Origin of the sequence: Actinoplanes sp. NPDC051470, assembly GCF_040682035.1 — a bacterium.
Taxonomy (GTDB): Bacteria; Actinomycetota; Actinomycetes; order Mycobacteriales; family Micromonosporaceae; genus Actinoplanes.
In genome coordinates this window covers 57672-112420 of sequence record NZ_JBFBAA010000002.1, presented here as the reverse complement: position 1 = coordinate 112420, position 54749 = coordinate 57672, and the positions used below count along the sequence as shown (strand labels likewise).

At 70.9% G+C, this 54749-nt stretch carries 58 protein-coding genes (2 of these 58 cut by a window edge); 26 read left to right on the top strand and 32 right to left on the bottom strand.

Annotated features, from left to right (window positions below; all coding sequences use genetic code 11):
• Positions 1-389, bottom strand: the 5' portion of a protein-coding gene (locus tag AB0M54_RS05610; protein WP_364469682.1) for a methyltransferase domain-containing protein. The gene continues 403 nt to the left of window position 1, outside the view; 389 of the gene's 792 nt are visible here — the first part of the coding sequence; its start codon is at positions 387-389; its stop codon lies off the left edge, out of view.
• 199 nt (positions 390-588) lie between these two features.
• Here AB0M54_RS05610 and AB0M54_RS05605 point away from each other — a divergent pair, with 199 nt between their 5' ends.
• A complete protein-coding gene (locus AB0M54_RS05605; protein WP_364469316.1) occupies positions 589-1584 on the top strand; it encodes a serine/threonine protein phosphatase in 996 nt (331 codons plus the stop codon).
• Here AB0M54_RS05605 and AB0M54_RS05600 read toward each other — a convergent pair.
• Complete coding sequence (locus AB0M54_RS05600; RefSeq protein WP_364469680.1) at positions 1578-2633, bottom strand: NADAR family protein; 1056 nt, start codon at positions 2631-2633, stop codon at positions 1578-1580. The two genes, AB0M54_RS05605 and AB0M54_RS05600, sit on opposite strands and share 7 nt — an antisense overlap.
• A 315-nt stretch (positions 2634-2948) precedes the next feature.
• On the opposite strand from AB0M54_RS05600, the gene AB0M54_RS05595 reads away from it, so the two are divergent.
• From AB0M54_RS05595 to AB0M54_RS05585, 3 genes are all read left to right on the top strand, one after another.
• On the top strand, positions 2949-6542 hold the full coding sequence (locus AB0M54_RS05595; protein ID WP_364469314.1) for a hypothetical protein: 3594 nt from the start codon (positions 2949-2951) through the stop codon (positions 6540-6542).
• 30 nt (positions 6543-6572) lie between these two features.
• The gene (locus tag AB0M54_RS05590) at positions 6573-7139 is read left to right on the top strand and encodes a HEAT repeat domain-containing protein (RefSeq protein WP_364319912.1); all 567 of its coding nucleotides are present in this window, start codon (positions 6573-6575) and stop codon (positions 7137-7139) included.
• Between the two features lie 63 nt (positions 7140-7202).
• A complete protein-coding gene (locus tag AB0M54_RS05585) occupies positions 7203-8597 on the top strand; it encodes a M36 family metallopeptidase (protein WP_364319910.1) in 1395 nt (464 codons plus the stop codon).
• Here the strand turns inward: AB0M54_RS05585 and AB0M54_RS05580 are convergent.
• From AB0M54_RS05580 to AB0M54_RS05565, 4 genes are all read right to left on the bottom strand, one after another.
• Complete coding sequence (locus tag AB0M54_RS05580; protein ID WP_364469312.1) at positions 8594-10582, bottom strand: transglycosylase domain-containing protein; 1989 nt, start codon at positions 10580-10582, stop codon at positions 8594-8596. The two genes, AB0M54_RS05585 and AB0M54_RS05580, sit on opposite strands and share 4 nt — an antisense overlap.
• Before the next feature lie 111 nt (positions 10583-10693).
• Positions 10694-11476: a helix-turn-helix transcriptional regulator gene (locus AB0M54_RS05575; protein ID WP_364469310.1), complete on the bottom strand. Its 783-nt coding sequence runs from the start codon at positions 11474-11476 to the stop codon at positions 10694-10696.
• Entirely contained in the window at positions 11445-13631 is a 2187-nt protein-coding gene (locus AB0M54_RS05570; protein ID WP_364319904.1) for a bifunctional diguanylate cyclase/phosphodiesterase, read from the bottom strand. Before AB0M54_RS05570 ends, AB0M54_RS05575 begins: the two co-directional genes overlap by 32 nt.
• A 207-nt stretch (positions 13632-13838) precedes the next feature.
• A complete protein-coding gene (locus tag AB0M54_RS05565) occupies positions 13839-14276 on the bottom strand; it encodes an RDD family protein (protein ID WP_364319902.1) in 438 nt (145 codons plus the stop codon).
• 76 nt (positions 14277-14352) lie between these two features.
• Between AB0M54_RS05565 and AB0M54_RS05560 the strand changes: the two genes are divergently transcribed.
• Positions 14353-15354 carry an LLM class flavin-dependent oxidoreductase gene (locus AB0M54_RS05560; RefSeq protein WP_364469308.1) on the top strand — a complete coding sequence of 334 codons (1002 nt, stop codon included), beginning with the start codon at positions 14353-14355 and terminating at the stop codon, positions 15352-15354.
• On the opposite strand, the gene AB0M54_RS05555 is transcribed toward AB0M54_RS05560, so the two are convergent.
• Positions 15331-15507, bottom strand: a complete 177-nt coding sequence (locus AB0M54_RS05555) for a hypothetical protein (protein WP_364469306.1) — start codon at positions 15505-15507, stop codon at positions 15331-15333. The genes AB0M54_RS05560 and AB0M54_RS05555 overlap by 24 nt on opposite strands.
• A 32-nt stretch (positions 15508-15539) precedes the next feature.
• Here AB0M54_RS05555 and AB0M54_RS05550 point away from each other — a divergent pair, with 32 nt between their 5' ends.
• A complete protein-coding gene (locus tag AB0M54_RS05550) occupies positions 15540-16340 on the top strand; it encodes a hypothetical protein (RefSeq protein WP_364469304.1) in 801 nt (266 codons plus the stop codon).
• 78 nt (positions 16341-16418) lie between these two features.
• A complete protein-coding gene (locus AB0M54_RS05545) occupies positions 16419-17234 on the top strand; it encodes an SAM-dependent methyltransferase (RefSeq protein WP_364469303.1) in 816 nt (271 codons plus the stop codon).
• Here the strand turns inward: AB0M54_RS05545 and AB0M54_RS05540 are convergent.
• The gene (locus tag AB0M54_RS05540) at positions 17200-17805 is read right to left on the bottom strand and encodes a hypothetical protein (RefSeq protein ID WP_364469301.1); all 606 of its coding nucleotides are present in this window, start codon (positions 17803-17805) and stop codon (positions 17200-17202) included. The genes AB0M54_RS05545 and AB0M54_RS05540 overlap by 35 nt on opposite strands.
• Before the next feature lie 85 nt (positions 17806-17890).
• On the opposite strand from AB0M54_RS05540, the gene mltG reads away from it, so the two are divergent.
• Positions 17891-19027 carry an endolytic transglycosylase MltG gene (gene mltG, locus AB0M54_RS05535; protein ID WP_364320479.1) on the top strand — a complete coding sequence of 379 codons (1137 nt, stop codon included), beginning with the start codon at positions 17891-17893 and terminating at the stop codon, positions 19025-19027.
• 3 nt (positions 19028-19030) lie between these two features.
• Here mltG and AB0M54_RS05530 read toward each other — a convergent pair whose 3' ends face one another.
• Positions 19031-19678, bottom strand: a complete 648-nt coding sequence (locus AB0M54_RS05530) for a GntR family transcriptional regulator (protein ID WP_364469299.1) — start codon at positions 19676-19678, stop codon at positions 19031-19033.
• Positions 19675-20019 (bottom strand): hypothetical protein, encoded by a 345-nt coding sequence (locus tag AB0M54_RS05525; protein WP_364319889.1) that lies wholly within the window; start codon positions 20017-20019, stop codon positions 19675-19677. Before AB0M54_RS05525 ends, AB0M54_RS05530 begins: the two co-directional genes overlap by 4 nt.
• Before the next feature lie 3 nt (positions 20020-20022).
• On the opposite strand from AB0M54_RS05525, the gene AB0M54_RS05520 reads away from it, so the two are divergent.
• Positions 20023-20721 (top strand): hypothetical protein, encoded by a 699-nt coding sequence (locus tag AB0M54_RS05520; protein WP_364469297.1) that lies wholly within the window; start codon positions 20023-20025, stop codon positions 20719-20721.
• Positions 20603-20920 carry a helix-turn-helix transcriptional regulator gene (locus AB0M54_RS05515; RefSeq protein ID WP_364469678.1) on the top strand — a complete coding sequence of 106 codons (318 nt, stop codon included), beginning with the start codon at positions 20603-20605 and terminating at the stop codon, positions 20918-20920. Before AB0M54_RS05520 ends, AB0M54_RS05515 begins: the two co-directional genes overlap by 119 nt.
• 9 nt (positions 20921-20929) lie before the next feature.
• On the opposite strand, the gene AB0M54_RS05510 is transcribed toward AB0M54_RS05515, so the two are convergent.
• The 4 genes from AB0M54_RS05510 to AB0M54_RS05495 form a co-directional block, all read right to left on the bottom strand.
• Positions 20930-21541, bottom strand: a complete 612-nt coding sequence (locus AB0M54_RS05510) for an HAD family phosphatase (RefSeq protein WP_364319885.1) — start codon at positions 21539-21541, stop codon at positions 20930-20932.
• A gap of 69 nt (positions 21542-21610) precedes the next feature.
• A complete protein-coding gene (locus AB0M54_RS05505; protein WP_364469295.1) occupies positions 21611-22267 on the bottom strand; it encodes a hypothetical protein in 657 nt (218 codons plus the stop codon).
• A gap of 138 nt (positions 22268-22405) precedes the next feature.
• Positions 22406-22969: a nuclease gene (locus tag AB0M54_RS05500; RefSeq protein WP_364469293.1), complete on the bottom strand. Its 564-nt coding sequence runs from the start codon at positions 22967-22969 to the stop codon at positions 22406-22408.
• Between the two features lie 14 nt (positions 22970-22983).
• Positions 22984-23760, bottom strand: coding sequence for an SAM-dependent methyltransferase (locus AB0M54_RS05495; protein WP_364469291.1), 777 nt, complete (start codon positions 23758-23760; stop codon positions 22984-22986).
• A 236-nt stretch (positions 23761-23996) separates the two neighbouring features.
• Between AB0M54_RS05495 and AB0M54_RS05490 the strand changes: the two genes are divergently transcribed.
• Positions 23997-24494, top strand: coding sequence for an NUDIX domain-containing protein (locus AB0M54_RS05490; RefSeq protein ID WP_364319877.1), 498 nt, complete (start codon positions 23997-23999; stop codon positions 24492-24494).
• Positions 24495-24558: 64 nt separating this feature from the next.
• Here the strand turns inward: AB0M54_RS05490 and AB0M54_RS05485 are convergent, their stop codons facing one another.
• Complete coding sequence (locus AB0M54_RS05485) at positions 24559-24915, bottom strand: VOC family protein (RefSeq protein WP_364469289.1); 357 nt, start codon at positions 24913-24915, stop codon at positions 24559-24561.
• Between the two features lie 119 nt (positions 24916-25034).
• Between AB0M54_RS05485 and AB0M54_RS05480 the strand changes: the two genes are divergently transcribed.
• On the top strand, positions 25035-25679 hold the full coding sequence (locus AB0M54_RS05480; protein WP_364319874.1) for a class I SAM-dependent methyltransferase: 645 nt from the start codon (positions 25035-25037) through the stop codon (positions 25677-25679).
• 141 nt (positions 25680-25820) lie between these two features.
• On the opposite strand, the gene AB0M54_RS05475 is transcribed toward AB0M54_RS05480, so the two are convergent.
• From AB0M54_RS05475 to AB0M54_RS05455, 5 genes are all read right to left on the bottom strand, one after another.
• On the bottom strand, positions 25821-26744 hold the full coding sequence (locus AB0M54_RS05475; RefSeq protein WP_364319873.1) for a biotin-dependent carboxyltransferase family protein: 924 nt from the start codon (positions 26742-26744) through the stop codon (positions 25821-25823).
• 1 nt (position 26745) lies between these two features.
• Positions 26746-27363 (bottom strand): allophanate hydrolase subunit 1, encoded by a 618-nt coding sequence (locus tag AB0M54_RS05470; protein ID WP_364469287.1) that lies wholly within the window; start codon positions 27361-27363, stop codon positions 26746-26748.
• On the bottom strand, positions 27360-28118 hold the full coding sequence (locus AB0M54_RS05465; RefSeq protein ID WP_364469285.1) for a putative hydro-lyase: 759 nt from the start codon (positions 28116-28118) through the stop codon (positions 27360-27362). Before AB0M54_RS05465 ends, AB0M54_RS05470 begins: the two co-directional genes overlap by 4 nt.
• A complete protein-coding gene (locus AB0M54_RS05460; protein WP_364319868.1) occupies positions 28115-28870 on the bottom strand; it encodes a 5-oxoprolinase subunit PxpA in 756 nt (251 codons plus the stop codon). The genes AB0M54_RS05465 and AB0M54_RS05460 overlap by 4 nt, the downstream gene beginning before the upstream one ends.
• Before the next feature lie 70 nt (positions 28871-28940).
• Positions 28941-30188, bottom strand: a complete 1248-nt coding sequence (locus tag AB0M54_RS05455; RefSeq protein WP_364319866.1) for an NRAMP family divalent metal transporter — start codon at positions 30186-30188, stop codon at positions 28941-28943.
• A 180-nt stretch (positions 30189-30368) separates the two neighbouring features.
• Here AB0M54_RS05455 and AB0M54_RS05450 point away from each other — a divergent pair, with 180 nt between their 5' ends.
• Both AB0M54_RS05450 and AB0M54_RS05445 read left to right on the top strand, forming a co-directional pair.
• Positions 30369-31010, top strand: coding sequence for a DUF3159 domain-containing protein (locus AB0M54_RS05450; protein WP_364319864.1), 642 nt, complete (start codon positions 30369-30371; stop codon positions 31008-31010).
• Between the two features lie 40 nt (positions 31011-31050).
• Entirely contained in the window at positions 31051-32088 is a 1038-nt protein-coding gene (locus AB0M54_RS05445; protein ID WP_364469283.1) for a hypothetical protein, read from the top strand.
• A gap of 70 nt (positions 32089-32158) precedes the next feature.
• Here AB0M54_RS05445 and AB0M54_RS05440 read toward each other — a convergent pair whose 3' ends face one another.
• Positions 32159-33640 (bottom strand): glycosyltransferase, encoded by a 1482-nt coding sequence (locus tag AB0M54_RS05440; protein WP_364469281.1) that lies wholly within the window; start codon positions 33638-33640, stop codon positions 32159-32161.
• Positions 33637-34743, bottom strand: coding sequence for a HEAT repeat domain-containing protein (locus tag AB0M54_RS05435; RefSeq protein WP_364469277.1), 1107 nt, complete (start codon positions 34741-34743; stop codon positions 33637-33639). The genes AB0M54_RS05440 and AB0M54_RS05435 overlap by 4 nt, the downstream gene beginning before the upstream one ends.
• Before the next feature lie 53 nt (positions 34744-34796).
• On the opposite strand from AB0M54_RS05435, the gene AB0M54_RS05430 reads away from it, so the two are divergent.
• The 4 genes from AB0M54_RS05430 to AB0M54_RS05415 all read left to right on the top strand — a co-directional run bounded on the left by AB0M54_RS05430 (position 34797) and on the right by AB0M54_RS05415 (position 39280).
• Positions 34797-36005 (top strand): pyridoxal phosphate-dependent aminotransferase, encoded by a 1209-nt coding sequence (locus tag AB0M54_RS05430; protein ID WP_364319852.1) that lies wholly within the window; start codon positions 34797-34799, stop codon positions 36003-36005.
• A gap of 162 nt (positions 36006-36167) precedes the next feature.
• A complete protein-coding gene (locus AB0M54_RS05425; protein WP_364319850.1) occupies positions 36168-36482 on the top strand; it encodes a hypothetical protein in 315 nt (104 codons plus the stop codon).
• A gap of 1 nt (position 36483) precedes the next feature.
• Positions 36484-37998, top strand: coding sequence for an alpha/beta hydrolase (locus AB0M54_RS05420; RefSeq protein ID WP_364319848.1), 1515 nt, complete (start codon positions 36484-36486; stop codon positions 37996-37998).
• Positions 37999-38044: 46 nt separating this feature from the next.
• On the top strand, positions 38045-39280 hold the full coding sequence (locus AB0M54_RS05415) for an SGNH/GDSL hydrolase family protein (protein WP_364469275.1): 1236 nt from the start codon (positions 38045-38047) through the stop codon (positions 39278-39280).
• Here the strand turns inward: AB0M54_RS05415 and AB0M54_RS05410 are convergent.
• Complete coding sequence (locus AB0M54_RS05410; RefSeq protein ID WP_364469274.1) at positions 39277-39951, bottom strand: hypothetical protein; 675 nt, start codon at positions 39949-39951, stop codon at positions 39277-39279. The genes AB0M54_RS05415 and AB0M54_RS05410 overlap by 4 nt on opposite strands.
• A 301-nt stretch (positions 39952-40252) precedes the next feature.
• Between AB0M54_RS05410 and AB0M54_RS05405 the strand changes: the two genes are divergently transcribed.
• The 3 genes from AB0M54_RS05405 to AB0M54_RS05395 are packed head-to-tail and all read left to right on the top strand — an operon-like array spanning position 40253 to position 41765.
• The gene (locus AB0M54_RS05405; protein WP_364319843.1) at positions 40253-40945 is read left to right on the top strand and encodes a DivIVA domain-containing protein; all 693 of its coding nucleotides are present in this window, start codon (positions 40253-40255) and stop codon (positions 40943-40945) included.
• A 56-nt stretch (positions 40946-41001) separates the two neighbouring features.
• The gene (locus tag AB0M54_RS05400) at positions 41002-41310 is read left to right on the top strand and encodes a DUF1206 domain-containing protein (RefSeq protein ID WP_364469272.1); all 309 of its coding nucleotides are present in this window, start codon (positions 41002-41004) and stop codon (positions 41308-41310) included.
• An 11-nt stretch (positions 41311-41321) separates the two neighbouring features.
• The gene (locus tag AB0M54_RS05395) at positions 41322-41765 is read left to right on the top strand and encodes a DUF1206 domain-containing protein (RefSeq protein WP_364469270.1); all 444 of its coding nucleotides are present in this window, start codon (positions 41322-41324) and stop codon (positions 41763-41765) included.
• A 7-nt stretch (positions 41766-41772) separates the two neighbouring features.
• Here AB0M54_RS05395 and AB0M54_RS05390 read toward each other — a convergent pair whose 3' ends face one another.
• Complete coding sequence (locus AB0M54_RS05390; protein WP_364319840.1) at positions 41773-42357, bottom strand: TetR family transcriptional regulator; 585 nt, start codon at positions 42355-42357, stop codon at positions 41773-41775.
• A 94-nt stretch (positions 42358-42451) separates the two neighbouring features.
• On the opposite strand from AB0M54_RS05390, the gene AB0M54_RS05385 reads away from it, so the two are divergent.
• Entirely contained in the window at positions 42452-43495 is a 1044-nt protein-coding gene (locus tag AB0M54_RS05385; RefSeq protein WP_364469268.1) for an NAD(P)-dependent alcohol dehydrogenase, read from the top strand.
• Positions 43496-43824: 329 nt separating this feature from the next.
• Here AB0M54_RS05385 and AB0M54_RS05380 read toward each other — a convergent pair whose 3' ends face one another.
• Genes AB0M54_RS05380 through AB0M54_RS05370 form a run of 3 tightly spaced genes read right to left on the bottom strand, consistent with a single transcriptional unit; the run spans position 43825 to position 46123 of the window.
• Positions 43825-44568 (bottom strand): ATP-binding protein, encoded by a 744-nt coding sequence (locus tag AB0M54_RS05380; RefSeq protein ID WP_364469266.1) that lies wholly within the window; start codon positions 44566-44568, stop codon positions 43825-43827.
• Positions 44561-45736: a CHASE3 domain-containing protein gene (locus AB0M54_RS05375; protein ID WP_364469264.1), complete on the bottom strand. Its 1176-nt coding sequence runs from the start codon at positions 45734-45736 to the stop codon at positions 44561-44563. The genes AB0M54_RS05380 and AB0M54_RS05375 overlap by 8 nt, the downstream gene beginning before the upstream one ends.
• Positions 45737-45748: 12 nt before the next feature.
• On the bottom strand, positions 45749-46123 hold the full coding sequence (locus tag AB0M54_RS05370) for a response regulator (protein ID WP_364319834.1): 375 nt from the start codon (positions 46121-46123) through the stop codon (positions 45749-45751).
• Between the two features lie 172 nt (positions 46124-46295).
• Here AB0M54_RS05370 and AB0M54_RS05365 point away from each other — a divergent pair, with 172 nt between their 5' ends.
• From AB0M54_RS05365 to AB0M54_RS05355, 3 genes are all read left to right on the top strand, one after another.
• Entirely contained in the window at positions 46296-46535 is a 240-nt protein-coding gene (locus tag AB0M54_RS05365; RefSeq protein ID WP_364319832.1) for a hypothetical protein, read from the top strand.
• Between the two features lie 153 nt (positions 46536-46688).
• A complete protein-coding gene (locus AB0M54_RS05360; RefSeq protein WP_364469262.1) occupies positions 46689-47198 on the top strand; it encodes a hypothetical protein in 510 nt (169 codons plus the stop codon).
• Positions 47199-47360: 162 nt separating this feature from the next.
• Positions 47361-49145 carry an anthranilate synthase family protein gene (locus tag AB0M54_RS05355; RefSeq protein WP_364469260.1) on the top strand — a complete coding sequence of 595 codons (1785 nt, stop codon included), beginning with the start codon at positions 47361-47363 and terminating at the stop codon, positions 49143-49145.
• Positions 49146-49207: 62 nt separating this feature from the next.
• On the opposite strand, the gene AB0M54_RS05350 is transcribed toward AB0M54_RS05355, so the two are convergent.
• On the bottom strand, positions 49208-50176 hold the full coding sequence (locus AB0M54_RS05350; protein ID WP_364319828.1) for a winged helix-turn-helix domain-containing protein: 969 nt from the start codon (positions 50174-50176) through the stop codon (positions 49208-49210).
• Between the two features lie 147 nt (positions 50177-50323).
• Between AB0M54_RS05350 and AB0M54_RS05345 the strand changes: the two genes are divergently transcribed.
• Entirely contained in the window at positions 50324-51343 is a 1020-nt protein-coding gene (locus tag AB0M54_RS05345) for an aldo/keto reductase (protein WP_364319827.1), read from the top strand.
• Between the two features lie 60 nt (positions 51344-51403).
• On the opposite strand, the gene ugpC is transcribed toward AB0M54_RS05345, so the two are convergent.
• The 4 genes in view from ugpC to AB0M54_RS05325 are tightly spaced (at most 8 nt apart) and all read right to left on the bottom strand, a layout consistent with a single transcriptional unit that may run on beyond the window.
• Positions 51404-52615, bottom strand: coding sequence for a sn-glycerol-3-phosphate ABC transporter ATP-binding protein UgpC (gene ugpC / locus AB0M54_RS05340; RefSeq protein ID WP_364319825.1), 1212 nt, complete (start codon positions 52613-52615; stop codon positions 51404-51406).
• 8 nt (positions 52616-52623) lie between these two features.
• On the bottom strand, positions 52624-53463 hold the full coding sequence (locus AB0M54_RS05335) for a carbohydrate ABC transporter permease (RefSeq protein ID WP_364319823.1): 840 nt from the start codon (positions 53461-53463) through the stop codon (positions 52624-52626).
• A 1-nt stretch (position 53464) separates the two neighbouring features.
• Positions 53465-54406: a sugar ABC transporter permease gene (locus tag AB0M54_RS05330; protein ID WP_364469676.1), complete on the bottom strand. Its 942-nt coding sequence runs from the start codon at positions 54404-54406 to the stop codon at positions 53465-53467.
• 2 nt (positions 54407-54408) lie between these two features.
• A protein-coding gene (locus AB0M54_RS05325) for an ABC transporter substrate-binding protein (RefSeq protein WP_364469258.1) crosses the window boundary here: on the bottom strand, positions 54409-54749 show its end. The gene runs 871 nt beyond the window's last position; the window shows 341 of its 1212 coding nt (coding positions 872-1212); its start codon lies off the right edge, out of view — the gene reads right to left on this strand; its stop codon occupies positions 54409-54411.

Here is a 54749-nt window from a genome sequence, read left to right as displayed (position 1 = left end):
ATCTCGGCCACGGCGCGGTCCGGGTCGGTCAGGTGCTGGAGGACGCGCTCACTGCGTACCCCATCGAACTGGCCGTTCTCGTAGGGAAGGTCGCACACGTCGCCGACCTCGTATTTGACCCGGCTGCCGTCGTGCCCGCGGGTGGCCTCGGCGACCGCGTCGGCCGAGAAGTCCACGGCCGTCACCTCGGCGCCGGGCAGCAGGGCGGCCAGCTCGCGGGCGGCCTCGCCGTTGCCGGAACCGGCGTCGAGGAGGCGCAGCTCCCCCGTTCCGAGCTCCCACAGGTCGAGGGCGGTGGCGCGCACCCGGGCGATGTCCGGCGAGGCGGCGGCGATGGCCAGGTAGTCGCGGAGGTACTGCGGCTGGGCCTTGTCACTGAACGTAGGCATGCTCACGGCAAGACCGAACGGCCAGGCGTCGCCCGCGTTCAATCGTTGGGCAAAAACCCTTGATCGCTGCACTGTCGTGCCCCTTCACGGAACGCATCCTCGACCGGGTGCGCAGCGCTTCACCGTCCGCTGACCGCCGGGCTTCCGCGACCGGGCCCCGGCCCGGTCGCGGAGCGCTGCGGGCCGTAGATTCGTCGGCGTGCCGGACGATCATCAGGACCGTTCCCGGCGGCACGCCCGGGTCGCCGGTGCGCTGGCCGCGATGAGCGACGCCGAGGTCGGCACGCTGGTGGCGGCGGCGGCGGAGGGGCGGGCCGGCGGCGTCGGCGGGCACACCGGCACAATCGAGGTCGGCGGGGTGCCGGTGTTCGTCAAGAACGTGCCGGTGACCGCGCTCGAGCTGGCGCACCGGCACAGCACGGCGAACCTCTTCGGCCTGCCGATGCACTACCACTACGGCATCGGGTCGGCCGGGTTCGGCGCCTGGCGTGAGCTCGCCACCCACGAGCTGACCACCGGGTGGGTGCTGTCCGGGGCGTTCGCCGGGTTCCCGCTGATGTACCACTGGCGGGTACGGCCACACCCGCCCGAGCCGGTCGACGTGGAGCAGTGGGACGAACACTGGCACCGCTCCCCCGCCATCCGGCGGCGTCTGGTGGCGCTGGCCGAGGCGCCCGCGGTGGTGACGCTGTTCCTGGAGCTCCTGCCGTACACCATGGATCGGTGGCTGACCGAGCGCTCTGCCGACCCGGAGTGGGCCGACGCGGGGTCGACCGGCGCGGGGTCGACCGGCGCGGAGTCGGCCGGCGCGGAGTGGGCCGGCGCGGAGTGGGCCGACGCGGAGTTGCGGCGCGGCGCGGAGTTCATGCGATCGCACGGCCTGCTGCACCTCGACGCGCACTTCCACAACCTGCTGACCGACGGGCAGCGGGTCTATTTCGCCGACTTCGGGCTGGCGCTGCACGAGGGCTTCGACCTCGACGCCGAGGAGGCCGCGTTTCTGGAGCGGCACCGCGGCTACGACGCCGCCTACGTCCGCGCGCACCTGCACCACTGGCTGGCCCGGCACGACAAGCCGGCGATCGCCCGGAACCGGGACGTCGCGGCCAGCACGCTCGACTTCTGGCGCCGGCTCGAGGCGGACCGCCGGACCCCGTACCCCGCCGAGCAGATCGACCGGGCCGCGGATCAGTAGAAGCCGGCCTGCTCGGCCGCCAGTTCGGAGCGGATGACCTCGAGCAACCGGCCGATCCAGTTGGTGCCGCCCCGGACCCAGTAGGCCGAGTCGTGGTCGCTGTAGATGATGCGGGCGTCGCCGGTGGCAAGCAGGGTTTCGCCGAGCGCGGGGTGCTGGACGTACTTCGCCCGCATCAGCGCCGCCATCACCGCGAGCCGCGCCACCGGCCAGTTGTCGCGGCGCGGCGCCTCCTTGGCCAACTCGGCCGCGTCGTGGACGCGCGGGGCGACGGCGATCCGGTTGTGCGTCTCCTCGTCGCTGGTCGACAGGGCCCAGTAGGCGTGGGTCACGGTCGGATAGGTGTGGCCGTCGACCGTGATGACGGCCGCGTAGTCGTTCTGCAGCACCTGGATGCCGGGGTCGGCCGGCCAGCCGTTCGGGTAGTAGTGCCGGGACAGCGTCAGGGTGGCCCGCTCGGCCTGCTCGGGGCCGTCGGCGGGAACGCGAGCCGTCCACTCGGCGGTGCCGCGGCCCCGCTTCCGGAAGTACTCGACCGCCCGCTCGTCCCCGTCGATCAGGGCCTTCAACGGCTGGTCCTTCCGGTCCATGTCGCCGAGGGCGTAGACCCGCAGGTGCTCGGGGATGGCCAGGTAGCGGTCGCGGACGGCGAGGCGGTTCGCCTCGGTCGGGTCGCCCAGGTACGTCTCGACCGCCATCAGGCACCGGCCGGTCGAGTCCGGGCGGTCGTTGAGCCGGTCGATCTCGTCGGCGACCTCACCGACCAGCATGTCCGCGTCGAGCCAGCCCCGCGGCTCGGCGAACCGCCAGGTGCCCACGTGATGGGCCGACGCGAGCCCGCCCTCGTCGAGCGAGGTGGCGACCCGGCCGTTACGCAGTTCTGCTTGCAGCCCGTCCAGATCGGTGAGGCCGCTGCCGGTGTCGATCGCGCCGTCGGCGTAGACGACGAGATCGGAGAGCAAGTAGTGCCCGCCGTTGCGGATGAAGACAGGCCGCCAGATGCCTTCGACCCGCAGGCCGTCGACGTCGCGATAGGTCCGCCGGGACATGGTCACCGGCTCACCGTAGTCGGCTGCCCGTTAGGGCAACTGCGGCTGCCTTCATGCGAGTGCTCCCGGACTACCTCCGTCCCGGAAGCGGTCCGACCCTGGAGTCAGTGCACGCTCGAGAGAGCGAGGTCGGCGATGCGGGAGAACACTCAGGACCAAGAACCGGAACGCTCGGCTTCGCCTGCTTCCCGAACTCACGGCGGCCAGGCGCCCGAATCGGTGGCGGAGGCGCGCGGCGCACCGGCACGAAGGCCGTTGAGCCTGGGCGCCGCACAACGAATCCAGTCCGCCGCGGGTAACCGGGCGCTGGCGGGCATGATCGCTCAGCGCCGCGCGACCGCTCAGGCGCCGGCCGCCCCGGCGACCGAGAGCTCGGTCCAGCCCGCCGACCAGGTCGCGGAGCACGACACCACCACACCGGCCCAGCGTCTGGCCGGGCCCGAAGCCGCCGCCCCGCCGGAGGACCCCGCCACCGCCGGCGTTCATAATCCGGGCACAGAGAGAACGAACGTTCTTTCTCTCTCGGCGGACACGGGCACCGCGGACACGGGCACCGCGGCCGCGCCGCCGGCTCCGGTGCAGCGCCTGTCAGAACCGCCCACCTCCGCGCCCCCAGCGGTGCCGGTGCAGCGCCTGTCACGGCCGCCGGCCACGGCGTCACCGAAGTTCGCGGCGCTGAAGTCGGACGTGAAAGGTAAGCAGAACACCCTCGCCGCCCACCCACCACCGGCGTCGAAGGCCAACGCCGCCCAAGCCGCCGCCAAGCCGCCCGCCGATGACAAGCAGGCGCAGGGCAAGGCCGCGAACGCCGAGAAGATGAACGCCGCCCAGCCCGGCGCGTTCGACAAAGCCGCGTTCATCGCCGCGGTCGACAAAGCCATCGCCGACCAAGCGCCCAAGAACTTGGACGAGGCCGACACCTTCGGTGACTCCGGCAAAGCCGACGCGGTCAAAGGCCAGGTCCAGGGGCAGGTCGGGCAGGGTAAGGAACAGTCGGCCAAGCAGATCGAGACCACCACCAAAGCCGCCCCCGACACCTCCGCGGCCAAAGAAAAACCGGTCACCCCGCTGGCCAAAGACCCACCCCCGGCGAACCCCGGCGCACCCAACCCGGACAACGCGGTCCCCGACAAAGCCCCCGCCGCCGCAACCGACTTCTCCGCCGGACCGGCCCAGGTCAACCAGGAGATGGCCGGCGCCCAAGTCACCGAGGAGCAACTCGCGAAGTCGAACGAGCCGGAGTTCACCGGGGCCCTCAAGGAGAAGAAAGCCGGCGAACAGCACGCCGCGACCGCACCCGGGCAGGTGAGGGCGGCCGAGAACCAAACGCTGAGCGATGCGAAGACGGACGCGAAGGGGACCGCCGCCGGGTCGGTCGAGGCCATGCGCGGGCAGAAGGCTGCCGCCAACAACGCGGTCGGGCAGGGCCAGCAGGGCGCCCAAGGCAAGGACGAGTCGAAACGGGCGCGGGTCACCGCGAAACTGCAGACCGTCTTCGACGCCACCCAGAAGGACGTCGAGAGCATCCTCACCGGCCTGGACAAGAAGGTCGACGACGCGTTCAGCTCAGGGGAGAAGCAGGCTAGAGACTCGTTCACCGCTGAGCACAAACGGAAGATGGACGAGTACAAGGACAAGCGGTATTCCGGGTTCACCGGGAAGCTGAAGTGGGTCAAGGACAAGTTCGCCGGCCTCCCGGACGAAGCGAACCAGATCTTCGTCACCGCCCGGCAGGGTTACGTCACCAAGATGCAGGGCGTCATCTCCAATGTCGCCGACGTCATCGGCGGGGAACTCAACCGGGCCAAACAGCGCATCGCCACCGGCCGCCAGCAGTTGCAAGCCGAGGTCCAGAAACTGCCCGCCGACCTGCAAGCCGTCGGTAAAGAAGCGGCCGGGGAGTTCTCGGGGAAGTTCGACGAACTGACCGAGTCCGTGGACGCCAAGGGCAAGGAACTCGTCCAGACCCTGGCCACCAAGTACAACGAAGCGTTGAAGTCGGTTGATGCGGAGATCGAGGCCGAGAAGGAGAAGAACAAAGGCCTGATCGCCAAGGCCGTCGACGCCGTCAAGGGCGTCATCGACACCATCCTCAAGCTCAAGGACCTCCTCCTCGGCGTCCTGGCCAAGGCCGCCCAAGCGGTGATGGCCATCCTGAAGGACCCGATCGGCTTCCTCGGCAACCTGGTCTCCGCCGTCGGCGCCGGCCTGAAGGCGTTCATGAACAACATCGGGTCGCATCTGAAGAAGGGTCTGATCGGCTGGCTGCTCGGCAGCATGGCCAACGCCGGCATCCAGCTCCCCGACAAGTTCGACCTGCGCGGCATCCTGTCCATGATCGCGTCCCTGCTCGGCCTCACCTGGGGTGCGATCCGCGGCCGGATCGTGCAGAAGGGCGTTCCCGAGCAGGCGATGACCGCGGTCGAGGCCGGTGTCCCGATCGTGGCGAAACTCCAGTCCGGGGGTGTGGCCGGCGCCTACGAGGAGATCAAGGACCAGGTCGGCGACCTCAAGGAGAACCTGCTCGGCAAGATCTCGCAGTATCTGATCCCGACCGTGCTGATCGCCGGCATCACCTGGATCATCAGCCTGCTCAACCCGGCCAGTGCGTTCATCAAGGCCTGCAAGATGATCATCGACATCGTCACGTTCATCATCGAACGCGGCGCCCAGATCATCGAGTTCGTCAACGCCGTCCTCGACGCGGTGATCGCCATCGCCGGTGGCGGCGCGGGCGGCGTACCCGCATTGATTGAAGGGGCCCTGGCGAAGTCGATCCCGGTGCTGATCGGCGCCCTCGCCGCGATCCTGGGAATCGGTGGCATCGCCACCAAGGTCAAGAGCTTCCTCCAGGCGCTCTCGAAGCCGGTGATGAAGGCCGTCGACTGGATCGTCGGGAAGATCGTCAAGCTGGGCAAGGCCATCTGGGCCAAGCTCAAAGCCAAGGCGAAAGGCAAGGGCAAGGACGGCAAGACCGGCCCGGACGGCAAGGCCGACCCAGCGGCGATCCGCGCCGGAGTCGTTCAGGACCTGCGTACCCGCGCGCCCGACGGAACCGAGGCCTCGAAGGTGCGTGCGGCCGCCACCGCCGTCTACGGGATCTGGCAGCCACGCGGCCTGAAGAAGCTCGAGGTCATCCACCGCACGTCCGGCAAGCCGGGGTACGACGTCTACGTCACGGCCAGCCCGCGCACCAAGGTGTACGACGTCGACGTGAACCTGGAAGCCGACCCGCGCACCGGGCAGGGTCACTTCGACGAGACGCAGCCGTTCCGCATCCCGCAGGACGTCCAGCTCGACCAGAACATCGCCACCCGGGCCCAGGGATCGCTGTCCTGGCCGCAAGACCTGGGCAAGCTCCGCGTGGTCCGCAGCGCGCGGCAGTACAGCGGGTCCTGGTACTACGCCGAGCACGACGATGGCACCAAGTTCATGTCGCGCCGCGAGCTGGACCGTGCGCTCAAGGCGAAGGGTACGCCGACCGATTCCAAGGGGTTGGGCCAGCACGCCGAGGTCGTAGTCATGGAGGCTCTGAAGGGCCGCCTGCCCGAGGCGGAGCAGTTCAAGCAGACCTTCGACTACTCGCCGCTCTGCTGGTTGCAGATGAACGTCACGCGCAGCCCCTGCCCCTCGTGCGCCCCGGCGATCATCAGATACCGGGACGAGGCCAAGGCCCGGAACTGGGACATGAAGGTTCGAGTCTCGGCGGTCTCCCTCTGGCACACGTCGCCGACCGACAGCGCCGCCGGCGAGGCGGCCGTCCATCAACTGCAGGCGGCGGGCATTACGGTGACGGTGCACCAGTTCACCAAGGAACAGACCGAGAAGCTCGCCGCCGAGGACCCGAAGCTGGCCGCGCTGCTGGCGGCCCGGGCTGACGAGCTTATCGACGTCATCCTGGGTGGCTGACCCCATCGGGACTCAAACAGAGGAGATGCCTTGCCCACGCTCAACGTCGTGCCGCGCGACAGCGTGTCGTTCGAACGCTTCGACGAGCTTGCCACCGGGTACGGCTGGCAGCTCGACCAGGACTCCGTGGCCGCCGCGCGGATCGCCGACGCGTCGCCGGAGTGGTCGTGGACGGTGGACGGCGGGACGGTGACGCTGGTGCAGGACAGCGCCCTGAAGCGGCCGTTCCTGATCGTCGACGCCGACGACCCGCAGCCGATCGCCGACCGAATCACCCGCGACGTGCCGTGCTTCACGCTCCCCGAGATCGTCGAGACGGTGACGTCAGCCAGCACGCCGGAGGAGCGGATCTCGGCGTTGCGCCTGCTGGGCGCGGCAGCGCCGGCCCAGATCGACCAGACCATCGTGGACGCGATCCAGGACAACGCCGCGCGCTCCGAGCCTCGGGTACGTCTCGCGGCGGTGTCCGCCTCGAGCCGGCTGCGGTGGCCGGTCCTGCGGCCGGTGGTCGCCCAGGTCAGCGAGAGCGACGAGAGCGAGGCGCTTCGCGCGGGCAGCTCGAACATTCTCGGCCTGACCCGCTGGGACCGCGGGTAGGCCGGGACAGCTTTCCGAACGAAACATTTCCATCGGTCTCCGCGCGGTCTAGCATCGGCGGCTGTGAACAAACTGAAAGCGGTTGTACCCCTGGTCATCGCCGGGTTAGTCACGGCAGCGGCGGCGAGCCCGGCAAGTGCGGCCCCATCCCTTCCCGACGATCTGCGTCAGGTGCAGGTGCGCCAGTCGCTGCTCGGCACCCACACCTGGTACCAGCAGCTCTACCAGGGCATTCCGGTGCTCGGCGGTTACTACGCCACGCACACCGAGAAGAACGCCAAGGCTCCGGTCGTCACCGACGGCCGCAAGCAGGTCACCGGCCTGGCCACCCGATCGGCCGGGATCTCCGGCGACCGGGCCAAGTCGGCGGTCGCGGGCCGGCTCAAGCGGCAGCCGGCCGGCGCCCAGCTGATGGTCGTGCCGGGCAGCCCGGCCAAGCTGGCCTGGGTGACGCTGACCGCGTCGCCCGGCGGCACCGTGCGGTCGGTGCTCGACGCGAGCTCCGGCGCGCTGCTCAAGGAGGAGCGCACGATCCGCCACGCGGACGGCAAGGGGCGCGTCTTCGACCCCAACCCGGTGGTGAAGTTGCAGGACGAGTCGCTGGACGACCAGGACGACGCGGCCGCGGCGATTCCCGCGAAGGCGTACCGGAACGTGACGTTGACCCACCTCAACCGTGGGAAGACCACCCTGCAGGGCGCGTACGCGAACAACATCAGCGCCAATGCGGTCACCTCGCCGCGGCGGGTGTACAAGTTCGACCGGGAGAACGATCACTTCGAAGAGGTGATGGCGTACTACAGCTTCACCGAGACGCAGAAGTACATCCACAACCTGGGCTTCTCCGACGTCAACAACGAGCCGCAGGACTTCCGGACCACCGGGTTCGAGGACGACAACTCGTACTACGACGACTCGGACGACTCGATCACCTTCGGCACCGGTGGCGTGGACGACGCCGAGGACAACGAGGTCATCTGGCACGAGTACGGCCACGCGATCCAGGCCGACCAGGTGCCCGACTACGGTCTGTCCGAAGAGGCCGGCGCGATCGGCGAGGGCTTCGGCGACTACTGGGCGGTGACCATGTCGCAGGCCACCAGCCGCGACACCCGGGTCACGCCGTGGGCCTGCGTGATGGACTGGGACGCCACCTCGTACACCTCGGACGAGCCGCACTGCCTGCGTCGCACCGACGGCACCAAGGTCTACCCGGCCGACCTGGACGGCGAGGTGCACGACGACGGCGAGATCTGGTCGCGCGCGCTCTGGGACATCAACTCCTCGCTCGGCCGGCGCAACGCCAACCGGGTGATCCTCGAGGCGCACTTCTACTTCCCGCCGGACACCGACATGCCGACCGCGGCCAACCTGACCGTGATCACCGCCCGCGCGCTCTACGGCGCCGGTGCGGCCGCCAAGGTCAAGGCCGCCTTCCAGAACCGCGGCATCCTCTAACCGAACGCCAGTGAGGGCGACGGCGGGATGAACGACGGGTAGCCGCTGTCGCGCGCAGCCGTATGCAGCGTGCGCGCGACGGCGGTGACCACCCGGGACTCGACCGCGTGGCCGACGTGGTCGGACGGGTCCCGGGGATCGTTCGCGATGCCCGCCGCCACCACCGCGGGCGTGAACCCGACGAACGTCTCGGTGGCGTTGTCCTCGGTGCTGCCGGTCTTGCCCGCCACCGGGTGACCGTCGAAGATCCCGGCGACCTGCGGCGCGGTGCCACCGTCGCACTGGTGCCAGGCGCTCTGTTCGCCGACCGGGCAGCGCGCGGCGTCGGCCGCGGCCCGGGCCACGTCCGGCGGCAGGGCCTGCCGGCAGTCGTCGGCGACCGGCACCTTCGCTCCGCGGGCGTCGGTTATCGAGCTGACCGGGGTGGGCGCGCAGTACTTGCCGTCCGCCGCGATCGTGGCGTAGGCCGAGGCCAGCTCGAGCGGTGTCGTGTCGGCCACGCCGAGGGTGAACGACCCCCAGCCGTCGGGTGCGGCCGCGAGCCGCGCGTCGGCCGGCGCCGAGAACGAGATGCCGAGGTTCTTCGCCTGCGCCACCGCCGCGGCCGGCCCGACCTGCTCCTCCAGGTGCACGAAATAGGTGTTCACCGACCGGCCGAACGCGTTCCACATGGTTCGCGGCCCGTCCATCCAGGCCGGGTTGCCGTTGCCCGGGCAGTACCGGCCGCCGCAGTTGCCCGGCCCGTCGTCGGACCAGGGCGTGACCAGCCTGGCCGGCGCGTCGAACCCGGTGTTCAGCGGCATCCCGGCCTGGAGCGCCGCCAGCATGGTGAACAGCTTGAAGGTCGAGCCGGACGGGTAGCCGTGCACCCCACCGCCGCCGCTGATCAGCGGGTCGACGGTCTCGCCCTTGGCCGTGCCGAAGCGGCGGTTGACCGCCAGCGCCAGCACGTGCCCGGTGCCGGGCTGCACGACGGCGATCGGCAACGCCTTGCGGTTGCCGTTCGAGTAGACCGTGCGGGCCTGCGCGGAAGCCGCTTTCTGCACCGCCGGGTCGAGGGTGGTGACGATCGAGTAGCCGCCGGTGCGCAGGTTGCCGAGACGCGGCTGGGCGGCCCACCACCGTTGCAGGTAGTCGCAGAAGAAGTCGGTGCACCCACTGGCCCGGGCCGTGCCGGTGAAGGTGAGTTTCCGGGCGGCCGCGGCCGTCGCCTGGGTCTGGGTGATCATTCCGGCCCGGACCATCGCGGCCAGGACGTAGAGCTGGCGGGATCGCGCCTGAGCGCGGTCGCCGGTGACCGGATTGTCGGAGTCGGGCGACTGGAGGACGCCCGCGATCAGGGCGGACTGGGCGAGAGTGAGCTTCGCCGGCGAGACGCCGAAGAAGCGCCGGGCGGCGGCGTCGATCCCGTAGGCGCCGTCGCCGAAGTAGGCGATGTTCAGGTAGTTCTCCAGGATCTGCTGCTTGCTGAGCTGCTGCTCGAGCTCGACCGCGTATTCCGCCTCGCGCAGCTTGCGGGCCGCCGTGTCCGCCGTCGCGGACGCCCGCTCGGCCGGCGTCAGCGCCGGGTCGTCCTTGAGCGCGTTGCGCACCAGCTGCATGGTCAGCGTCGACGCGCCCTGACCGGCGTGGCCCGAGCCGGCGTCGGCGACCAGCGCCCGCAGCACGCCCCGCGGGTCGACGCCGCCGTGCTGGTAGAACCGGGCGTCCTCGGCCGCCACGATCGCCTGTCGCATGACCGGAGCGATGGCCGCCAGGGCGACATCGTGGCGGTCCTCGTCGTAGAAGGTCGCTATCAGGGTGTGTCCGTCGGCGGCGTAGACCCGGGTGATCTGATCCGTGACCGGGTCGAGCACCTGCTGCGGGAGGGATGGCCGCCGCACCCGGGTGACCGCGCGGGCCGCCAGGCCGAGGGGCACGGCCGCCGCGACGGACAACACGGTCACCAGGATGAGCAGGCCTCCGAGCCTGGCCAGAGCACGCATGCTCCCAGGCGTACACCCGGAATCTGAGATCTGGCTGTCAGTTGATCGGGGAGAGTCATGAGATCGGCTTTCCGCGCGGGTCAGGCCCGATCCGCGCCCGGAGTTGCGGTGCTAGCGCCGATAGTTGCGGGGGCTCATGCCGTACTCCCGCCGGAAGGCCGCGGCGAACTGTCCCGGGCTGAGGTAGCCGCAGGTGATGGCGATCTGCTGCACGCTCTGCCCGGTGCCGCGGAGCAGCTCGGCGGCGCGGCGCATCCGCAGCCGGGTCAGGTAGCGGTGCGGGGTCATCCCGGTGGCCTGGCTGAACATCCGCAGGAAGAGGTACTTGCTCATCGCCGCTTGCGCGGCCAGGTCGTCCAGGGTCAGGTCGTCGCCGAGCCGAGCGTGCAGAAGGTCGATCACCGAGGCGAAGTCGCCGGTCCGTCCCTCGGCCGGCGGGCGGGCCAGGTGCATCGTCATGGCCTGCGCGACCGAGTCGGCGTACAGCGCGGGCGCGCCCTCCCGCAGGGCCCGGGCCAGGACCCAGGCCGACGCGGTGATGTAGGGGTCGTTCAGGTCGAGCGTGTCCATCGGGGCGGCGCCCGCGGGGATCAGGTCGGCGGCCAGGCGCAGGTGCAGCGACTCCAGCGGCGGCCCGGCGTGCGCCCGCCAGCGCAGCCGATCGGTCTTACCCGGCACCGTGACGCCGACCGAACCCGGCCGATACACCGCACGCCGCCACGACCGCCCCTGCCGGCTCTCGATCTCGTAGTTGCCGCCGGTCACCAGCACGAGCAGCAGGTCGGTCCGCGCCGAGGTGGCGAACTCGGCCGTCGGCGGGTCGCGGTAGACCTCGGCGTGGACCGATCGCCAGCCCAGGTGGTCACTGGACCGCAGCAAACGTGAGGGCAGCATCCCTCGATGGTGCCATCGGATCGAGCACCGGCCGACCGAAGTGGTAGCCCTGCGCCAGCCGGTAGCCCAGGCGGTGCAGTTCGGCCGCCTGCTCGGCGGTCTCCACCCCCTCGGCCACCGTGGCCAGGCCGAGCCCGTTGCCGATGTCGATCAGCGAGGAGGCGATGACCGCGTGCCGGCCGGCCTTGGTGACGTTGTCGATGAACGACTTGTCGACCTTGAGGATGTCCACCGGCACGCTCTGCAGCAGGCCCAGCGACGAGTGACCGGTGCCGAAGTCGTCCAGCGCCACCTGCACGCCCTGGGCCCGGATCTGGTGCAGCGCCTCGACCGCGCGGCCACCGGTGAAGACGGCGGTCTCGGTGACCTCGATGGCCAGGGCCGAGGCGGGCAGCCCGCTCGTGGCCAGCGCCTCGCGCACGGTGTCCGGGAAGCCGGGCTGGGCGAGCTGGCGGGCCGACACGTTCACGCTGATCTTCGGCGGCGCCGCCGGACCGTGCTCCCGGCGCCAGCCCGCGGCCCGCAGGCAGGCGGTACGCAGGATCCACGCGCCCAGCTCGACGATCAGGCCGTTGCGCTCGGCCACCGGGACGAAGTCGTCCGGGCCGACCAGGCCGCGTTCCGGGTGCTCCCAGCGGACCAGCGTCTCGACCGCGGCCAGCCGGCCCTCGGGCAGCGTCACGATCGGCTGGAAGACCAGCCGGAACTGCTCGGCGTCGAGGGCGGCCCGCAGTTCGGCGCCCAGCCGCGCCTCGGCGCCGGCCCGCTCGTCCAGGCCCGGCTCGTACGCCCGGTGCCAGGCGCCCTCGTGCTTGGCCGCGTACATCGCCACGTCGGCCCGGCGCAGCATCTCGACCGGGTCGTCCAGGCCGGCGCCGTCCGCGCTGCCGATGCTGGCCGAGGCCAGCAGGTCGTGCTCGCCCACCCGGATCGCCTCGTGCAGCGTCCCGGCCAGCCGGTCGACCACCACCGGCAGGTCGCCGGGCCGCGCGTCCGGCAGCAGCACCGCGAACTCGTCGCCGCCCATCCGCGCCACCACCGAATCGGGGTGCACGGCGTTGCGCAGCCGCCCGGCCAGGACGGCCAGCAGGCGGTCGCCGACCGCGTGCCCGAGGTCGTCGTTGATCTCCTTGAAGCCGTTCAGGTCGAGCAGCAGCACGGTGGGGCGGCCGCCGGCCAGCGCCTCGCGGACCGCCTGCTCGAACCGGCGGCGGTTGGCCAGGCCGGTCAGGTCGTCCCGCATGGCCAGGTCGGCGAGCTGGCCGGACTGCCGCTGCACGGTCGCCACGAAACCGGACATCCGCCCCACGACGAGCAGGAACAGCACGATGCCACAGGCGCCGACGGCCCACCGGGCGAGCTGCTCCGCCCCGACCGACGGGACGAACAGCAGCCCGGGCGCCAGCACCGCGGTGATCGCCAGCAGGACGAGCCGGCGCCGGGTCATCCGCACGTCCGGCTCTTCGCCGGCCACGGAGCCACGCATCGAGGGGTGCAGCGCGGCCGCGGCCCAGCACACGTAGGAGATCAGGAACCCGGCGTCCAGGACGGAGGGTTGCTGATCGGAGTAGAGCGACAGCACCGCGAAGGTGACGTCGGAGGCGAGCAGCAACAGGGTGGCCAGGCCGAGCAGGTGCGAGCTGGGCGAGCCCTTCCGCCCGTTGGTGGCCAGCCCGGCCAGCAGGAAGAGCATCATCGTGTCGCCCGCCGGATAGGCCACGCCGATCAGCCGCTCCAGCGTCGAGGCGTCCGAGTCGGCGGCGATCGGCTGGATCACGAAGATCCACAGCATCAGCCCGAGACTGGTCGCCACGATCGAGGCGTCGACCAGCCCCGCCCCGGTCCGGCGCTGCCGCACCAGCATCAGCAGACCCACGACCATCATGGGGTACGCGCTGAGATAGAACGCGTCGGCCAACGAGGGGTACGGCTCCTGATGCAGCACGTGCTCGTAGAACTCGTAGGTGAGGTCGCCCAGCACCCAGACGAAATTCCCGGCCGCGAACCACCACCACATCGCCGCGCGCTCCGGCCGGTGGATCCGGATCCCGGCCACGATCGCACCGACCGAGGCCAGCCCGATCACGTCGTAGGCGATATCCTGGGGCAGCCCGTCGGCGAGCAGGCACCACCCACCGATGGCGAGCAGACCCACCGCCAGCCACCCCAGCCACACTCGCCCGTACCGCACATGGGTGCCATCGGCAGCGGACCGTCAAACCTGAGCGACCGGCACGCCCAGCCGGTCGAGCGGCCGTCGCCGCAGTGACGCCCGCCACCACGAGGTGTCGTGCTCCGGCCTCGCGGAAGTTCGCGGCGAGCGGGCCCCGCGGGCGGTGCTCGCCACCTGATCTGCCGTCGATCAGGCCCGGACGACCAGCGTCTTGGCGGCCAGGTCGCCGAGGCGCTGACGCTTCTGGCTGGCCAGCACGATGATGAAGCCGACCAGGTTGCCGAGGAGGCCGTCGACGATGCGCAGCAGCGTGCGGATGGTGGCCGGGCCGAAGCCGGGCGGCGTGACGCCGTCCTCACGGACCACCCGGATGCCGGTGGCCATCTTGCCGACCGTCCGGCCCAGCAGCCCCTCCAACAGGATGTAGTAGGCCAGGGCCACGACGAAGAGCACCACGCTGCCGCCGGGCGACAGGGTGGTGAGCTGGAAACTGGACGACTCGACCGTCGTCCCGAACAGCGAGGTCGCCAGGTAGCCGAGCACACTGAAGATCAGGCCGTCGATCAGCGTGGCGACCACCCGGCGCCCGGTCACGTGCACATCGAGAGCGTTCCCCGTAACAGACACGATGTCTCCTCATCTCCTATGTGGACCTGCCCGGGTTCCCCCGTACCCCGACGATCTTCCGGGCTAACGTGAGGACGTGGACTCGCGCCCGCTTCGCAAGCTGGGTTTCCTCACCATCGGGTTGTTCGACGAGAACGACCCGGCGGCCGGGCACGAGGCGACGCTCGAGCTGATCCGGCTCGGTGAAGACCTCGGCTTCGACAGCGCCTGGCTGCGCCACCGGCACCTGCAGTTCGGCATCTCGTCGCCGGTGGCCGTGCTCGGCGCGGCGTCCCAGCGCACCAGCCACATCGAGCTGGGCACCGCGGTGACCCCGCTGGGCTGGGAGAACCCGCTGCGGCTGGCCGAAGACCTGGCCACCCTCGACGTGCTCTCCGGCGGCCGGATCAACCCGGGCATCAGCGTCGGTCCGCCGATGCGCTGGGACGACGTCAAGGACGTGCTCTACCCGGACACCGCCGAGGCCGAGGACTTCACCTACCGGCGGGTGGAAAGGCTGCTCTCCTTCGTACGCGGTGAGCAGGTGACCGACTTCCGCGGCCGGGTCGGCTTCGAGGACTTCGCCGACCGGGTCCAGCCGCACTCCCCCGGTCTCGGCGCCCGCATGTGGTACGGCGGCGCCAGCCTCCGCTCGGCGCGATGGGCCGGCGAGCACCGGATGAACTTCCTGACCAGCAGCGTGGTGCGGGCCGAGGAGTCGGACGACTTCGCCCAGATCCAGCTCTCCCACATCCGGGCGTTCCGGGCCGCCCACCCGGACGGCGACCGGGCCCGGGTGTCGCAGGGGCTGGTCGTGATCCCGACCGACAGCGCGTCGCCCGAACAGGTCAACCGCTATCGGGAGTACGCGGCCACACGGCTGCCGCGCACGACGACCCCGCAGGGCCCGGCCCGGATGATGTTCGCGCCGGACATCGTCGGCCCGTCGGCCGAGATCGCCGAGCGCCTGCACGCGCAGGCCGCCTTCCGCGAGGTCGACGAGGTGGCCTTCGCCCTGCCGTTCACCTTCCGCCCGGACGACTACATCCAGATCCTCACCGACATGGCGCAGACCTTAGGGCCGGCCCTCGGCCGCTGACCTGAGCATCTCGATCACCCGGGCGGGGGCGTCGCCGTCGAGGCCGGCCGCCGGATCGGCACGGAGCCGGGCCGGCTCGGCGTCGAACCGGGGACCGGCCCGGCGGACCGCGTTCACCGCGGCCGGCCGGACCAGCGAAAATGGCGGGACCACGGAAAGGACCTCGGACAACTATCCTGTCCGCCGTGACCGCTCCCCCTCCTTACTTCCCGCCGGCGCCTCAGCCGGCGCCGCGGAAGAGCCGGCTGCCCCTGATCCTCGGCATCGTGGTCAGCGTCCTGGTCCTGTGCTGCGGCGGCGGGGCGACGTTCATGGTCGTCGCCAGCAGGGAGGGCGGGCCGCTCTCGGGGCTGCGCCTGCCGGCCCCCGGCGGCGAGCCCGCCTCGCCCCGCCCCACCACGCCCGAGGCCGCGCCGCCGGTCACCGAGCCGTCCTCGGCCCCGCCCACGACCACCGCGCCGACCGGCCCGCCCCCGGCCGACGTCACCTATTCGGGTCGCGGCAACAAAGTCGTCGAGCTGAAGCCGCAGACCGGGGAGTTCTCCCACTTCGCCGTGATCAGCCACCGCGGAAGCAGCAACTTCGCGATCTGGTCGGTCGGCTCCGACGGCGAGGAGAAGCGGCTCATCGTCAACGATGTGGGCTCGTACCAGGGGTCACGCCCGCTCGACCTGGACGACACCCCCGCCGCGCTGAAGGTCGAGGCCGACGGCTCGTGGAAGATCGTCGTGAAGGTGATGGACAAGGCGCCGCGGTGGCCGCGGGTCACGTCTGGCAAGGGTCCCCAGGTCCTGCGGGTCACCGGCCCGGCCAAGGCCAAGGTCACCCACCGGGGCAGCTCCAACTTCGTCGTCCATTCGTACGGCGACTACCCCGATTTGCTCGTCAACGAGATCGGCAAGTACTCCGGCGAGATCGACCTTCCTGCCGGAACCACCGTCGTCGCCATCGAGGGCGACGGCTCGTGGACGATGAAACCGAGCTGATCGGCGACGCCGTGATCACGATCAGCGACGCGTCCGGGCCGGTCGCGGCGGGGATCGTTGTCGGGCTATCGTTCCGGCGTGGACGACAGAGTGGCGGGAGCCGCGGGGATCGACGCCAGCGTGGCGCACCCCGCTCGGCGGTACAACTACTGGCTCGGCGGCAAGGACAACTTCGCGGCCGACCGGGCTTCCGGTGACGAGCTGCAGCGGCTGTTCCCCAAGGTGCGGCTGGGCGCGCTGGCCAACCGGGCGCTGCTGCGCCGGGCGACGCAGTTCCTGGCGGCCGAGGCCGGCATCCGGCAGTTCCTCGACATCGGCACCGGCCTGCCGACCGCCGACAACACCCATGAGGTCGCCCAGCGGGTGACGCCCGAGAGCCGGGTCGTCTATGTGGACAACGACCCGCTGGTCATGGTCCACGCGCGGGCGTTGCTGACGAGCACGCCGGCCGGGCGTACGGCCTACATCCAGGCCGACCTGAACGACCCGCAGTCGATCTTGGACGACCCGCAGCTGCGCGGCACCCTGGACATGACACAGCCGGTCGGGCTGATGCTGATCGCCGTCCTGCACTTCATCCACGGAAAGGGCGCGGCCAAGCCGATCGTGCGTACGCTGCTGGACGCCCTGCCGCCCGGCAGTCACCTGGTCGCCACGCACGCCACCTCCGACTTCGGCACCCCCGAGCAGCAGGCCCTCTACGAACAGCTGGTCCGCGACGGCAAGTCCGACGTCTGGACCCGCCCGTTCGACGAGTTCGCCGACCTGTTCGAGGGCCTGGAGCTGGTCGAGCCGGGCGTGGTGCCGGCCAGCGAGTGGCGCCCCGACGAGGGCGACACGGTGCCGGTGCGCTCGGACATCAACCTCTGGACGGCGGTCGGCCGGAAGCCGTGACCAGCTCGGTGACCGGCGAGAGCCGATCGACGGCGTTGATCGCGCGTACGCCGTAGACGCGCGCCCGCTCGTCGAGCACGAAGCTCGTGCCGCCCAGCCGGCCGGCGACCCGCCCGTCGAGCAGCACCTCGTAACCGGCCACCGGCGGCACGAAGCCGCCCGGCGGCAGGGCCGGCGCCGTCCAGGAGAGCACCCCCGAGGCCAGCCGCAGGTCGGTCGGCGCGGGTGGCACCTCGTCGCCACGCCAGATCCGGCCGAGGCTCTGGTAGGCCGCCGCCGACACGTTGCCGGCCTCGTCGATCGTGCGTACGGCGAAGATGAAGATGCCCGGCGGCGGCGGGAAGGCCGAGTACTGGTAGCCGGGCTCGGTGACCGTGGTGACCAGCCGGTCCCGCTCGTACACCTGGTAGTGGATCGGCCCGCGGTCGTCGGTCGACGGCGCCCACCGCAGCACCACCCCGCCCGACGAGACGTCGATCAGCAGCGGGCCGGGCCGGGTCGGGGCCGTGTGGTCGGGGGCGGGACAGGGGGCACTCAACGCGACGGTCAGCGCGACAACCAGTGGCAACATATCGATGAGTGTAGATTAGGTAAACCTGCTGGCGCGCCCATCGACAGGCATGCGTACGCTGCGCCTCTGACCGTCGACGAGAGGCATCTCTGTGGGTGACGAGAAGTACCGATCCCGTCACGTTCGACGCGGTGAGCGTGCGCGCATCGCGGTGACGAGCTGGTCTCTGGTTGTCATCCTGCTCGGTCTGACCGGCGCCGGCGGTTACGTCCTGTACGACCGGTTCAGCGTCGCCGACTACAGCGGCGCCGGCACCGGCGCCATCCGCGTGAACATCCCGGAAGACTCCACCGGCACCGACATCGGCGTGGTCCTGCGCGACGAAGATGTGGTCAAGAGCGTCGAGGCGTTCACCCGGGCCGCCGCGCAGAACCCCCGCGGCCAGCAGATCCAGGCCGGCTCGTTCAACCTGCGCAAACAGATGTCCGGCGAGGCCGCGGTGGCCCTGCTGCTCGATCCGAAGTCCCGGGTCCGCGGCGGCGTCACGATCGAGGAGGGCAAGACCGCCAGGCAGGTGTACGCCACCCTGGCCAAGGCGACCAAGGTGCCCGAGGGCGACTTCGTCGCCGCCGGGAAAGATCCGCTGGCGCTCGGCGTACCCAAATCGTGGTTCGAGCGTGAGGACGGTCAGAGGCAGTCCCGCTCGATCGAGGGCTTCCTGTTCCCGGACACCTACGAGTTCAAGGAAGGCCTGACCGCGAAGCAGATGCTCAGCGAGATGGTCAAGCACTTCCTGGCGCAGGACAAGAAGCTGAAGTTCAGCGAGCGGGTGCCCAAGGAGCGCAAGATCAGCCCGTACGAGGCGCTGATCGTCGCCTCGCTCGCCCAGGCCGAGTCGGGCAACGACGACGACACCGGCAAGATCGCGCGGGTCGCCTACAACCGGCTGTACGGCGACTTCCCGTGCAACTGCCTCGAGTTCGACGTCGGGATCAACTACTACTACCAGCTCACCGGCCGGCCGACGAAGCCGTCCGGGAAGATGACCCGCGAAGAGCTGCGCGACCCGAAGAACCCGTACCGGCTGCACGGCAAGCCCGGCCTGACCCCGACGCCGATCAACAACCCCGGCCTGGTCGCGTTGCAGGGCGCGATGGACCCGCCCAAGGGCGACTGGCTGTTCTTCGTGGCCATCGAGAAGGACGGCCACTCGGCGTTCGCGGTGACCGACGCCGAGCACGAGAAGAACAAGGAGAAAGCCCGCAAGAACGGCGGTCTCTGAGGCCTACGGCAGTACGCCGAGGACGACCCGTTCCGAGGTGAGCAGGTAGTCGCGCAGGAGGTCGGCCGCGACCAGGGCGTCGCCGTCCTCGTAGACCCGGGTGATCTCGTCGTTCATCGGCACGAACGGCCGGTGCAGCGCCTCGTAGTCGGGCGCCGCGGCGAAGGCCAGCCGCAGCTCGGCGGTGAGCTGGCGCATCCAGCCGTCCAGCCGCGGGCTGCCGGCCAGCGCGACGATCTGCTCGTGGAAGTGCATGTTGGCCGTGCCGACGGCCCGCCACTCGCCGGCCTCGGCGGCGGCCAGCGCCTCGTCCACGGCCGCGCGCAACGCCCCGGCCCGCGGCGGATCGGTCGGCGCCTGCCTGAGCGCGGTGCACTCCAGCAGCACCCGGACCCGATAGATGTCCGCGATCTGCGCCGGGCTGAGCGTGGCGACGAACACGCCCCGGTGCGGATAGCGCACCAGCAGCCCCTCCTCGATCAGCGTCGAGAAGGCCTCGCGCAGCGTGTTGCGCGACACCTCGAGCTCGACGGTCCAGAAGCTCTCCGGCAGCGGCGTGCCCGGGGCCAGCTCCCCCGCGGTCATCCGGTCACGGAGCCGGGCGACCGCACGGGCCGCCCCGGTCTCCGCCCTGTCTGGTGCAGTGGTCACGCGGTCAAGTCAACCAGTTCCCCGCGCGCCGAAGGCTTCCAGGCCAGCCACCCGCGACACAGCAGGTAGGCGATCCCCGTGGCCAGCACCAGCGGTCCGTCGGCGATCACGTGCCGCATGGCGTCCGGCTTGCCGATCACCAGCACGGCGAAGACCGTGATCGCCAGCGTCCGCCACGCCTCGGTCAGAAGGCGTTCGTCGGACACCTCACTCGTGATCCGCAGGCCCTGCACAAAAGCGCCGATCGTGGCGATCGCGCCCGGAAAGCCGCTTCCGGGTTCCGGGTGCTCGACGCGTCCGGTGCGGAGTTCGAAGCCGAGCTGCCGTACGCCGGTCTGCACCAGATGTGCGTACCCCTGCCGGGCGATCTTGCTCTTGGTTCTGCCCCCGACCTGCTGCGGACCGGGCTGGCGACGCTGGAGCTGCTGACCACCGCCGCGCGCGACCAGCCGCTGCTCGGCCTGGTCGACGACGCCCAGTGGCTCGACGCGGCGTCGACCCGGACGCTGACCTTCGTGGCCCGCCGCCTGTCGGCCGAGCCGATCGCTCTCCTGTTCGCCGCCCGAACGCCGCCCCTTTCCACCGCCGCGCCATCGTCCGGGCCGGGTGTGCTGGCCGAACTGCCCGGGCTGGAGGTCGACGGGCTGGCCGACACCGACGCCCGAGCCGTGCTCGCCGACCGCCACCGGACGCTCGACGAGCAGGTGCGCGACCGGATCGTCGCCGAGGCCCGCGGCAACCCGCTCGCCCTGCTGGAGCTGCCGTCGGCCGGCGGTTTCGGCCCACCGGCCCCGATGACGGCCCGGATCGAGAACAGCTTCCGCAACCGGCTGGCCCGGCTGCCGGCCGGGGCGTGGCTGCTGCTGACCGTGGCCGGCGCCGATCCGACCGGCGATCCCCGGCTGCTGTGGCCGGCCGTACACGATCTGGACGTCGACGTGCCCGCCGCGACCGCGGCGACTATCCGCCGGCGCTGGCCGCCGCCCGCGCGGCCGTCGACCGGGGCGAACTGTTCCTGGCCGGCGCCGCCCTGCCCGAGCTGATCGAGGCGGCCGTCCGCTGCGGCGCCCCGTCCGAGGCTTCGGCTGCCCTCTCTCTGCTGGAAGAACGAACCACGGCGTCGGGTACGCCCACAGCCTGTTCATCAGCCCTCGCACGGTCGACGCCCACCTGCGCAACATCTTCCGCAAGCTGACCATCACGTCCCGCCGCCAGCTCCGCGACCGCCCCGAGATCTCGTAGGGCGTGGTGTCACCCGAGGCCGAGGAAGGCCGGGTCGAGGGCGCTGCGGTCGGCCACCCGGCCGATGTCGAGGACCTGGCAGCCGGCGGCCGTCGCGCTGGCCAGGCCGGCCGGGGAGTCCTCGACGGCCACGCAGTCGGCGATGTTCAGGCCGAGGCGGGCGGCGGCGAGCAGGTAGGGCTCCGGGTCGGGTTTGACGTTCACGACGTCGTTCTCGGTGACCACGGTGTCGAAGAGGTCGGCGGCCGGGCCGGTGAGCAGGCTGTCGACGAGGATCCGGCTGCTGCTCGTGACCAGGGCGGTCGGGACACCCTGGGCCCGCACGGCGCGCACCAGGTCGAGGGCGCCGGGGTACCAGCCGGCGCGTTCGAGCAGGACGCGGGAGACGCGCGTCTCGAGCCACCGGACGTCGGCCGGGACATCGCCGCCGACGAGGCCGAGGCGGCCGTGCACGAGGGCGACCGCTTCGGGCGTACTCAAACCGGCCAGACCCTCGAAGGCGTCCGCCGCGGCAACCACCTCGTGCCGATCGGCGAGGGCGAGCAAGGCGACCCGCCAGACCGGGTCGCTGTCGTGCAACGTCCCGTCCAGGTCGAAGAGCACCGCTCGCGGCCCCCGCATGCAGCACAGAGTAGGACGTGAAAAGCCCCCGATCGAGGGACTTGAATTGAGTGAATCGCCTGGCCAGCGTCAACCCCGGGCGACCGACACCTCGGTCGCCGGGTCGTGTGGCGCCGCCCACGAGGCCGTGCCGACGATGACGCCGGCGCGGAGCCACGGCTGATCGGCCTCGAGGAACGGCGCTTCCTCGGCCTCCCACTCGTCCCAGAGGCGATCCGCCTCCTCCGGGTCACGACCCAGGTCGGCCATGTCGCGGCGCACCCCGCGACGCTTGGCCTCGACGTAGTCGGACTGCACCCAGATCGCCACGTCCAGGTAGGGCGCGAGCGACCGCCGGGACACCCCCACACCCTCGATGATCACGGTCAACGCCCCCGGGTCGACGTCGATGGAGCCCTCCCGGCCGTCCCGGATCCACGCCGGCGGCCGATAGCTGACCGCCTCACCGGCGTGCAGCGGCTCCAGGATCCCGGCGATCATCAGGTCGTCCCAGCCGAACCGCGAATGCGCCCAGGCCACGTCGTCGGAGTGCACTACCGCGGCCGGCGCGAACTCCCGAGCCAGCCGATCGGCCAGCACGGTCTTGCCGCTCCCGCCGCGCCCGTCCACCGCAACGATCCGCAGCCGCCCGACCGGGTCGGCCGCCGCGGCCAGCGACCGAGCGAAGTCGTCGAGCCGCTCGACTCGCCACGGGCCGGCCGCCGGCTCACCCGGTCCCAGTTCCACTCCCGCCCTCTACCCGACGAACACGATGATCACACCGGCCGGCCGTTCCGTATCGATGATCGAATACAGTGCCGGGCGCCCACGACCGCGACCCATCGCCCTAGAACCCCTCGTCGTGGGAATGGCATAGGCCCTCGCCTAGAGGAAGCGTTCCGGGTCGAAGCTGTCGAGATCGATGATCCGGACCCGGGGAAGGACGCTGGTGAAACAGCCCGCGTCCTCCTCGATGTCGAAGATCTGCAGGCCCGCCAGGTCGGTGAAACCCGAGTTCAGGAACTCCTTGAAACCGACGACGCCGACCTGACGGTCACCGCCGAGCAGCTGATCGATCTGCGGCAGGAAATCGCCGTCGTGGCTGGCCAGCAGCACGTTCCCGGCGCGCCGGGAAATGGCCTCCAGGGTGCGCTGGATGCCGATGTCCACCACCTTCTGATCCGACGAACCGGCCAGCGGGATCGGCCGGTACCCCATGCTCAGCAGCGCGCGCACAAAAGGCATCGGCAGCCCGCCGCCCGAGGCGTTCAGGAAGAACAGACCCTTGACCGGCTGCTGCCACGTTTCCTGCGCGAACTCACGCAGGCGCTCCCACCGCGGCCGCTCAGCCGGGGCCGGCCGGCGATCGAGAACACTGTTGCCCAGGGTGGCGTCAATGTTCTCCCCATCGACGATGAGGTACGTGACAGATTCCGGCGTACCGGGCATGAATGTGCCTTTCCTCAGGGCTTGCGGCCCACCGCGCAGTACACGTCGAGCGCGGCCGGATCGGTTCCCGGCTCCGGACGCCACCGCGACGTCGGCACCAGGCCCGGCTCCAGCAGCTCCAGCCCATCGAAGTAGCCGGCGATCTCCTCGGGCGTACGCAGGTTGTACGGGTGGCCGCTCTGCTTGGCGACCCGCTGGCTCTCCACGCTCTGCGCGCTGGTGCTCGTCCCGTCGCTGATCGCCAGGTAGCTGCCCGACGGCACCGCGGCGAGCAGCCGGTCGACGATCGCGCGGGCCTCGGCGTAGTCGGCGACGTTGCCCAGGATGCCGATCATGGTCAGCGCCACGGGCCGGCTGAAGTCGAGCGTACGGGCCGCCTCGCTCAAGATCCGTTCTGGATCTTCCACGTTGGAGTCGATGTACGCCGTCACGCCCTCGGCCGAACTCGTCAGCAACGCCCGGGCGTGCGCCAGCACGAGCGGGTCATTGTCGACATAAACCACCCGCGACTCGGGCGCCACCCGCTGCGCGACCTCATGGGTGTTGTCCGCCGTCGGGAGCCCCGTGCCGATGTCCAGGAACTGCCGGACGCCCACCTCACCGGCGAGGAGCGTGACCGCCAGCCTGAGAAACCTCCGCTGCGACTGGGCGACCGCCGCGATGCCCGGGTTGGCCGCCCGCAGCGCCTCACCAACCTCCCGATCAACGGCGAAGTGGTCCTTGCCGTCCAGAAGGTAGTTCCAGACCCGAGCGCTACTCGGCCGGGTTACGTCAATCTTGGGATCGTTCATCACGAAATGCCCTCCGATGAGGCGGCCGTTGGACAAAGATCCTAGGCACTCCCTCCCAGCCTCTCCCAGCGGCACCCGCCGCCAGGCTCCACCAGCGACAAAGGCCCCATCTCGCGCCGCGTCACTGTTCTCCTCCCGTTCGGTCAGCTCCTGGTGCAGCATCGGTGGCCATCGCTCGGTCGATACTCTGCCGCCGTGCCGATCAACACCCGCCTCGTCGCCGCGTCCGACACGCCATGACGCTTCGCCGCGCCGTCCGCGCGATCATCCTTGACGAGGACGACCGGATCCTGCTCTGCCGGTTCGTCTTCCCTCATCCGGCGGTGCCGGCGCAGGCGACGGCCGTGTGGTCGGCCCCGGGCGGCGGCATCGAACCCGGCGAGGACCGGTTGACGGCGTTGCGCCGTGAACTGCGCGAGGAGACCGGCCTGGTGATCAGCGCCGATCCACCCCACGTCTGGCACCAGGTCGTGGCCGCCGACCACACGCCGGGCCTCCCCGGCATCGTCAACGACTACTTCCTCGTCCGCACGACCCACTTCCAGCCCCGCGGTGAGCTGACCGACGATCAACTCGCCACGCAGGAGAACCTGGCCGGGTTCCGGTGGTGGCACCTCTCGGAGATCACCGGATACATGGGATCCGAGCTGTTCTCGCCCCGCGACCTGACAACACCCCTGGCCGCACTGCTCACCACGGGGACGCCGGACCGGCCGGTCCAACTCGGCCTCTAGCAGGTTCCGGGTGTGCGATCACGGTCAGACGCAGCGTCGGCTCGCCGAACTGGCCCTGTCCGGATCACCTCAAACAGAGGCAGAAGGGGTGACCTGCGGGGTCCAGGAAGATCCGGAAAGAGGTATCGGGCTGCTCCGGATGCCTGGTCGCACCGAGCTCGATCACGACCGCCTCGGCCGCATCGAGATCGTCGACGAGCATGTCGAGGTGCATCTGCTGGGGCCGGTCCTGGGTCGGCCACGTCGGCGGCGCGTAGTCAACGACCCGATGAAACGAGATGCACCGGCCGTCCCCACCACAGACCGAAGCCCGCTCGGCGGAGACGTCGACCGTCCAATCCAGCATCGCGCCATAGAACCTGGCCAGCACACCAGGATCGGGACAGTCGATGACGATGAGAGGCATGCGTGCGACGGCCATAGCAGCAACGATATTGGCGAGGGGGATCGACCGCTTCCCCGATCCTGCAGTGACATGACTCGTCTCCGGCTCGCATCGAGATCGCCCGGGGCACGGCGTAACCGCTAGGGTCTCCGGCCGTGGAGGCCCCGATCGAAGAACTTCGCCACGCCCATGATGTGCTCGCCGACTGGTACGCGGAGCGGCTGGCCGGCCTCTTGGACTCGATGCCGGTCGAACGCGCGGTCCTCGACCTCTTCAGTGAACTCACCCTGGGCGCAGGTCTGGGCGCCGAGGTGGCCGACGTCGGGTGCGGTACCGGTCGCCTTGAACCGTACTTGGCGTCGCGCGGCCTTTCGCCACGCGGCGTCGACCTTTCTCCCGGCATGATCGACGTCGCTCGCCGTGATCATCCGGCGTTCCCGTTCGAGGTGGCCGACCTGCGCGGCCTGCCGTTCCCGGAGGCCTCGCTGGCTGGTGTGGTGTGTTGGTACTCGCTGATCTTCCTGGCGCCACCCGACCGGAAGCCCGCGTTCGCCGAGCTCGCGAGGGTCGTCAAGCCGGGTGGCTATCTGGTGGCCGCGTTCAAGGACGGCGACGGCCGGCACCGGCGCAGCGGGCGGTCGGCCGGTCTCGGGGTCGAGTTCGATTCGTACTGGCTGCCCGCCCAGGAGATGATCGACCTGGCTGTCGGCGCCGGCTTCGACGTGGTGTTCCAGGGCAGCCGGCCGCCTGAGGAGTCCGAGTCCTGCCCGCAGGGCTACCTGCTGCTCCGCAAGGCTTAGGTTTGTGCTCATCGATGAGCACGACGTGACCGTGTCCCGCTTGATCGAGCGGGCCCTCGGCCGGCTGAGACAACCGGCAAGCCACTCGCCTCAACCCGCTGACCAGCAACGACCTCTGACCAGATGCGCGCTGAAGGCCGATCACGCAGGCGCCTCCGTGAAGCGGACCGACTGGCCCGGGCGCAGCTGGGCGGCCCGATCGGCGGCGGCCGGCGTCAGCACCGCGATCACCGGATACCCCCCGGTCACCGGATGGTCGGCCTGGAAGATGATCGGCAGGCCGTTCGGCGGCACCTGGACCGAACCACGGACCACCCCCTCGCTGGGCAGCTCCTCGGTGCGGCTCCGGGTGAGAGCCGGGCCGTCGAGACGGAGGCCGACCGTGTCGCTCGCCGGCGTGACCGTGTAGGTCTCACCGAGGAAGGTCGCCACCGCGTCGTCGGTGAACCAGTCGTCGCGCGGCCCGAGATCCACTTCGAGGATGAGATGGTCGTCACCTGTGGATGACCGGCCGGAAAGCGGTTCCGGCGGGCTAGATTCCGACCCACCCAGTGCCGGGGTGGGGGAGGCGGCGGGCCGTCGATCAGCGCTACCCACCCCCCTGCGTGGAGGGGCGCCGATCGGCAGCTCATCGCCAGCCGCCGGCCGCGCCGGCCCCAACCCTGACGCATCCGTCGACCGCGACCCCAACACCGGCGCCACGTCAATGCCACCCCGCACGGCCAGATAGGACCGCACCCCCCGCCGCGGCATCCCCACCTGCACCACACTCCCGGCCGCCACCTCCACCACCCGCTCGGACGCATGCGCCGCCCCATCCACCAGCAACGACGCATCACTCCCGGTCAGCGCCACCACGGCGTCGAAGTCGAACACCACCCGCAGCCCGCCCAGCGTGCACTCCAGCCCGGCACTCCAGCCCGGGTTCCCCACCAGCGCGTTGGCCCGTGTCAGCGCCCCCCGGTCGGCCGCCCCCGACGGCGCCACCCCGAGGGCGCCGTGCCCGGGCCGTCCGAGGTCTTTCACCACGACGCGGGGGCCGGTCCTCACCACCGTCATCCGCATGTCAGGTCACCGCCTGGAAGCGGACCCGCACGCCGGGCGTGAGCAGCGCCGGCGGGTCGCGGTCGAGGTCCCAGATGCGCAGCTCCGTCCGCCCGATCAGCTGCCAGCCGCCGGGGCTCTCGTTGGGGTAGACCCCGGAGTACGGTCCGGCGAGGGCGACCGAGCCGGCCGGGATCCGGGTACGCGGTGACGACCGCCGTGGCACGGTCAGCCGCGGGTCGCCCCCGATGAGGTAGCCGAACCCGGGCGCGAATCCGGTGAAGGCGACCGTCCACTCCCCCGCCGTGTGCATCTTCACCACCTCGTCGGCCGGTACGCCCACGTGCGTGGCGACGTCAAGCAGGTCCTCTCCGTCGTACCGCACCGGAATGGTCACCGAGCCCACGTCGACGGATGGGCGCTCGGGGGTCGGCAGGGTGGAGATCAGGCCGGGCACCGCGGAGGGTGCGAGCACCGCGGGGTCGAGCCGGATCAGCACCGTCCGGGCGGCCGGTACCAGGTCGATCACGCCGGGCGGCGCCGCCTCCCGCAGCGTCGCGTACAGCGCCATGGCGGCGGACAGGTCGGCCACTTCGGCCAGGACGGCTTCGCGGCCGCAGCGCAGGAAACGTGTGCTCATACCTGGTATCTCGTGTCGGGGACGTCGGTGATCAGCATGTGTCCGGGCGCGTGGGTGATGGCGTAGGGCACGCCGGAGGCCATGACCGCCACCTGCGGGGTGACGCCGCACGCCCAGAAGACCGGCACCTCGGTGGAGGCGACGGGGACGGCGTCGCCGAAGTCGGGCGAGTCCAGGTCGGTGATGCCGAGCGAGGCCGGGTCTCCGATGTGTACGGGCGCCCCGTGCACGTCCGGGAAGCGCGCGCTGATCGTCGTGGCCAGCGCCACCTGCCCGGCCGGGATGGGTCGCATCGACACGACCATCTCCCCGTGCAGCCGTCCGGCGGGGCGGCAGGCGACGTTGGTCCGGTACATCGGCACGTTGCGCCCGAGGGCGATGTGCCGCATCTCGATCCCGGCCGCGATCAGCGCCGCCTCGAAGCTGAAGCTGCATCCGATCAGGAACGCCACCAGATCGTCCCGCCAGTGGGGCGTGACGTCGGAGGGTGACGCGACGAGCGCCCCGTCCTCCCAGACGCGGTAGAGCGGCAGGTCGGTGCGCAGGTCGGCGCCGGGCGCCAGCGGGGTGGTCCAGGACGAGGTCACGTCGAGCACGGGGCAGGGGCGTGGGTTGCGCTGCCCGTACAGCAGCATGTCGTAGGCCCATTCGCGCGGCACGGCGATGAGGTTGGCCTGGGCGAGACCCGGCGCGAGCCCGGCGGTGGGGCGGACCACGCCGTCGCGGAACGAGGAGCGGAGCTTCGCGGCGATCATGACAGAACGAAAGGCTTGACGGGTACGCCTGCGTCAGCCAGCGATTTCGCCACGGCGCGGGCTATCGTGACCGCGCCGGGGGTGTCGCCGTGCACACAGATGGAGTCCGCGCGTACGGAGATGATCGTGCCGTCGACGGCGACCAGCTCGCCCGCCGTGACCAGCCGCACCATCCGCGCGGCGACCTCGGACGGGTCGTCGAGCAGCGCGCCGGGTGAGCGCCGGGACACCAGCGTGCCCTCGGGCGTGTAGCCGCGGTCGGCGAAGGCTTCGGTGACGACCCGCAGCCCGGCGGCCGAGGCCACGTCGCTGAACACCGTTCCGGGCAGGTGGAGCACGGGCAGCCGGGAGTCGAACCGGCTGATCGCCTCGACCACCGCCGCGGCCTGCCGTTGGTGCGACACGATCGCGTTGTAGAGCGCGCCGTGCGGTTTCACGTAGCGCACCCGCGACCCGGCCACCCGGGCCAGCCCGTCCAGCGCCGACAGCTGGTAGAGCACGTCGGCGACCAGGTCGGCCGGGTCGTAGTCGATGAACCGCCGCCCGAAGCCGGGCAGGTCGCGGTAGCCGACCTGCGCGCCGATGGCGACGCCCCGGGTGACCGCCCGTTCGCAGGTGGCCAGCAGGGTCCGCGGGTCGCCGGCGTGGAAGCCGCACGCGATGTTGGCGCTGGTCACGACCTCGAGCAGCGCGTTGTCGTCGCCGAGCCGCCAGGTGCCGAAGCCCTCGCCCAGGTCCGCGTTCAGATCCATGGTTCCCTCCGGAGCGGCTCGGGACGGGTGTTGCCGCACCCGCCCGAGCCGCCAGAAAAGTCGTGAACGGTCAGGACGCCAGGTACTCGAAGATCTTCTGCGCCGAGACCACGCCCATGTACCAGGTCAACGCGGCGACCACCGCTCCGGCGACGAGCAGCCACCCGGGATAGCGATAGCCGCCCAGGAGCTCGCGCCGCCGCCAGGCCGCGTACAGCAGGATCGTGAACCCGATCGGCAGGATCAGCCCGTTGAATCCGCCGGCGAACACCAGCAGGGCGGCGGGCGCGGCGCCGACCAGCAGGAAGATGATCGTGCTGACCACGATGAAGGCGACGGTCGTCCAGTTCCGCGTACGCGTCTCGGTGAAGCGCCGGGAGAAAGCGTCGAAGAACGAGACCGAGGTGTACGCCGCGCCGATCACCGACGTGATGGCGGCCGCCCACAGCACCACGCCGAACGCCCGCAGCCCGATCTGGCCGGCCGCCGACTCGAAGGCGTCCGCGGTGGCGTTGCCCTTGGTGTTCAGCGCGACGCCGCCCGCGACCACGCCGAGGATGGCGAGGAAGAGCAGGAAGCGCATCAGCCCCGTGACCGCGATGCCGGTCAGCGCGCCGCGGGTCACCTCGCGCAGGTGCTCGGGCCCGGTGGTGCCGCTGTCGAGCAGCCGGTGCGCTCCCGAGTAGGTGATGTAGCCGCCGACCGTGCCCCCGATGATCGTGGTGATCGCGGCGAAGTCGATGGTGTCCGGCCAGACGGTCTGGGTGAGCGCCTCGCCGACCGGCGGCCCCGAGACGATGGCGACGTACAGGGTCAGCCCGATCATCAGCAGGCCGAGCACGATGAGCACCCGGTCCATGGCCAGCCCCGCGCGCTTGACGACGAACAGCGAGATGCCGATCAGCGCGCTGATCGCGCCGCCGATCTTCGGGTCCAGCCCGATCGCCGCGTTCAGGCCCAGCCCGGTGCCGGCCACGTTGCCGATGTTGAAGACCAGCCCGCCGAGGATGACCAGCACGGCGAGCAGGTGTCCGGCTCCCGGGACGACGGCGTTGGCGATCTCGTGGGCCCGTTTGCCGGTGACCGAGACGATCCGCCAGATGTTCATCTGGACGACGAAGTCGACCAGCACCGACATCAGGATGCCGAAGGCGAACGCCGCGCCGAGCGCGACCGTGAAGGTGGTCGTCTGGGTGATGAAGCCCGGCCCGATGGCGCTGGTGGCCATCAGGAAGATCGCCCCGATCAGGGCGGTACGGCGGGCTTTGGGGCTGGACTCCGCCGTGATGGCGGCCGGTGCGGATGACTCAGGTGGCATGGTGTGCTCCTGACCACTGGGGGTATCCGTCGATCCCTTGACGGTAGAGATTGTTCAACGATCTGGAAAGAGTTGTTGAACAATTTTCCGCATGTGGCACACCCGCCGCCCCCAGCCCCGCCACCACCCCCAAAAAGGACTGAAGCGGTTAGGCTTACCTAACTCATTGGGGGGTGTCGGGTGGCGGACGAGTCGCTGTCGGATCTGCTGGGCGGCCGCCGCGCGGCCCTGGACGCCAGCGCGCCGGTCGCCGGCTTCCTGGCCGGCTGGCTGGCCACCGGCCACTCGATAGCCTGGGGCTCCGCCGCCGCGGTCCTGGTGGCCCTGGCCATGGCCGCCTGGCGCCTGCGCCGCGGCGACCGGCCCGGCGCCGTCCTCATCGGCCTCCTGGGCGTCTGCGTGGCCGCCCTGGTCGCCCTGCGAACCGGCCGAGCCGAAGACTTCTTCCTGATCCGCCTCCTCACCAACGGCGCCAGCGCCCTGGCCTGGGCAGTCAGCATCGTCATCCGCTGGCCCCTCCTGGGCCTCGTCGTGGGCGGCGTCCTGGGCCAGCGCACCAGCTGGCGCCGCGACCCGGCGCTGCTCACGGCGTACCAGAAAGGCAGTTGGGTCTGGGTCCTGCAATACGTGGTGCGCCTGGCCGTCTTCCTGCCCCTGTACGCGGCCGGCCAGGTCGTCGCCCTGGGTGTCGCCCAGATCGCCCTGACCTGGCCCCTGGTCGCCGCGGTGATCGCCGTGAGCTGGTGGGTGATCCGCCGCAGCCTCCCCGCCGGGCACCCCGGCCTCCGCCACCCCCAGATCCCCGAGAACGCCGTCCACTGACCCATTGGACAATGGCTAGTCAGAGCGACTGCGTGCCACGGTGACCTCGCTACTGAGCAATCCGCTCCCCGACCTGAGCGCCGGCCATCGCCGCTTGCGAGACATCGTCGATCACGCTCGGGGTGGTTACCTGCTCCGCTGGGCCGCCGCAGCCGCACGCCCGGAAGTGAACCGGCCGAAGCCGGAGCGGCTGGCTCGGGTCGTCGCGGCGCACCTGCTCGACCTCGGCTACGACGCCAACCATCTGAGGGCTTGGATCAAGCAACTCACCCGCCAACGCGCAAGCGCGGCGGACGTCCTCGACAGCGCGGTGGCGCTCGACTCGGCTCAACCGCGGGTCTTCACCGTTCTGGCCGCACTGGACAGTGTGCCTGAGCGAGAACTGGCCGAACAGCACGACGCGTGGATCTCCGACCGCGAGGTCATGGCCTGGCTCAGACAGCGCGGCCATCCGGTCAGCGGCGTCCGGGCCGGGGGCGGATTCCTCTATCGGGTGACTGCTCGGGACCCGTTCAGCGCCGCCTCTCAAGCACGCGAGTTCGTCGAGGACATGGTCGCGCGGTCATCGTTCATGAGAGCGAACCGGAACGGCATCAGGCCGGCCGCCATCAACCTTCGAAGCCCGATGCGCTGGCCGAGAGACTGGCGACCTGCTCGACGAACCGGGACCGAGCATTCGCCGTCGAAGAGGCCCTCAAAGCCGGAATCGCCCTGGAACCGGCCCGGCGGCTTTCGGCGTGACGCCGATGTCGCGGCTATACATCGGATGCGCCGGGTCGTCACCGATCCCCGGACCGAACTCACGAGCGCGGGCACTGTCCTGCGGATCACGATGCGGCGCCTCTATCGGGCACGCAACATCGTGTTGCATGGCGGTTCCACCCAGGGCGTCGCCTTGGAGGCCACGCTGCGCACCGCTGTTCCGCTGGTGGGCGCCGGGCTCGACCGCATCACTCACGCCGCCCTCGTCGAGAGCCTCGCCCCGCTCGACCTGGCCGCTCGCGCCGAGAACGGTCTCGACCTGGTCGGTGACGAGACCGACTTGAGAGTGGTCGACATCCTCGAACCGCGCAGGTGATCGCTTGCGCACCGGGGAAAAGATTGGGGGCCCCGGCCAAATTGGCGAGGACCCCCGTATGTCCTGCCGGCTATACACCATCTCCGGGACGGGACGAGCCGGCTCCGACGAGTTCGGCGGAATCGGCCGGGACCGTGTCGAAGCCCTCGCGTTGCATGACCCCCCAGACGGCCGGGCGGCCGCGCCACGCGTGGGCCGCCCCCGACACCTGCCACAGCGCGAGGATCTGGCGATAGCCGAAGTTCTCGATAATCGCCGCGAGCACGCCGCGCAGCAGGTCCGTCCATCGTGGATAACGATGGAACGACACCTCGTCGATGAACAGCGACACCAGGCTGATCAACAATCCGTAGCCGTAGGCGACAAGCGCGAACCGCCACGCGAAGTCCAGGTTGATGGCGTCTGCCCAGAGCCCCAGCGGCACGAGCACCAGGGCCGCGAGTTCGATGAACGGGGCGGCCAGCTCGAAGGCCACGTAGTAGGGCAGGGCGAGCAGCCCGATGCGGCCGTAGCGGGGGTTGAGGACCATGCGGCGGTGTTTGCTGAGGATCTCGGCGATGCCCCGGTGCCAGCGGCGGCGCTGGTGGCCGAGGACGCGGAGGCTGCTGGGGGCCTCGCTCCAGCTGACCGGCTCGGCCACGAAGATGACCCGGTAGTCCTCGCCGCGTTCGCGCAGGTAGTGGTGCAGGCGTACGACCAGCTCGGCGTCCTCGCCGACGGTGTCGTGGGCCATTCCGCCGATCTTGACCACCAGGTCGCGCCGGAAGATGCCGAAGGCGCCGGAGATGACGACCAGGCCGCCCAGGCGTGACCAGCCCGTGCGGCCCATCAGGAACGCCCGCAGGTATTCGACGACCTGCACCCGGACCAGCCAGGTGCGCGGCATCCGGACGTCGACCACCCGGCCGCCGACCACCTTGCAGCCGTTGGCGATCCGCACCACGCCGCCGCACGCCGCCACCCGCAGCGGGTCGTCGCCGAACGGCTTGGCCACCGACAGCAGCGCGTCGGGGTCGAGGACCGAGTCGGCGTCGACCATGCAGACCAGCGGGTGCCGGGCCAGGTTGATGCCCACGTTGAGGGCGTCGGACTTGCCGCCGTTGGTCTTCCGGACGACGGTCAGGGTCTCCGGATTGGCCCGGGCCGCGTGCACCGACAGGACCTGGCTGGTGTACGGGACCTCGCCGGGCACCACGCGCGGGATCTCGACCAGGTCGAAGTGGTCCCGCAGCTGCTCGAAGGTGTTGTCGGCCGAGCCGTCGTCGACCACCACGACCTCGTACTTCGGGTAGCGCAGCGCGGTCATCGCCTGGACCGCGGCCACGATCCCGGGGCCCTCGTTGTAGGCCGGCACGATCACCGAGACCGGCAGCGTGAGCGGCGACCGGAACATGTCGTCCTGCCCGGCGAACGGCAGCCGCCGCAGGTGCCGCCCGAACTCCAGCCCGGCCAGCAGGATCAGCACCAGGTAGCTGGAGTTGAGGGCGACGAAGTAGGCGAAGATCGCCCAGTCGGTGGCGTGCAGGATCGGCCGGACGAGTTCGACGCTCATCCGACGGCCACCGGCTCTTCCAAGGAAGCCGTCAACGAAGCCATGGCCAGCGCCTCCCGGGCATGCGCGGCCGCCGATGAAGGCTGGGCGTGCCGCCCTCGGTCCTCGGCGTCGTCGAGTTCCAGCACCTCCCGCAGCGCTCGCAGGCCGCGTGGCCCGAGCCGGCGCAGCGCGTGGGCGGCCTCGTGCGCCACCCGGTAGTGCTCGTCGTCGATCATGCTCACCAGCGCCTCCACGGCGGAGGGCGCGCCCAGGTCGCCGAGCGCGCGGGCGGCCGCGGCGCGCAGAGCGGTGGGCCGGGCCGGGGTCAGGGCCTCGGTCAGCGGTTCCACGGCGCCGCGGGTGCCGAGCCGGCCGAGATTGGTGGCGGCCGCTACGCGTACGTCGAGCACGCTGTCCTCGCACAGCACCCGGGCGACCCGGTCCAGGGCCCCGGTGGCGCCCAGCAGTCCCAGGGCTTCGAGGCAGACCGCACGTACCCGGGCCTCGGGGTGATCGAGCGCGGCCGAGAGGGTGACCTCCGCCTCGGGGCCGAGTTGCACCAGGGTGTGGGTGGCCAGCAGGGACGCCACCGGGTCGGACTGGTCCAGGCTGGCGATGATCCGCCAGGCCGCGGCCGGGTCGCCGATCCGGCCGAGCGCCCGCACGGCCACCACGCGCACTTCCGCGTGCCGGTCGGTGAGCAGCCGGCACAGCTCCGGCACGGCCTGGCGCAGCTCCAGGTCGCCGAGCACCTGGGCCGCCCGGGCGCGCTTGACCCGGCTGCGGGAGCGCAGGTCGTAGAGGGCGCGGCGGGCGGTGCCGCGGCGCAGAAAGACCGAGACGAGCGCCAGGTGGGCCTCGCCGCGCAGCTTGCCGAGCAGGCTGAGGGCGCCGGGCTCGGCGGCCTTCCAGGCGTCCTCGGGGATGGCGACCAGGCCGTGGCTGCCCTGCTCGCCGTTGTCCGCGACGAAGGCCAGCAGTTCCCGGCGCGGCCCGGCGGCCAGGGTGGCCTGCCGGCGGCGGCGGACCTGGCGCAGCACCCGGACCGCGACGATCGCCACGGCGGTGACCACGACGATGGCCGCCAGCACCACGATGATGATCGTGAAGATCCGTAGCATAAGGAGCAAATTACCCGTTATGTGGCGGTCGGGACGGGCTTTAGGCTGAGGTCATGGTGGAGCAGGCGAGCAGGCTGAAGAACGTCCGGTACGACATCCGCGGTCCGGTGCTGCGCCGAGCCCAGGAGCTCGAGAACGCCGGGCACCGGCTGCTCAAGCTCAACATCGGCAACCCGGCGCCGTGGGGCCTGAACACGCCCGAGCCGATCATGACCGACGTGGTGCACAACCTGCGCGACGCCCAGGGCTACAGCGACGCCCGCGGCATCTACTCGGCCCGGGTCGCCGTGGCGCAGTACTACCAGACGCTCGGCGTCCGCGACGTGCAGCCGGACGACGTGTTCCTCGGCAACGGCGTCTCCGAGCTGATCGTGATGAGCCTCCAGGGTCTGCTGAACACCGGCGACGAGGTGCTGGTGCCGAGCCCCGACTATCCGCTGTGGACCGGCGCCGTGTCGCTCTGCGGCGGCCGGGCCGTGCACTACCGCTGCGACGAGGAACGCGACTGGGAGCCCGACCTGGCCCACGTCGCGGCCTCGATCACGCCGAAGACCCGCGCCCTGGTGATCATCAACCCGAACAACCCGACCGGGGCCGTCTACTCGCGCGACATCCTGCTCGGGCTGCTCGACATCGCCCGCAAGCACGACCTGCTGGTGCTCTCCGACGAGATCTACGACAAGATCCTGTTCGACGGCGCGGTGCACGAGTGTGCCGCGGCCCTGGCCCCCGACCTGCTCGTGCTCACGATGAGCGGGCTGTCGAAGACGTACCGCGCGGCCGGTCTCCGCTCGGGCTGGCTGGCGGTCTCCGGCCCCAAGGCGCGGTCCGAGGAATACCTGGAGGGCCTGCAGCTCCTGGCCAACATGCGCCTCTGCCCCAACGTCCCGGCGCAGCACGCGGTGCAGACCGCCCTGGGCGGCTACCAGAGCATCGTCGAGTTGATCAAACCCGGGGGCCGGCTGTACGAGCAGCGCGATCACGCCTGGCGCAAACTCACCGACATCCCCGGCGTCACCTGCACCAAGCCGGGCGGCGCGCTGTACCTGTTCGCCCGCCTCGACCCCGAGATGCACAAGATCCGCGACGACGAGCGGATGATCATCGATCTGCTGGAGCAGGAACACCTGCTGCTCTCGCACGGCACCGGCTTCAACTTCCCGACCACCGACCACCTCCGGGTCGTGTTCCTGGCCCCGGTGGACGTGCTCGACGACGCCATCGACCGGCTGGCCCGCTTCCTGTCCGGCTACCACCAGTGACCCGTGGCGACGTCGCCCTGGTCGTCGGCACGTCCCTCGGCACGCGCGCCGCCCTGGCCGAGACGACCGCCCCGTTCCCGCTGATCGGCACCCGCGTCTGGCGGTGAGGCCGGTTGCTGCCACCGTGCCCGCCGGGCCGGCCACGGGCGGCATCGTGGGCGGATGGACATGTGGACGGACGTGGTCGAGCCGCTCGCCCACCGGCTCGCGGTGGCCGGTGACGACCTGGGGACCGGCTGGCAGACCGGCCGCGCGGCGGTCGGCACGGCCGAGCGCGCGATCGGCAACGACGTGCTGGCCGACGCCTTCAAGGCCATCTACGAGACCGACCGAGATCTGATCAGGTCGATCGCCGACCAGACGCCGGGCGAGGTCCGGAAGGACGGGGAGGTCGGCGTCGAGTGCGTCCGGATGTACACCGGGGCGGAGGACTTCGCCCGCGACACCCTGGCCCGCGTCATCATCGACGAGGCCTGACATGCCCGTCGCGCAGCCCGGCGGCGACCTCTGGCCGCAGGTCGTGGCCGAGATGCAGGCCGACCGGCGACCGGCCTGGCCGCAGGCCGACGAGGACGCGATGCGGGAGCTGTCGGCCACCTGGCGCGGGCAGGGCGACGCGTTCATCCGTACCGCCGGCTTCTCGCTCGCCGAGGTGGAGCAGAGCTGGATCGACGACGTGGGGAAGGCCTATCTGACCCGGGCCGGCGGGCACCTGGGCACGGTGGGCCGGACCGGCTCGGAGATGGTCGAGCTGGGGCGGCGGGCCGACGCGTACGCCTCGACGGTCTCCTCGGTCAAGCTCGCGATCAAGAACCTGATGGAACGCAACGAGCTGCTCTATCAGGGCGAGCTGCCGGCCCGGCGCGCGGCGTTCGTCACCGCGGTCGCCGGCGAGGTCGACCGCCTCATGCAGGGAGGCGCGGAGCAGATCACCGGCTCGGCGGGCGCGCCGCTGGGCCGGGCCGAGCTGCCGCCGCCCGGCGCCGCCCCCGGTGACATCCGCGCCTGGTGGCAGACCCAGCCGGACGCCACCCAGGACGCGCTGAAGCGCGAGAACCCGGACGCCATCCGCAACCTGGACGGCATCCCGGCCGCGGTGCGCGATGAAACAAACCGGTCGGTACTCGACCGGGAGATCGGCGCCCTCCAGACGCGGCTCGACGAAGTGCGGGACACGCCGCCCCTGCGCCGGGACGGCGATCCCCGGGAAATCCATGATCTCCAGGAGCGCATCGACGGACTCAAGCTCCTGCGTGAGAACCCCGGCGGCGAGCGACTGCTGCTTGGACTGGACACCAGCGGCCGGGGCCAGGCGATTGTCGCGATCGGCAACCCGGACAACGCGGTCAACGTCAGCACGGTCGTGCCCGGCGTGGACACCCGCCTCGGCACGATCGACGGCGAGATCGGCCGGGCCGAGCGGCTGCGGGCCGCCGCCGGCGAGGTCTCCGCGGACCCGGCCGTGGCGGCGCAGACGTCAGTCATCGCCTGGGTGGGCTACGACACGCCGACCATCGACGGAGCCATCTGGGCGGCACCCGCCGAGGCGGCCGCGCCCGCCCTCGACCGGTTCCAGGACGGGTTGCGCGCCACGCACAACGGCGCCGCCGCGCACCAGACGGTGATCGCTCACAGCTATGGCACCGTGGTGGCCGGGATCGCCGCGCACGGCGACGGCCTAAATGCCGACGACCTGGTGCTGGTGGCCAGCCCCGGCATCCCGGTCGATCACGTCTCGGAGCTGAATCTCGACGGCGTGCGCGAGGGCTACGAGGGGCAGCACGTCTATGCCATCACCTCGCCCGACGACTGGATCCAGGGGCCGGCGGCGCAAACCTTTGGCGGAGATCACGGCGCCGACCCGGCTGACCCGCTGGAGTCGTGGGGCGCCCAGATCTTGCACGACGACAACGGGAACCGCGATGACGAACACAACGCCTATTTCGACGAGGGCACGGCGTCGCTGCGACGGCTGGGCGGTCTGATCATCTGAGACATTGACGTACATCATTGTCTTGCGGTTTGATGGTCTGACATCGATGTCAGGGGACCTCATGCTCCGCGGTCTGATCAGCACTGTCCTCGTCGCCGCCGGGCTCGCCGCGCCCTCCGCGGCCGCCGCCGACCCCATCAGGGTGATGCCGCTGGGCGCCTCGATCACCTGGGGCACCGCGTCCAGCGACGGCAACGGCTATCGCGAGGGCCTGCGTCAGCACCTGGCCGGCGCCGGTGTGGCGATCGACTACGTCGGGTCGCAGCAGTCCGGCACGATGGCCGACAAGGACAACGAGGGGCACCCCGGCTGGCGGATCGACCAGGTCGCGGCCGCCGTCGACGGCTGGCTGGCCACCTACCAGCCCGACGTGGTGCTGATCAACGTCGGCACCAACGACACGATCCAGAACTACGACCTGCCCAACGCGCCCGCCCGCATGCGCTCCCTGATCCAGCGCATCGTGTCCGCCCGCCCTGGCATCGCCGTGGTCTTCTCGACGCTGGTGCCGTCCCGGGACGCCGGCAACAACGCCGAGGCGCAGGCCTTCAACGCCCAGCTGCCGGCGATCGCCCGGGACGAGACGGCGGCCGGCCACCGGGTCTGGCTGGCCGACCTGAACGGCTCGCTGACCATCGACGACATCAGCGGCGACGGCATCCACCCGACCGACGCGGGCTACCAGAAGCTCGCCACCATCTGGTACGCCGCCCTGCGCCCGGCGCTGGGCGCCGGCCGATCGTGGCCGCTCCTCCGGACCGCCTTCGAGGCGCCGATCACCTGGACCGACACCGTTCAGGGATCACTGAACGTGGGCGGCTACTGCTGCGGCCTGACCACCATGGAGTCCGGCCGCCGGCAGGAGACGGCCCACAGCGACACGTACGCGCTGATGTTCTCGGGCAACGACACCAGCGCCACCCAGTCCTACTCCTACAACCGCGTCCTCGACGTGCACCTCCCGCTGGAGGCCGCGTCCACGCTCACCTATTGGATCTACCCGCAGAGCGCGAACGCGACCTCGGTGGCCGTCGACCTGTCCCTGACCGACGGCCGCAGCCTCCGCGACTCGGGCGCCGTCGACCAGTACGGCACCCGCGCCCACCCGCAGTTCCAGGGCGAGGGCAACCACCTGGTCCCCAACCAGTGGAACCAGGTCCAGGTCCGCCTGAACCCGCTGGCCGGCGGCGTGGTCGACCAGATCCGGATCGGCTACGACCAGCCCCGCAACACCGGCCTCTTCCGCGGCTACGTCGACGACATCGCCATCGTGACCGGCTAGGGAACCTTGGCCGCGATCAACTGGGCGACCGGGCCCTGCGCCTTGCCACGCCAATGGATGGCCTCGGCCGTGAGGCCGGACGGGACGCCGGCGAAGGCGCCGGAGCCCATGCCGCGGATCTCGAACATCAGCGGTCCCTGGCGGCAGACCAGCGTGGACAGCGAGTCGACCCAGCCGTAGCAGGCCTCGGCGCCGAGCCGGTCGCCGTGGTCCTCGGCCTTGGCCTGGTCGGTGCGTTTCCGGTCGTCGGCCAGGTGCTTCTCGTAGTGCGCCTTGATCAGCGCCGGGTCGCCCATGGCCCGGATGCTGATGATGATGCTGGACGTCGCCTCCTCGATCGACGCGCCCTTCAGCCAGAACTTGTACGAGCACTCCCCCTCGGCCGCCGTCGAGTTCTGGTCCTTCTGCAGGATCGAGATGATCTTCACCGGCCGCGGGCTGCGCGTGATCTTCGTGGCCTGCGGCAGCAGCGCCGTGATCTCGCCGTCGGTCAGCAGCTTGCACGCGCTCGGCCACTGCGACGCGGGGATCACCTCGGCCTTCGCGACCGCGATCTTCTCCCCGCCCGGCCGTGCGGTCCCGAACTCCACCGGCACGAACTCGGTCTTCCCCGAGCCACAACCGGCCGCCACCATGACCAGAAGCAGGCAAACCGTCAGAGGGGTACGCATGGAGCGATCCTAGGAACGACGCCGGCCGATTCGGCGACCCGTGGCCGGAACCGGCAACCGGCCGGCGGCGTGAACCGGCCGGCGAGGAAGCGCGGCACCCTCTCCTGAACCGGTTCCACCAGGCCATCTGTGGTCTCCGTGGCCGGGTTGACGCCAGTCTGTGAGCGCGCCGCCACAGCCATCGGCACCCATGCCTGAAGCGCGAAGGGCGTACAGTTCGACCAGATCGATCGTCGGCCGGCCCACGCCGACGGGCGATGAGCCGGTCGGCGTCGTGCGACGGGCCCGCCACCGGATTCTGATGAGGAGCAACGTGCCGCTCACCCCCGCCGACATTCACAACACCGTCTTCGGCAAGTCGCCGCTGGGCAAGCGCGGCTACCACGAAGAAGAGGTCGACGCCCTGCTGGACGAGGTCTCCGAAGAGATGATCGCCCTGCTCGAGCTGAACGAGGAGCTGCGACGGCGGGCCGGCCAGACGGTCGAGCCCAGCCACCCGTCGCCCCCCTCGCCCCGCCCCGACCTCGCCGCCCTCAACGCCGAACTGAGGCGCGCGGCCGAGGCCCGCGACCGGGCCGAGCGCGAGGCCCGCGAGGTGCAGGCCCGGCTCGACGCCGCCCGCCGGGCCGCCTCGGCCGCGCCCCCGAGCGCGCCAGTGACGAAGAACACCGACCGGGTTCTGGCCATGGCCGAGACCACGGCCCAGACCCACCTGCGCGAGGCCGAGGACGAGTCGAACGCGCTGATCGCCTCCGCGCGCGAGCAGGCCGACCGCACGGTCACCGACGCGCGGGCGTCGGTGCTGCGGATCGAGAGCGACGCCCGCCGGCAACACGGCGAAGCGGTCGCCGGCACCCAGGGCGCCCGCACCGCCCTGCTGCACGAGATCGACGACCTGACCCGGCTGGCCGCGGGCTATCACGCCGCCCTCCAGAACCACCTGGCCCTGCAGGAGAAGCTGCTCGACGGCACGCCCGACGCCGACCCGAGCTGACCGACGGCTGCAAAGTACACGTTCCGCCGGAGAGCCGGCGGGTCAAGAGGCGGGCCATGCCCACCCAACACTCCTGGCTGGAGAAGCTGACCCGGGCCGGCTTCATCGGCTACGGCATCGTGCACCTGCTCTTCGCGTACCTGATCGTGCGCATCGCCTTCGGCAGTCGCGCCGCCGACGGCGACCAGTCCGGCGCGATGCAGAAGCTGGCCGAGTCGCCGTTCGGCGTGGCGCTGATCGTGACGATCATCGTCGGCCTGGTGGCGATGGCAGTGTGGCAGGTGCTGGAGATCTTCGAGGATCGCCGCCTGCCTGAGCGGGTGGCCTCGGCCGGCCGGGCCGCATTCTACCTCTATCTGGGCTGAACGGCGTCAAGGTGCTGCGCGGCAAGCCCGCGTCCAGCGCCGACACCCAGCAGAACGCGGCCGAGGGCCTGCTCGGCTCCGGCGCCGGCCGGGTCGCGGTGATCGCGGCGGGTCTGATCGTGGTGGCCATCGGCGCCGGCCTGGCGATCGCCGGCCTGACCAAGCGCTTCGAGCGCCACCTGCGGGTCAGCCGGATGACCAGGGCGACCCGCAATCTGCTGCGCCGGCTCGGCGAGGTGGGTTTCACCGCCAAGGGCATCGCGTACGGCATCGCCGGCGTCCTCTTCGTGACCGCGGCCCTCCAGTACGACCCGAGCAAGGCCCGCGGCCTGGACGCGGCGTTGCGGGCCCTGGCCGGCGAGACGTACGGCTTCTGGCTCCTGCTCCTGGTGGCGCTGGGCTTCCTGTCCTACGGCCTGTTCTCGATGGCCGAGGCCAAGTACCGCAAGGTCTGACCCCCGATCAGCGCGGGAGCGGCGACACCGCGCGTTCGACGGTGGCGCGGAGCATGGCCCGGCGGCGATCGTGGTCGGCGGCCGGCTCGTCGGCCGTCGCGGCGTAGATGCCGCCGAACGGCGACCACGCCGACGCCATCGAGAAGACCATCAGCAGCAGGTCGGCCGGGTTGCCGGGACGCAGGTGACCGGCGGCCTGCGCGTCGGCCACGGCCTTGATCTTGGGGGCGGTGTCGCCGTCGCTGAGCAGGAAGCCGGCCTGGCGCTGCTCCAGCCGGGCCCAGGCCATCAGCCGGAACAGGTCTCGGTTGCGCAGGTGGGCGTCGTACAGGCCGACGGCCCAGCCGGCCAGGTCGCCGGCGTCGAACGGGACGGTCTCGCCCTGCGCCCGGCAGTCGGCCAGCACCGCCTCGAACAGGCCTTCCTTGCTGCCGAAGTAGCCGTACACCTGGGCCTTGTTCGTGCGCGCGGTGGCGGTGATGCGGTCGATCCGGGCGCCGGCGATGCCCCGCTCGGCGAACTCGCCCCGGGCCGCGTCGAGGATGCGGCGGCTGGTCGCGGCGCCCCGGGCGGTGGTCGGCAGGTCAGGCACGTGTTCACCCTAACAAAACAGACGAGTTGGTTTGTTTCTCGCCGATCAGCGGCTACGGTCTCGGGCAGACCGAATAGTTTGTTTGGGAGGGCTCATGCGCACCACCACCGCCTGGCAGAGCACCGGCAACTCGACCGCCCTGCAACGCGTCCCGCTCGAGCGCCGCGACCTGCGCGAGGACGATCTCGCCGTACGCGTCGAGTTCTGCGGCGTCTGCCACAGCGACCTGCACGCCATCCACGGCATCGTCGGCAAGCCGACCGACGGGCTGGTGCCGGGCCACGAGTTCACCGGCACGGTCACCGAGGCCGGCGCCGCGGTGACCGGGTTCGCGCCGGGCGACCGGGTGGCCGTCGGCACCCTCGTCGACTCGTGCGGCGCCTGCCCGATGTGCCGCATCGGGCAGGAGAACTTCTGCTACGAGCGGGCGGTCAGCACCTACGGCGGCGCCGACCGGATCGACGGCACGGTGACCAAGGGCGGTTACAGCCGGGAGTACGTGGTGCGGGAGACCTTCGCCTACCGGCTGCCGGACGGCCTCGACCCGGCCGCCGCCGCCCCGCTCATGTGCGCCGGCATCACCATGTGGGAGCCGCTGCGCTCGGCCGGGGTCGGGCCGGGCCGCCGGGTCGCCGTCGCCGGGCTGGGCGGGCTGGGCCACCTCGGCGTCAAGCTCGCGGTCGCGCTCGGCGCCGAGGTCACCGTGCTCACCCGTACGCCGGACAAGGCCGCCGACGCCCGCGCGCTCGGCGCCACCGACGTCGTCATCACCACCGACGAGGCCCAGCTGAAGCAGGCCTTCGGCCGGTTCGACCTGATCCTGGACACCGTCGCCGCGCCGCACGACTTCTCGCCGCTACTGGCCCTGCTCGCCTTCGAGGGCACGCTGAGCGTGCTGGGCGCCCCGCTGGAGGCGCCGGTCCGCCTCATGGACCTGGTCTTCGGCCGCAAGAAGCTGACCTCGTCCGGGGTGGGCGGCCGCAAGCACACGGCCGAGCTGCTGGCCTTCGCGGCCGAGCACGGCATCACGGCCGACATCGAGCTGGTCCCCTCGTCCCGCGTCGAGGAGGCCCTCACCCGCCTCGAGAAGGGCGACGTCCGCTACCGCTTCGTCCTCGACCTGTCCGATCTGGACTGACCGTCCGCCAGCCGGCGTTGCCTATACGCGCTCAGAGCCATACACCCCCGGGCCCGGGTGTTGCCCATACGCGCTCAGAGCAAAGGGGCCGCGGCGTTGCCTATACGCGCTCAGAGCCATACACCCTCGGGCCTGGGTGTTGCCCATACGCGCTCAGAGCAAAGGGGCCGCGGCGTTGCCTATACGCGCTCAGAGCCATACACCCTCGGGCCTGGGTGTTGCCTATACGCGCTCAGAGCAAAGGGGCCGCGGCGTTGCCTGTACGCGCTCAGAGCCATACACCCTCGGGCCTGGGTGTTGCCTATACGCGCTCAGAGCAAAGGGGCCGGCTAGGAGACCGGGAGTCGGACGGTCACGGTGGTTCCCACGCGCTCGGTCGAGGTGACCGAGATCGAGCCGCCGTGGTTGTCGATGATCGTGCGGACGATGGCCAGGCCCAGGCCGGTGCCCGGGATGGCCTGGTGGATGGCGTTGGTGGCGCGGAAGAAGCGGGCGAACAGGGCCTGCTGCTCGGCCTCGGGGATGCCCATCCCGGTGTCGGCCACGACCAGCACCATCTCGTCGTCCTCGCGGGTCGCGCGCACCGTGACCGTGCCCTCGGGCGGGGTGAACTTGACCGCGTTGGTCAGCAGGTTGATCAGCACCCGGTCGATCTGCTCGGGGTCGGCGCGCAGCGCCAGCGGGCCGGCCACCTCGGCGTCGCGCTTGCTGATCCGGAACGCGCCGGACTCGATCCGGGACAGGATCAGCATGTCCTCGATCAGCTCGCGCAGCCGCCGGGTGTTCCGGGAGATCACCTCGAGCATCCGGCGCTGCGGGTCGGACAGTTCGCCCGCCTCGGCGTCCAGCATCAGTTCCAGATAGCCGGAGATGCTGGTCAGCGGCGTACGCAACTCGTGCGACACGGTCGACATGAAGTCGGTCTTGGCGGTGTCCAACTCCTGCAACCGGGCCACCAGGTGTTGCTCGTGCTCGTACAGCCGGGCGTGGTGCACGCCGCGCCCCAGGTCGGCCGCGACCACCTCGGCCAGCCGCGTCTCGACCGCCGTCCACGACGGCCCGCCGTCACGCATCAGGGTCAGCGCGCCGATGCACTCGTCCCCGCCGCTGACCGCGACCGCGAGGACGGGCCCGTCGCCGGCCCACCCGCCACGCGCGCTGCTCCTGCTCGGTCGGCCGCACGTCGCCGGCCGGGGCCGGGTCGTCGGTGGCCCAGACGTCGCCGCTGCGCAGCCAGGTGGTGTCACAGGCGGCCAGGTCGGCCAGCGGGCCGCCGGGCCGGTGCTCGTCGTGCAGGCTGACCGCCGGCGGCACACCGTTCGCGGTGGTCCGCACCAGCACGTGGTCGGCGCCGAGCATCCCGGCCAGGCCGTGCACCGCCTCCCGGATGGCGTCGTCGACGACCAGGTGGCCGCGGATCCGATAGCCCAGCTCGCGCACGGCGCCGCGGAGCCGGGCCACGTCCTGGTCGGCGGTGCGGGCCCGGTCGGCCTCCTCGGCCCGGATGTTGATCGCCTCGGCGACCGCCCGGATCTCGGCCGGACCGGCTGCCGGGTCGGCGCGGGCGGCGTGGTCACCGGCGCGTTGCCGGTCGAGCACCTCGACGAGGCGGCCCAAGGGCGTGGTGATCCGGCGGTTCGCGCGGGCCGCGGTGATCGCCGCGGTCACGGCCGCGATCACGGTGAGTGCCGCGACGGCGCTCACGGTGAGCCACTCGAGCCGGGCGCTGCGACGCTGCAGGGCGGCCGCCCGGGCGGCCAGCGAGAGGTCCAGCTCCTGGTTGGCGGCGGCGAAGGCCTGGAACAGCGGCTTGCCCTCGGTCACGTACTCGGCCGCGGCCTCGCTGCGGGGCGGCGTCCGGCGCTGCCGCTCGGCCACCGCCCACCACTGGTCGGCGTGCCGGAGCTGGGTGGTGATGCCGCCCTGCTCCCGGTCGCCGACCAGCGTCTCGACGTCGTCCACGGCCTTCCCGTAGTCGCTGCGCGCGACGTAGTAGCCGTCCAGCATCTGGCCGTCCCCGGTGAGCAGGTAGCCGCGCAGGCTCCGCTGGGCGTCGGCGAGGACGCCGCGCAGGTGGGCGTTGGCCACCTGGAGCGGCTGGACGTGGGTGCTGAGCTGATCGACCACCCGGTGCTGGAGCAGCACCGCGACCATCTCGGCCAGCCCGGCGCCGAGGATCAGCAGGGCCAGGAGCGCGAACGTCCGCCCGAGCAGCCGCCGGACCGATCCGTCGCCGCGCATGAGGTCTGCCGGTCAGGCCCTGGTTCGGCTGAGCAGGGCCTGGATCCGGGAGACCAGCTCGCGCGGGCTGAACGGCTTGGTCACGTAGTCGTCGGCGCCGGCGCTGAACCCGCCCTCGACGTCCTGCTCCTGGACCCGGGCGGTGAGCATGATGATCAGGATCCCGGCGGTGGCCGGGTCGGCCCGGAGCATCCGGCACACGTCGATGCCGGACAGGCCGGGCATGGACACGTCCAGGACGGCCAGCGTGGGCCGGCGGGCGCGGGCCTGCTCCAGCGCGGCCTGGCCGTCCTCGACCGGGACGACCTCCAGGCCGGCCTGCTCGAGCTTGAACGAGACCAGGTCGCGGATATCGGCGTCGTCGTCGGCGACCAGCACCACCGTCACGGCTTGTCCCCCGGTTCTTTCACAGACGCTACCTATCGGGACGATATCCGGTTAATCCGGTTATGACCCGGGATCCCGCAACGGCATGGCAACCCGGGCGCAGCGGAGCGCCAACCGGCGAGCGGTCTTCTTGACAGAGGCACGAAGAACCGAGACCCGGCAGGAGGATCCGATGACCGCACTGCTCACCGATGACGTCCGGACCGAGGCACTGTTCGCTTCCGACCTGCAACGCTCGCAGCGCCCGTCGCCCGAGTCGGTCCGCGAGGCGGTCATCGCCGCGCTGGAGCGGCTGGGCGCCGGCGGCTGCGCCGAGCTGGTCGCCCAGGAGTTCGGCGAGCACCCGGACTGCGCGCCCGGCCGCATGCGGTGGGCGCGGCACGCGGTGCGCGACGCGTACACCGAGGCCTGACGGTACGAGTGGTGGCGCAGAGCGGCATCCGGCGCCCGGATACCGCCAGGGTCTACCACTGGGACAGGGGTGACCGGCCTCGACCGAACGACGGATGACACACGCACCGTGACGATGACCGGCGCGAGGACCAGCAAAAGTAACGTTGCGTGAGTGACGGAACATCGCGGCCACGGGCGCGGCCGATACCTCGCGCCCCGGCCGCGACACCGGCGCCGGCGCCGGCAACCCGGGCTGATCCTCGCCGTCTGCGCCACGCTCAGCCTGGTCAGCCTGGCCCTGATCGGCGCCCGATTCGTCCAGGTGCGCAGCAACCATCCGGTCCCCCGGTTCGAGCAGAACACCTCCCGGGCGATCGCGACGCCGAAGGCGTACACCCCGAAGAGGGCGACCCCCGACGTGGCGCGACAACGCCGTAAGAAGCGCCCACCCGTCGTGCTGGGCGTGCTTGATCAGGCCGGCCTCACGCGGTACTGCGTCGCGACGACGGGCCCGCTCACCACCGCCGAACTTCAGGGCGGCACGTGGATGTGCGAGCCGTTCCTGGGCGCCGCCCAGCCGGCCGACCTGACCGCGGCGTGCCGCCTGATCCACGCCGACCCGAAGGCCGAGGCGAAACCGGCCGGCCCGGGAAGCTGGCGCTGCGTCACGGAAGCTGCGTAGGATTCCGGCCATGAACGCGCGATTGACCATGTGGTGGCCCGCCTGACCGGCGGCCCACTCCCCCGCGCGTGATCGACATCCGCGGCCGCCTCCCCGAGGCGGCCGTTTCGCGTTTCCACCGGCCGGGCGTCTCGGGCAGGCACGAACCCGAGAAGAGACCCGATGCCACCGTACGCACTGCTCCACCGTGACGGCGCCGACCATGTCGAGGTGCTGACCGGCCACGTCGTCACCGTGGCCACGCTCGCCGAGATCCCGCCGGACGACACGCTCGCGCTGATCCCGTACCGGCAGATCACCGAGCGCGGCTTCGACTGCGTCGACGACGACGCGCCGCTCGAATGCCTGGTGATCACCGGCCGCGAACGCAAGCCGCTCAGCGCCTATCCGCCGGGCGAGGTGACGGTCACCGGCGGCGGCTTCGACATCGACGACGACGCGTACGCCGAGATCGTCACCGAGGTGCTCCGGGACGAGATCGGCCGCGGCGAGGGCTCCAACTTCGTCATCCATCGCGTGTACGAGGCCACGATGGACGGCGACGCGGAGCAGGCGTTCGGCCGGCTGTTGCACGGCGAGCAGGGCGCCTACTGGACGTTCCTGGTGCACACCGGCACCCGTACCCTCGTCGGCGCCTCACCGGAACGGCACGTGAGCGTGCTCGACGGGCTGACCATGATGAACCCGATCAGCGGCACGTTCCGGCATTCGGAAGGAGGCGGCCTGCTCGACTTCCTCCGCGACCCCAAGGAGGTCGAGGAGCTGCTCATGGTGCTGGACGAGGAGCTCAAGATGATGGCCGTCGTCGCCGAGCACGGCGGCCAGGTCGTCGGCCCCTACCTCAAGCAGATGGCCCACCTCACCCACACCGAGTACCTGCTGGCCGGGCGCGGCTCGCTGGACGTGCGCGAGGTGCTGCGCGAGACGATGTTCGCGCCCACGGTCACCGGCAGCCCGATCGAGAACGCCTGCCGGGTGATCGCCCGGCACGAGCGGCGCGGGCGCGGCTACTACGGCGGGGTGCTGGCGCTGCTCGGGCACGACGAGGCGGGCCGGCCGACGCTGGACGCGCCGATCCTGATCCGCACCGCCGAGATCTCGCCGACCGGCGCGCTGCGGGTTCCGGTCGGCGCCACCCTGGTCCGGCACTCGACGCCGGCCGGTGAGGTCGCCGAGACCCACACCAAGGCCGCGGGGATCCTGGCCGCGCTGGGCGTCCGGCCGCCGGCTTCCTCGTCGGGCCCGCCACCCGAGATCGACACCGCTGAGGTACGCCGTGAGCTCACCAACCGCAACACCGACCTGGCGCGGTTCTGGCTGGACGAGCGGGCGCCCGCGCTGAGCACGTTCGCCGGGCGTTCGGTGGCCATCGTCGACGCGGAAGACACGTTCACGGCCATGCTGGCGCACCAGCTCCGCTCGCTGGGCCTGCGCGTCACCCTCACGTCGTACCGGAACGTCGGTCTCCTCGACGCCGACCTGGTCATCGTCGGGCCGGGCCCGGGCGACCCCGGCAACCCGGGCGACCCGAAGATGGCCTACCTGCGCGGCCTGACCACCGGCCTGCTCGCCGCCGGGCGCCCGGTGCTCGGCGTCTGCCTCGGCCACCAGATCCTGTCCGGCCTGCTCGGCCTGCCCCTGCACCGCCGCGACGCGCCCTACCAGGGTGTCGCCCAGGACATCGACCTGTTCGGCCGGCCGCGGAAAGTCGGTTTCTATTCCAGTTTCACCGCCCGCTCCGGGGACGATCGGCTGATCAGCCCGTACGGCCCGGTGGAGATCGCCCGCGACCCGGCCGACGGCAGCGTGCACGCCCTGCGCGGCCCCGGTTTCGCCGGCGTCCAGTTCCACCCGGAGTCGGTGCTCAGCCGCGACGGCATCGCCGTTCTTCACGATTTGCTGCCTCCGTTGCTCGCCCGCGCGATTAGTCCGGCGAACATCGGGTAGCGAAAGGACTGTCGGTGGTTCAAGCGGATCGAGAGCCTCCGCTTGGACCACCGACCCAGTCGTTACTGATTCACCAGCAGCTCGCCCCGGGGGTGCATGGTGTGCAGCACCGAGGTGCCGATCCGGATCGTGGTGATCAGGCCGGCGTCGCGCAGGACCGAGGCGTGGTGGCTCGCGGTGGCGGGTGAGATGCCCAGCCGGCGGGCCAGTTCGGTGGTGGTGCAGCCGTCGGCCGTGGCCTCCAGGATCGCCGCCCGGGTGCGTCCGATGAGTGCCGCCAGCGGGTTGTCGCTGGTGCGGCGGGCCGGCGCGAGGCGTACCTGATCGGGGTCGAGCGGATAGACCAGCACCGTGGGCAGGTCGGGATCGCGCAGCACGGTCGGATGTTGACGGCAGAAGAACGACGGGATCAGGCGCAGGCCGCGGCCGTTGAGCCGGATGTCCCGGTTGACCGCGAACCCGTGCAGCTCGAGCACCGGCCGGCGCCAGCGCACGTTCGGGTGCAGGCCGGCGAACAGCGCCTCCAGCCCGCCGCGGGCGACCTCCTTGGCCTGGGCGACGCGGGTGGCGCCGACCGCCGCCCGGATCTGCATCCAGTACGGCTGCAGGGCGGTCTCGTAGTAGCGCTCGATCTTGCCGGTCAGGTCGTGCACGGCGGCCTTCTCGGCGGCGGCCAGGGCCTTGAACCGGTTGTCGACGTGGGGCTGGTAGGCCGCCAGCACCGCCAGGTCACGGCGGAAGGTCGCGGCGGAGGTGTGCCGGATCGCGTCCAGACCTTCCTGAATCCCCTCCGAGCCGATCTCCGGCGTCAGGAAATCCGGTGAGTAGCCCTTCGGCGGGGCCAGCGCCAGCAGCGGGCGCAGGCCCGGGTCGAGTTGCCGGCCGACCCGGGCGCGCCAGCCCGCGTACATCGGCGGCGGCTGACGCTCCTGCAACATGTGCAGGCTGAGCAGGGTTTCCCATAACGGATCAGGTTCATCGGAGAGCCGGATCCGGGCGAGATCGTCTTCCGTGAAATGAATGCGCAGCACCGCAGGCTTCCCCGTTCCTCGGTTGCCGTCCACTGTGTTGGGTCAGTCTGGTCGACACAACCCGGTAAGACTGTCAGGTTCCGAACAATCCGGACGGTTTTCACCATGGTCGAATGGCCTTGCGTCCGGTGGGCATACGTTCAAGTCATGGAATATCGACTGCTGGGGCGCAGCGGCTGCGCCGTCTCCGCCCACTGCCTGGGAACCATGACGTTCGGCAACGAGTCCGACGAAAAGGTGTCACACGCCCAACTCGACCTGTTCGTGGAGCAGGGCGGCACGTTCGTGGACACCGCGGACGTCTACTCGGCCGGCGAGTCGGAACGGATCATCGGGCACTGGTTCGCGTCCCGCCCGGCCGAGGTGACCGAGCGCGTGGTGCTGGCCACCAAGGGCCGCTTCGCGATGGCCGAGGAGCCCAACGGGCTGGGCCTCTCCGCCCGCCACCTGACCCGCGCGCTGGACGCGTCGCTGACCCGGCTCGGCGTGGACGCGATCGACCTCTACCAGGCGCACGCGTGGGACCCGCTGACCCCGATCGACGAGACGCTGCGGACGCTCGACTCGTTCGTCCGGGCCGGCAAGATCCGCTACTACGGCTTCTCCAACTTCACCGGCTGGCAGCTGACCAAGGCGGTGGCCCGGGCCCGGGAACTCGGCCTGGTCGCCCCGATCAGCCTCCAGCCCCAGTACAACCTGCTGGTCCGCGAGATCGAGTGGGAGATCGTGCCGGCCGCCGAGGACGCCGGCCTGGGCCTGCTGCCGTGGAGCCCGCTCGGCGGCGGCTGGCTGACCGGCAAGTACACCCGGGACCAGCGGCCGACCGGCGACACCCGGCTCGGCGACAACCCGCAGCGCGGCATGGAGGCGTACGACCGTCGTAGCACCGACCGCACCTGGACCGTGGTCGACGCCGTGCAGCGCGTCGCCGAGGGCCGCGGCGTCTCGATGGCCGAGGTGGCGCTGTCCTGGGTGACCGACCGCCCCGGCGTGACGTCGACGATCCTGGGCGCCCGCACCGTCGACCAGCTGGCGACCAATCTCAGCGCGGCCGGGCTCCACCTGACCGACGCCGAGACGGCCGTCCTCGACGAGGCGAGCGAGCTGCACGCCCCCGACTACCCGTACGGCGAGCTGGGCGTGAACCAGCGCGACCGGGCGCTCTAGAGACGGAAGCGGGCGCCGGAGGCCGGCGCCCGCCTTCGCGGTGGGTCAGGAAGCAGTGGGTCAGGAAGCGGCGACCCCGGCCGCCCGGCCCTCGTGCAGGGTCACGTTGCGACCGTCCTTGGGGTCGAAGAGGTGGATCTTGTCGAGGTTGAGCCACACCTTCAGCGAGGCGCCGTCGCGGACCCGGGACTCGGCCGACAACCGGGTCACCAGGCTGGTCCCGTCGCTGGTCGGGAGGTCGGCCCCGCCCGCGTCGGCGGCCAGGTCGGCCAGGTCGGCCGCGGTCGCCGCGCCGCCCTCGACGGTGAAGTACACGTACTTGTCCGACCCCATCGACTCAACCAGGTCGACCGGCGCCGTGAATTCGTACCCGTGGGACCGCTGTCGATCTTCGACCAGCGCGGCGTCCTCGAAGTGCTCGGGCCGGATGCCCAGCACCAGCTCGCGCGGCGCGTCCCCGGCGGCCAGCACCCGCTGCATGCGCTCGCCCAGCGGAAGCTCGCCGATCGCGGTCTGCAACTTGCCCGAGGCCACCGTGGCGGGCAGGAAGTTCATCGACGGCGAGCCGATGAACCCGGCCACGAACAGGTTCTTCGGGTGGTCGTAGAGCGTCTGCGGGTCACCGACCTGCTGGATGTGACCGCCGCGCATGACCACCACCCGGTCACCGAGGGTCATCGCCTCGGTCTGGTCGTGGGTGACGTACACGGTGGTGGTGTTGAGCTGCTTCTGCAACCGTGACACCTGGGTGCGCATCTGCACCCGCAGCTTGGCGTCCAGGTTGGACAACGGCTCGTCCATCAGGAACACCTTGGGGCTGCGGACGATCGCGCGGCCCATCGCCACCCGCTGCCGCTGCCCGCCGGAGAGGTTGGCCGGCCGGCGGTCGAGATACTCCGAGAGGTCGAGCACCTTGGCCGCGTCGTTGACCTTCTTGTCGATCTCGTCCTTGGGCAGCTTGGCCAGCTTCAGCGGGAACGCCATGTTCTCCCGGACGGTCATGTTCGGGTAGAGCGCGTACGACTGGAACACCATCGCGATGTCCCGGTCCTTGGGCGCCTTGTCGTTGACCCGCTCGCCGCCGATCCGCAGCTCGCCGGACGTGATGTCCTCCAGCCCGGCGATCATGTTGAGGGTGGTCGACTTCCCGCAGCCGGACGGGCCGACCAGGATGAGGAACTCGCCGTCGGCGATCTCCAGGTCGATGCCGTGCACGGCGGTGGTGCCGTCGGGGTAGCTCTTGGTCACCTTGTCGAGAACGATGTCAGCCATGGATTCACCTAGCCCTTGACCGCGCCGGACGTCAGCCCCGCGACGATGCGCTTCTGGAAGAACAGCACGAACAGGATGATCGGGATCGTGATGACCACGGCCGCCGCCGAGATGGCGCCGGTCGGGTCCTCGAACTGGGAGGCGCCGGTGAAGAACGACAGCGCCACCGGGACCGTGCGGGACCGCTCGGTCGAGGTCAGCGAGATGGCGAACAGGAAGTCGTTCCAGCAGAAGATGAAGACCAGGATCGCGGTGGTGAAGACGCCCGGCGCGGCCAGCGGCGCGATCACCTTGCGGAAGGCCTCGGCCTGGGTGGCGCCGTCCATCTTCGCCGCCTTCTCCAGGTCCCACGGGATCTGTTTGAAGAACGCCGACAACGTGTAGATCGCCAGCGGCAGCGCGAACGTGATGTACGGGAGGATGAGCCCGGGCCAGGTGTCGAAGAGGCCGGTCTGCCGTTCGATGTTGAACAGCGGGGACACCAGCGACACCTGCGGGAACATGGCGATCAGCAGGGAGACCCCGACGAGCAGGGACTTGCCCGGGAAATCGAGGCGGCTGATCGCGTACGCGGCCATCGTGCCGAGCACGACCGCGATGACGGTGGAGATGAGCGCGATGCCGATCGAGTTGATCAGCGCGCGGACGAACTGATCGGTCTGGAAGATCAGCCGGTAGTTGTCCAGGGTCCATTCGCGCGGGATGAAGTTGCCGTCGGTCAGCGTGGCCGTCGTCTTCAGCGACAGCGACACCACCCACAGCACCGGGAAGATCGCGAAGACCACCACGATCGCGTCGAGCAGCCCCCACTTGAGCTTGGCCTTCGGCGAGGTGTCCACCAGTGCCATGTCAGCGCCTCCCGCCGTCGTCGCTGCTGCCGGGTGCGGCGGTGCCGAACAGCTTCACGAAGATGAACGCGATGATCGCGACCGTGATGAAGATCAGCACCGACATCGTCGAGCCGATGCCGAGGTTGAGCCCCTTGATCAGGTTGTTGTAGGCGATCATCGACACCGACGAGGTCTCGTTGGCCCCGGCGGTCAGGACGTAGATGTTGTCGAAGACGCGGAAGGCGTCGAGGGTCCGGAACAGCAGCGCGACCAGGATGGCCGGCTTCATCACCGGCAGCATCACGTTGGTGAACCGCTGCCAGCCGGTGGCACCGTCCATCGACGCCGCCTTGAGCAGGTCGTCCGGCACCAGGGCGAGCCCGGCCATCAGCAGCAGCGCCATGAACGGCGTGGTCTTCCAGATCTCGGCGAAGATCACGATGGCCAGGGCGCTGGCCCGTTCGGTGAGCGGGGCGCCGTCGGCGAACAGGTTGGCCAGGTAGCCGGTGTCGGGGGTCCACGCGTACCGCCAGCTGAACGCCGCGACCACCGTGACGATGCCGTACGGGATCAGCGCCGAGGTCCGCACCAGGCCGCGCCCGATGATGGTCCGGTGCATGATCAGCGCGAGCCCCATGCCGAGCACCAGCTCGACCGCCACCGACACGATCGTGATCAGCATGGTCACGCCGAACGCGGTCCACCAGTAGCTGTTGGTCAGCACGGTCGCATAGTTCTCGAACCAGACGAACTCCCGCTCGTCCGGGAACTTCAGGTCGTAGCGCTGAAGCGACAGCCAGAGCGAGTAGATGATCGGGTACGCGGTCACCGCGACCATCACCAGCGCGGCCGGCGCGCACAGCAGCCAGCCGAGCTTGCGTTCCTGGCGTTTGCCCTCACTCAGCACCGGCTTCGACTTCCCGGCCGGTTTCTCCGCGACCGGTGGCCGCTCCTGCTGAATCGTCACGGCAGCACTCCCTTCGAGTCGAGGGCGTCCTGGATCGACTTCTTCAGGGCGTCGGCGGTCCGTTGCGGGTCGATCTGCGACGGCGGCGACAGCTCGGCGGCCACCACGGTCGAGAGGTTCTGGTACGCGGGGGTACGCGGCCGGGGCGCGGCGTCCTTCAGCTCGTCGAGCAGCGCGTCCTTCATCGGGTACGCCTTGAGCATGTCCGGCCGGTCGTACACCGCCTCGATGCTCGGCGGCTGACCGGCGTTGACCGCGAGGTACTCCTGGCTGTCCGGCCCGCGCAGGCACCGGATCGCGTCGAAGGCCAGGTCCGGGTGCTTGCTGTACGCGCTGA

What these genes read in the sequence shown, in the direction of transcription:
- AB0M54_RS05600 (WP_364469680.1), bottom strand. Translation starts at nt 2,633, where the DNA reads ATGTCCCGGCGGACCTATCGCGACGTCGACGGCCTGCGGGTCGAAGGC.
- AB0M54_RS05595 (WP_364469314.1), top strand. Translation starts at nt 2,949, where the DNA reads ATGATCGCTCAGCGCCGCGCGACCGCTCAGGCGCCGGCCGCCCCGGCG.
- AB0M54_RS05580 (WP_364469312.1), bottom strand. Translation starts at nt 10,582, where the DNA reads ATGCGTGCTCTGGCCAGGCTCGGAGGCCTGCTCATCCTGGTGACCGTG.
- AB0M54_RS05575 (WP_364469310.1), bottom strand. Translation starts at nt 11,476, where the DNA reads ATGCTGCCCTCACGTTTGCTGCGGTCCAGTGACCACCTGGGCTGGCGA.
- AB0M54_RS05540 (WP_364469301.1), bottom strand. Translation starts at nt 17,805, where the DNA reads ATGTTGCCACTGGTTGTCGCGCTGACCGTCGCGTTGAGTGCCCCCTGT.
- AB0M54_RS05520 (WP_364469297.1), top strand. Translation starts at nt 20,023, where the DNA reads ATGTGCGTACCCCTGCCGGGCGATCTTGCTCTTGGTTCTGCCCCCGAC.
- AB0M54_RS05510 (WP_364319885.1), bottom strand. Translation starts at nt 21,541, where the DNA reads ATGCGGGGGCCGCGAGCGGTGCTCTTCGACCTGGACGGGACGTTGCAC.
- AB0M54_RS05500 (WP_364469293.1), bottom strand. Translation starts at nt 22,969, where the DNA reads ATGCCCGGTACGCCGGAATCTGTCACGTACCTCATCGTCGATGGGGAG.
- AB0M54_RS05495 (WP_364469291.1), bottom strand. Translation starts at nt 23,760, where the DNA reads ATGAACGATCCCAAGATTGACGTAACCCGGCCGAGTAGCGCTCGGGTC.
- AB0M54_RS05490 (WP_364319877.1), top strand. Translation starts at nt 23,997, where the DNA reads ATGACGCTTCGCCGCGCCGTCCGCGCGATCATCCTTGACGAGGACGAC.
- AB0M54_RS05485 (WP_364469289.1), bottom strand. Translation starts at nt 24,915, where the DNA reads ATGGCCGTCGCACGCATGCCTCTCATCGTCATCGACTGTCCCGATCCT.
- AB0M54_RS05475 (WP_364319873.1), bottom strand. Translation starts at nt 26,744, where the DNA reads ATGCGGATGACGGTGGTGAGGACCGGCCCCCGCGTCGTGGTGAAAGAC.
- AB0M54_RS05470 (WP_364469287.1), bottom strand. Translation starts at nt 27,363, where the DNA reads ATGAGCACACGTTTCCTGCGCTGCGGCCGCGAAGCCGTCCTGGCCGAA.
- AB0M54_RS05465 (WP_364469285.1), bottom strand. Translation starts at nt 28,118, where the DNA reads ATGATCGCCGCGAAGCTCCGCTCCTCGTTCCGCGACGGCGTGGTCCGC.
- AB0M54_RS05460 (WP_364319868.1), bottom strand. Translation starts at nt 28,870, where the DNA reads ATGGATCTGAACGCGGACCTGGGCGAGGGCTTCGGCACCTGGCGGCTC.
- AB0M54_RS05455 (WP_364319866.1), bottom strand. Translation starts at nt 30,188, where the DNA reads ATGCCACCTGAGTCATCCGCACCGGCCGCCATCACGGCGGAGTCCAGC.
- AB0M54_RS05440 (WP_364469281.1), bottom strand. Translation starts at nt 33,640, where the DNA reads ATGAGCGTCGAACTCGTCCGGCCGATCCTGCACGCCACCGACTGGGCG.
- AB0M54_RS05435 (WP_364469277.1), bottom strand. Translation starts at nt 34,743, where the DNA reads ATGCTACGGATCTTCACGATCATCATCGTGGTGCTGGCGGCCATCGTC.
- AB0M54_RS05430 (WP_364319852.1), top strand. Translation starts at nt 34,797, where the DNA reads ATGGTGGAGCAGGCGAGCAGGCTGAAGAACGTCCGGTACGACATCCGC.
- AB0M54_RS05425 (WP_364319850.1), top strand. Translation starts at nt 36,168, where the DNA reads ATGGACATGTGGACGGACGTGGTCGAGCCGCTCGCCCACCGGCTCGCG.
- AB0M54_RS05420 (WP_364319848.1), top strand. Translation starts at nt 36,484, where the DNA reads ATGCCCGTCGCGCAGCCCGGCGGCGACCTCTGGCCGCAGGTCGTGGCC.
- AB0M54_RS05415 (WP_364469275.1), top strand. Translation starts at nt 38,045, where the DNA reads ATGTCAGGGGACCTCATGCTCCGCGGTCTGATCAGCACTGTCCTCGTC.
- AB0M54_RS05410 (WP_364469274.1), bottom strand. Translation starts at nt 39,951, where the DNA reads ATGCGTACCCCTCTGACGGTTTGCCTGCTTCTGGTCATGGTGGCGGCC.
- AB0M54_RS05405 (WP_364319843.1), top strand. Translation starts at nt 40,253, where the DNA reads ATGAGGAGCAACGTGCCGCTCACCCCCGCCGACATTCACAACACCGTC.
- AB0M54_RS05400 (WP_364469272.1), top strand. Translation starts at nt 41,002, where the DNA reads ATGCCCACCCAACACTCCTGGCTGGAGAAGCTGACCCGGGCCGGCTTC.
- AB0M54_RS05385 (WP_364469268.1), top strand. Translation starts at nt 42,452, where the DNA reads ATGCGCACCACCACCGCCTGGCAGAGCACCGGCAACTCGACCGCCCTG.
- AB0M54_RS05380 (WP_364469266.1), bottom strand. Translation starts at nt 44,568, where the DNA reads ATGCGTGACGGCGGGCCGTCGTGGACGGCGGTCGAGACGCGGCTGGCC.
- AB0M54_RS05375 (WP_364469264.1), bottom strand. Translation starts at nt 45,736, where the DNA reads ATGCGCGGCGACGGATCGGTCCGGCGGCTGCTCGGGCGGACGTTCGCG.
- AB0M54_RS05365 (WP_364319832.1), top strand. Translation starts at nt 46,296, where the DNA reads ATGACCGCACTGCTCACCGATGACGTCCGGACCGAGGCACTGTTCGCT.
- AB0M54_RS05355 (WP_364469260.1), top strand. Translation starts at nt 47,361, where the DNA reads ATGCCACCGTACGCACTGCTCCACCGTGACGGCGCCGACCATGTCGAG.
- AB0M54_RS05345 (WP_364319827.1), top strand. Translation starts at nt 50,324, where the DNA reads ATGGAATATCGACTGCTGGGGCGCAGCGGCTGCGCCGTCTCCGCCCAC.
- ugpC (WP_364319825.1), bottom strand. Translation starts at nt 52,615, where the DNA reads ATGGCTGACATCGTTCTCGACAAGGTGACCAAGAGCTACCCCGACGGC.
- AB0M54_RS05335 (WP_364319823.1), bottom strand. Translation starts at nt 53,463, where the DNA reads ATGGCACTGGTGGACACCTCGCCGAAGGCCAAGCTCAAGTGGGGGCTG.